We start from the raw sequence: 56397 nt of genomic DNA, 5'->3' as shown, positions 1-56397 counted from the left end.
GGAATTCAGATGCCGCCCTCGGAGGCCGGGCGCAGTTTCCCCGCGCCGGGGCCGAATCGGGACATCTGGTCGTCGGCGTTGTACAGCCCGCAGCTGCGCAGGGAAAGGCACCCACAGCCGACGCAACCGGTCAGCCTGTCGCGCAGGCGCTGCAAAGCGTCGATCCGCGCGTCGAGTTCGTCCTGCCATCCTCGCGAGAGGCGGGCCCAGTCGGCTTTGGTGGGGGCATGGTCCCTGGGTAGGGTCTCCAGTGCCGCGCTGATGTCGTCCAGGCTGAGGCCGACCCGCTGCGCGGCACGGATGAAGGCGATCCGGCGCAGTACCGAACGCGGATACCGTCGTTGGTTGCCCGCCGAACGCTCCGAGCTGATCAGCCCTTTGTCCTCGTAGAAACGCAAAGCCGTATGGGGCACGCCGCTGCGGTCGGCGACCTGCCCGATGCTCAGGTGTTCAGCCAGTCTCGTCACGTCGCCAGGCTAGCCTTGACTTCGACCTAAGTCGAGGTTGCAACCTCGGTTCATGACCACTGACACCAAGACCGGCTACGAGGATCTGCCGAGGCTGATCTCGTTGATGACCGGGGACGAGAAGCACCAGGCGGCCGCGGAGTCCACTGTGGACGTCTTGTGGGTGCTCTACGACCGTGTGCTCGACATCACCCCGGAGACCCTCCGTGACCCGGGCCGGGACCGCTTCCTGCTGTCGAAGGGGCACGGCCCGATGGCCTATTACGCCGTGCTGACGAAGAAGGGTTTCATCCGGGAGGACGAACTCGCCGACTGGACTTCGGCCGAGTCCCGGCTCGGCCACCATCCCGATCGGGCGCGGCTTCCCGGAGCCGAGATCTCCAGCGGTTCGCTCGGACACGGGCTCCCGCTGGCCATCGGTACCGTGTTCGGCCTGCGCGCCAAGGGATTCCGCGACGCCAAGGTCGTCACGCTCGTCGGCGACGCGGAACTCGACGAGGGCTCGAACGCCGAGGCCATCGCGATCGCGGGCCGCATCGGCATGCCGCAGCTGACCGCCGTCGTCATCGACAACTCCTCGGCCACGCACGGCTGGCCCGGCGGGCTCGCGCGCCGGTTCGAGGTCGAGGGCTGGACCACCCGCACCGTCGACGGCCGCGATCACGAAGCGCTCTACGAAGCCTTCACCACACCCCATCCGGACCGGCCGCTCGCCGTGGTCGCGACCGTCGAGCGAAAGGCCTGAACCCGTGGACATGCGCGAAACGTTCCTCCACGCCACCGCCGAGGTCCTCGACACCGATCCGAACGTCGCCGTCGTGCTCGCCGACATCTCCGCGGCGCAACTCGCCTTCGCCGCCCGGAAACATCCCGACCGGGTGCTCAACGTCGGCATCCGCGAACAGCTGATGATGAGCACCGCGGGCGGGCTGGCGCTGGCCGGGATGCGCCCGATCGTCCACACCTTCTCGTCCTTCCTCGTCGAGCGGGCGTTCGAACAGGTCAAACTGGACCTCGGGCATCAGGACGTCGGCGCCGTGCTGGTGTCCTCGGGCGCGTCCTACGACATGCCGACCGCCGGGCGGACGCATCAGGCGCCCGGCGACGTCGCCCTCATCGACACGCTGCCTGGCTGGACCGTGCACGTGCCGGGGCATCCCGAGGAAGCCCGGCGGCTGCTGCTCGAGTCCATCCCCGGCAACGGGCGGGTGTACCTGCGGCTTTCCGCGCAGGAGAACGAGAAACCGCATCTGGGCGCGGGCATGCGAACACTGAGGGAAGGCGGCCGGGGTGTGGTGGTGGCCGTCGGGCCGATGCTCGACAGGGCACTGGAAGCGACCGCCGATCTCGACCTGACCGTGCTCTACACCTCGACCGTCCGGCCGTTCGACGCCGCCGGGCTGCGCTCGGCCGTCGAGGCCACGGGGAGCACCGACATCGTGCTGATCGAGCCGTACCTCGCGGGGACATCGGCGCACGCGGTGTCGGACGCTTTGCCCGAAACGCCGCATCGGCTGCTCTCACTCGGCGTCCGGCGCGACGCGGAGGTGCGGATCTACGGCGAAATGGCCGATCACGACCTCGCGCACGGCCTCGATGCCGGCTCGATCACCTTGTCCGTCAAGGAATTCCTCCGCTAGCGTCAGCAGGATGACGAAGATCCGCGCGCTCGCGCTCGGGGTGATCCGCCGCGGCGAAGACCTTCTCGTGTTCGAAGGCCGCGACCACGCCAAAGGCGAGACCTACCACCGCCCGCTCGGCGGCGGGATCGAGTTCGGGGAGACCGCCGCCGAGGCGCTGCACCGCGAATTCCAGGAGGAACTCGCGGCGGAGCTGACCTCGGTCGAGCAGATCGCCGTGCTGGAGAACGTGCACGTCTACGAAGGCAGGCCAGGGCACGAGATCGTGTTCCTGTTCACCGCCGACCTGACGGACAAGGCGTTCTACGAGCGCGACGAAGTCGGCGTGGTGCTCGACGACGGCGCGCGCGTGCACTGGCTGCCGATGGCCGACGTGGCGAGCGGCAAGGCGATCCTGTACCCGGCCGGACTCGCGGAACTCCTCTGAACAGGCGCGGAGGTCAGCGGAAGGCGGCGAGCCCGGTGACCGACTGGCCGAGCGAGAGCGCGTGCATCTCTTCGGTGCCCTCGTAGGTCAGCACGGTTTCGAGGTTCGACATATGCCGCATCACCGGGTACTCCAGCGAGATCCCGTTGGCGCCAAGCATGGCGCGGGCGGTCCTCGCGACCTCCAAGGCGGAGCGGACGTTGGCGAGCTTGCCGAAGCTGACGTGGTTGTGGTGCAGCGTGCCGGCGTCCTTGAGCCGCCCGATCCGCAGCGCGACCAGTCCGGCGCGGTTGACCTCGACGACGAGGTCGGCGAGCTTGCGCTGGGTGAGCTGGAACCCGGCCAGCGGCTTGCCGAACTGTTCCCGGCTCAGCGTGTACTCCAGCGCGGATTCGTAGCAGGAACGAGCGGCGCCGACGACACCGAACAGGATCCCGTAGCGGGCTTCGTTCAGACAGGACAGCGGCCCGCGCAGCCCTCGGACCTCGGGGAACGCCGCCGACTCCGGCAGGCGGACGCCGTCGAGCACGAGCTCCGCGGTCAGCGAGGCCCGCAACGACAGCTTGTGCTTGACCTCGTTCGCGGTGAAGCCCGGCGTGTCCGTGGGGACGACGAAACCGCGCACGCCTTCGTCGGTCTGCGCCCAGACGGCCGCGACGTCGGCCACGGTCCCGTTGGTGATCCACATCTTCGTACCGCTCAGCACCCAGTCCGAGCCGTCGCGCACGGCGCGCGTCCGCATGCTGCCGGGGTCGCTGCCCGCGTCCGGCTCGGTCAGGCCGAAGCAGCCGAGCGCCTCGCCCGCGGCCATCCGCGGCAGCCATTCCCGCCTGTGCTCCTCGGTGCCCCATTTGTGGATCGCGTACATCGCCAGCGAACCCTGCACCGAGACGAAGCTGCGCAGCCCGGAGTCGACGGCCTCCAGTTCGCGGCAGGCGATGCCGTAGGCGACGGCGCTGGTCCCGGCGCAGCCGTAACCCTCCAGATGCATGCCGAGCAGCCCGAGCTGCCCGAATCCCTTGGCGAGGTCGGCGGCGGGCAGGGCGCCCGTCTCGTACCACTCGGCGACGTTCGGCAAGAGCTGGTCCTGCGCGTAGGCGCGCACGGCGTCACGCATGGCCCGGTCCTCGGCGGAGAGCTCGGCGTCGAGATCGAGGAAGTCGCGCGGATCCGGGCTGCTGCTCATGCGGTCACTCCTGGTCGGCTCGGTGGGGCGTCTTCTCAAAAAGAAAACCACACACCTGACCGGAGTCGAGTGTCAGCGATCCCGCCATCCGGTGGTCTTCGTCACCTGAACCGATGCGGTGACCGTCCGGGTGGGGGCGGAGCGCCGCTTCTGCGCCGGGATCAGCAGCTCCGCGAAGGTAGGAAAAGGCACACTTTCGATGTCTTCGCGCCAAGCGCGAAGCAGGCAGGTCAGGTCGTCGGCGTCCTGCATCGTTCCTCCATCCGTGCAGGGCGGTCCAGCGCCGACCCTTCACTCGGAGTCGCTATTACCCAGAAGAGTGAAGGTCGAAACGGGGAATCCGCGGAAAAACCGGTCCGCTAACCTGGACGGGTGGCTAATCCTCGCGTGGTGATCCTGGACTACGGGTCCGGCAACCTCCGGTCCGCCGAACGCGCTGTCCAGCGCGCCGGCGCCGACGTCGAGGTCACCGCCGACCCCCATGCCGCGCTCGAGGCCGACGGCCTGGTCGTTCCCGGTGTCGGCGCCTTCTCCGCCTGCATGGAGGGGCTTCGCTCGGTGTCGGGGGAGAAGATCATCGGCAAGCGCCTCGCCGGCGGCCGTCCGGTGCTGGGCATCTGCGTCGGCATGCAGATCCTGTTCGAACGCGGGGTCGAACACGGCGTCGAGGCCGAGGGTGCCGGTGAGTGGCCGGGCACGGTCGACAAACTGGAGGCCGACGTCCTGCCGCATATGGGCTGGAACACCGTCCGCGCCCCGGAGGACTCGCAACTGTTCGCCGGTCTCGACGCGGACACGCGCTTCTACTTCGTGCACTCCTACGCCGCGCGGACCTGGGAACTGGACTCCGGCCTCGCCGGGCAGCAACCCAAGGTGACCTGGGCGAACCACGGTCAGGACTTCGTCGCCGCGGTCGAGAACGGGCCGCTGTGGGCCACGCAGTTCCACCCGGAGAAGTCCGGGGACGCCGGGGCGCACCTGCTGCGCAACTGGCTGAACGCCCTCGCTTAGAGTGGGCGCGTGACTTTCACGCTCCTTCCCGCCGTTGATGTGGCCGATGGCCAGGCCGTGCGACTCGTCCAGGGCGAGGCCGGCACCGAAACCTCCTATGGCAGCCCGCTGGAGGCGGCGCTCGCCTGGCAGCGTGACGGTGCGGAGTGGATCCATCTGGTGGATCTCGACGCCGCCTTCGGCAAGGGCTCCAACCGTGAACTGCTCGCCGACGTCGTGGCGAAGCTGGACGTCCAGGTGGAGCTGTCCGGGGGCATCCGCGACGACGCCTCGCTGGAGGCCGCGCTGGCCACCGGCGCCCGCCGGGTCAACCTCGGCACCGCGGCGCTCGAGGACCCGGAGTGGACCGCGAAGGTCGTCTCCTCGTACGGCGACCGCGTCGCCATCGGGCTGGACGTGCGGATCACCGAGGCCGGGCACCGGCTGTCCGCCCGCGGCTGGACGCAGGACGGCGGCGACCTCTGGGAGGTCCTCGACCGGCTCGACCGCGACGGCGCGCAGCGCTACGTCGTCACCGACGTGAGCAAGGACGGCACCCTCCAGGGCCCGAACATCGACCTGCTCCGCGAAGTCGCCGCCCGCACCGACGCGCCGGTCATCGCCTCCGGCGGCGTGTCCAGTGTGGACGATCTCCGCGCGCTGGCCGCGCTGGCCCGCGACGGTGTCGAGGGCTCCATCGTCGGCAAGGCGCTCTACGCCGGCGCGTTCACGCTGCCCGAGGCGCTCGCCGCCGTCGCGGAGTTCTGAGCTTTACCTCCCGGGTAATCGACGCCACGCGCTCGTTCGGTCAGGATTCCTTCCAAGACACCAAACCTGGAGGAATCATGACCGCCTACGGACTCGCCCACCTGCGCCCCGCCGCCGTCCTGGCCGAAGAGGTCTTCGAGTACATGGAACGGATCCAGGCGACGCTCGATCCTTTCGGCGGCCGGTTCCTCGTGCACGGAGCCGAGGTGCAGGTCGTCGAGGGGGAGTGGCCCGGGGCGTTGGTGATGATCGAGTTCCCGAGCCTCGACGCCGCTCGGGAGTGGTACGACTCGCCCGCGTACCGGGAGATCCTGCACCTGCGCGCGGACCACATCCCCGGCGACCTGATCCTGGTGGAGGGGTGCGGACCGGACCACGACTCGGCGGCGATGGCGGCGGGACTGCGGGCGTTGCAGGCGCAGGCCTCGTGAGCCACAACGATGCCGCGTGAAGGCCCCCTTCCCTCGGCTCAGCCGAGGAAACTCGACCTTCACACCTTCCCCAAGTACGTGAAGGGCCCCTTTGAGGCGTTGAAGGTCTCAAAGGGGCCCTTCACGACACAAGAGCTCGACGCCAGGCCCATCGAAAGACCGAAGGAGCCGTCCTTAACCACTCACGAAACCGAGGTCATTCCGCCAGCTTGATCGCGATTCCCACGGTCCGGTCCTTCGGCCCCCGCAGCCTGCTGAAGAACATCGTCACCCGCCCGGTGATCCCGTACTTGCGTGCGATCACCTTGCGTACGCGTTCGGTTCCGCCGAGGTCCAGCAGCCGCGCCTCGCCCGGGACGATGTCGCCGTGGGTGTTGTTGCCGCGGAAGTCGCAGGCCTGGATCTCGACGCGGCCACTGTTGCGGATGCGCTTGACCTTGCCCGCTTTCCGCTCGGACCAGAGCACCAGTTCGCCGCTGTCGCCCGCCGCCCAGACCGGGGTCGGCACCGGGGTGCCGTTCTTGCGGAAGGTGGTCAGGACGACGTACTTCTCGGCGGCGATCCGCTCGAACTCCGATCCCATGAGGGAAGTCTAGGGCGTCCGGCGTCGCAACGTCGCCGCGCCGAGGACCAGCGCGGCCAGGGCGCACGCCCCGACGATGATCAGGTTCCGGATCAGCGTCGCGTCCACGGTGCCCGAGGTGGTGACCCGCGTCAGCGCTTCGACGGCGTACGAAAGCGGCATGACGTCCGAGAGCCAGTTCAGCAGCCAGCCCATCTGGCCGCGCGGCACGAACAGTCCGCACAGCAGGATCTGCGGCAGGACGAACAGCGGCATGAACTGCACCGCCTGGAATTCCGTCCGCGCGAACGCGCTCACGAACAGGCCGAGCGCCATCCCGAGGAGCGCGTCGAGGACGGCGATGAGCAGCAGCATCCCGATCGACCCCGCGATGTCGAGGCCCAGCCAGGCGAGCGAGATCCCGGCCGCGAGGCCGACTTGGACGATCGCGATCGAACCGAACGCGATCGCGTAGCCGAAAAGCAGGTCCAGCCTGCCGATCGGCAGAGTCATCAGCCGTTCCAGGGTGGCCGTGGTGCGCTCGCGCAGGGTGGTGATCGAGGTGATCAGGAACATGATCAGGAACGGGAAGACGCCGAGCAGCGCCGGGGCGACGCGACTGAACACCGCTTCGGAGTTGAAGACGAACCGAAGCAGCACCATCAGCAGCGACGGGACGACGATCAACATCGCGACGGTGCGCGGATCGTGCCGTAGCTGCAGGAGGATGCGGCGGGCCGTGGCGAGCGTCAGCGTGGGGCTCACGAGGTCATCTCCGTCTCCCGGACGAGCCGCAGGAACGCCTGCTCCAGATCGGTCGTCCTGGTGCGTTCGCGCAGGCCGGCCGGGGTGTCGTCGGCGAGGATCCGGCCTTCGCGCATGAGCAGCAGACGGTCGCATCGCGCCGCCTCGTCCATGACGTGGCTGGACACGAGCAGTGTCGCCCCGCCGTCGGCGAGACGGCGGAAGAGCGCCCAGAGTTCGTCGCGGAGCACGGGATCGAGGCCGACGGTGGGTTCGTCGAGGACGAGCAGTTCGGGTTTCCCGAGCAGTGCGACGGCGAGGTTGGCGCGGTTGTGCTGGCCGCCCGACAGTGAGCCGACCAGCTTGCCCGCGTGGTCGGCCAGTCCGACTTCGGCGATCACCCTGTCCACATCGGACATCGGCGCGCGAAGGACGGATGCGAAGTAGCGCAACGCTTCCGCGATGGTGAGGTCGGCGTAGATGGCCGGGTTCTGGGTGGCGTAGCCGATGAGCCGCCGTAGCGGCGGGCTGCCCGCGGGATGGCCGAGCACGGTGACCTCGCCGCCGTCGACGATCTGCACGCCGACGATCGAACGCATCAGCGTCGTCTTGCCGCAGCCGCTCGGCCCCAGTAAGCCGGTGATGCGGCCACGCGGCGTCTGGAACGCGATGTCCTTGACGACCTCGCGGCCGCCGCGGACGACCCTCAGTCCCGTCACGGAGATCGCTGAATTAGCCATGTGTTTAATTCTGCGCCCGTTGAGAAGCGCGAGTCAAGGGGCGCGTGTTTCAGGACTGCCTGACGGCGATGCCCGGGTAGTCGACGACGAGCAGGTGTTCGTCGTAGCGCAGTACGCAGGAGAAATCGAAAACCGGTGCCGTATAGGCGAATTCGCGGTCGGCGATCCGCTCGTAGCGCTGTTCGAGCCGTTCCACGGCGAGGTCGTCCGCCCGGACGTACACGGCGGGTGCCTCGGCGGCGGCGTGCGGCGCGAGGCCGAGCCGGTGCACCGGCAGCGTGTTCGTCATCGACGAGGACTCGAGGTCCACGTCGAAACAGCCGTCGAGACGTGGGTCCGGGACGCCGTCCACCCGCCATCGCCCGTCGCCGCCGGATTCGAGCACCGTGCGCCGGCTGCCGGTCGCCGACCGGCCCGAGATCTCGGCTCGCCGGGTGTGCCAAGCGGCGTCGACGGCGATCGAGTACTCGACGAACCAGGACTTCCCGTCCTCGACCGCCGTCGTCGCCCCGCCGATTCTCCAGCCGCCTTCGTGTCCCTGGAAGAACGAGACCTCGAAGCCGGTCCTCGAATCCCGGTGCAGCCAGCTCGCCGCCGCGGGAAGGCTCACGGCACCAGGACGAGCTTGCCCCGGACGTGCCCCGCTTCGCTCTCGTCCTGGGCCGCGGCCGCTTCGGCGAGCGGGTAGACCCTGGCGATCGGCAGGTCGAGCTTGCCTTCGGCGGCCAGCGCTGCCCCTTCGTCCAGCGCGCCGGGGACCTGCTCGGCAGGGGAACCGGAGGTGAAGCGGACGCCGTGGTCGGCCGCGTCCGGCGCGGCGATGGTGACGACGCGCTTCGGGCCGCCGGTCAGTTCGACGAGGGTGGCGAGCGAGCCGCGTCCGGAGGCGTCGAGGGACGCGTCGATGCCCTGTGGCGCGACGTCGCGTACGCGTTCTGCGAGCCCTTCGCCGTACTGCACCGGGACGGCGCCCAGCGAACGCAGGTAGTCGTGGTTCGCTTCGCTCGCGGTGCCGACGACAGTGAGCCCGCGCGCGACCGCGAGCTGGACGGCGATGGTGCCGACACCGCCCGCCGCGCCGTCGATGAGCAGCGTCTCGCCCTCCTGGAGATCCAGCAGGTTGAGGGCGCGATAAGCGGTGCCGACGACCACGGGCAACGCCGCGGCGAGTTCCCAGGACAGCGCCTCCGGCTTGCGGGTCAGGCCCGCCGGATCCGCGAGGACGTACTCCGCATACCCGCCGATACCCCTGCCGAGGACCTCGTCACCAGCCGCGAAATCGGAAACCCCCTCGCCGACCGCGTCGATCACGCCCGAGATGTCCCCGCCGGGGACGGCGGGGAACTTCGCGGGATACAGCTCGGCCATCAGCCCTGACCGGATCTTCCAGTCCATCGGGTTCACGCCCGCGGCCCGGACGGCGACCCTGACCTGGCCGGGGCCGGGTTCGGGAAGCTCACGTTCGAGGACGCGCAGGACCCCGGAGTCGCCGTATTCGGTGAACGCGATGGAGCGGTAGGTGTCCGTCATGCCGTCGACAACCGCCGCCCGCCCGTCACTATTCCGGCGGCTTCCCGAACCAGCTGTAGTCGCCGGGGATGATCTGCAGGCCCTCGGCGATGTCGGCCAGCGTGGCCCGGTCCCGTTTGCCCGACACGGTGAGCCAGCGCCCGCCTTCGACCTGGAGGGCAACCGTTTCGTCCAGTTGCTCGAGCCGCCCGTTCCGCGCGGGGAGGGCGAAACCGTCGAGGCCCCGGATCTTGAGCGGCACTGGCGCGGCGTCGCCCACGTCCGGTCGTTCGCCGCCGAGCCTCGCCGTGACGATCGCCGGAGCGGTGGGCTGCCCGGCACGGGTGGCTTCGAGTTCGGTGATGCCACCGTCGACCATCATGGGCAGGTTCACCCCGGACAGCTCCAGATCGGCGGGCAACCTGCCGAACCGCAGTTCGCCCGACACCCGGGCACGGCCGTCCCTGACCATCTCGTCCGCGATCCGCTGACCCACGCCGCGCGCGTCCCGCACATCGTGCAGGGTCAGGTTCAGCACGTACGCGTTGTCGGGTGACCAGGTCAGCATCGTCGCGTCGCCGTCGACCTCCGAGACCATGCCGACCCGGCCGTGCACGATGATCTGGTTCGGGGCGGGGGCGATCGTCCACGGCCCGCGCCGCTCGTCCAGCGGAGTGGTGGTCAGCTTGATCTGGCCTGCCTCGCCGCCGTTCCACATCCTGGTCTGAGGCGCGGGATAGGGCTTCGCGGAGCGGCTCATCTCCGTGAAACCGCCGGGCAGCCAACCCGGTCTGTACGGCAGCACCGACCAGTCCGCGTCGCGCGGCGAGGCGGGTGTGACCGCGGTGTAGGCCCGCAGGCTCAACGGCACGCCGAGCGCGATGATCGCGACCGCGGCCGCGACCAGTGCCAAGGCCATCTTCGGCCTGCTTCGCGGCCGTTGGGCCAGCACCTCGCGGATCTCGGCCCCGTCGGGCGCCCGCGCCGCCAGCTGTTCGAGGCTCTCCCGGACCAGATCTTCGGTGCGTTCTTCACTCAGTCGGGTCATTTGCGGGCTCCCGTGGGCTGAACGGACGAGGACGGACCGGTTTCCCGCAGTGTCGCGAGCGCGCGCGAAATCTGGCTGCGCACGGTCGACGTCGTGCAGCGGAGTACCGCGCCGATCTCCTCGTCGGAATAGTTCTCGTAGTAGCGGAGCACGATCGCGGCGCGTTGTTTGCGCGGGAGCTTCGCGAGCCTGTCCAGCATCGCGTCGCGTTCGTCGTACACGACGGCGTGATCGGAGACCGGCGGGCTGACGAGGTCGAGGACCTCGGGTGACGACGGCACCACCCGGCGGACCGCCAGCCGCCTCCGCCACGAGAGGTACTCGTTGGTCACCATCCGGCGGACGTACGTCGGCGGCGAGTCGATCTTCGGCCAGCGTTGCTGGGCGCGCAGCAGTACCTCCTGCACGATGTCCTGCGCCAGGTACGGATCGTCGGTCAGGACGGTCGCGTAGCGCAGGAGCCCGTCCAGGCGATCCGCGACGAACTCGTCGAAGGTCGCAGGCACGTGTCCCCCTCAGCCGGTGGTCTCCCTCTAGTGACGCGCGAGACCACCTGGCTGATGCATCGGGGGCCGAACTTTCTCGGCGCCGGGGGTCAGGTAGTACTGCGCGACCGGCGCCAGCATCGCGACGACCTCATCCTCCGACGCGGCGACCAGCGGCGGGAGCCCGATGACGTAACGCAGCAGCGCGAAGCCGATCATCTGCGAGGCAATCCCGGCGACCCGGACTTTCGGCACGCCGCGCGCCTCGGCGACCCGCGCGAGCACCGCCCGCTCCAGGAACTGCCGCATCATGGTCGCGACCTGTTCGTTGGTGGTCGCGGACCGGATCATCGCCAGGAACGGCGCGCGGCCCTCCGGCGCCTGCCAGAGGCCGAGGAACGCGCGGACGAGACGCTCACCGATCTCGTCTTCGGGGCCGTCGAGGATCCGGGGGACCAGTTCGCCGGGGTCGACCGGCAGGTTCATCGACGCGGCGAAGAGCCGTTGCTTGGTACCGAAGAAGTGGTGCAGCAGCGCCGCGTTGACCCCGGCGTCGGCCGCGATGCCGCGGACGGTCGCCCCGTCGTAGCCCAGTTCGGCGAACCTGCGCCGTGCCGCGTCGAGGATCTCCTCCCGCGTCTCGGTCTGTCCCGGCCGCCGCCCCGCTTGTGCCATCCCGCGAGCTTAGAACGGCTCTTGACTACGCTTGTCCCCATGTCAGTCGCAGTCAGGGTCATCCCGTGTCTCGACGTCGACGCGGGCCGTGTGGTGAAGGGCGTCAACTTCGCCGACCTGCGCGACGCCGGCGACCCCGTCGAACTCGCCCGTCTGTACGACGCCGAGGGCGCGGACGAGCTCACGTTCCTCGACGTCACGGCGTCCTCCGGGGACCGTGAGACCACCTTCGACGTCGTCCGCCGGACCGCGGAGCAGGTGTTCATCCCGCTCACCGTCGGTGGCGGCGTGCGCACGAACGACGACGTCAACCGGCTGCTGCGCACCGGCGCGGACAAGGTGAGCATCAACACCGCCGCCATCGCGCGGCCGGAGTTCCTGCGCGAGGCGTCCCGCCGGTTCGGCGCGCAGTGCGTCGTGCTGTCGGTGGACGCGCGCCGGGTGCCCGAGGGCACCGAGCCGACACCGTCCGGGTTCGAGGTGACCACGCACGGCGGGCGCCGCGGCACCGGGATCGACGCCGTCGAGTGGGCCGCGCGCGGGGAAGAACTGGGCGTCGGCGAGATCCTGCTCAACTCGATGGACGCCGACGGCACCAAGAACGGTTTCGATCTCGAACTCCTGCGCCAGGTGCGCCGCGCGGTCCGCGTCCCGGTGATCGCCAGCGGCGGCGCCGGCGCGCTCGAGCACTTCCTGCCCGCCGTCGAGGCCGGTGCGGACGCGGTGCTCGCGGCCAGCGTGTTCCACTTCGGACAGTTGAAGATCGGCGAGGTCAAGGGCGCGCTGCGCGCCGGGGGAGTCGTGGTCCGGTGATGCCGACCAAGTGGAAGGCCGCCACCGAGGTCAAGGTCGTCTGCGCGCTGCTGATCGGGCTCGCTCTCGCCTACCTCGCGATGGCCGGGATCCTCATGTTCGCGCCGTACTCGTCCGCGCGGACGTTCCTGCTGCCGGGGACGTCGCTGGTCCTCGGCGGGCTCGTCGTGGCGGGGCTCGTGCTGAGGATGTCTTCGGCGCGGTTCGCCGGTTTCGGCGTCAGCTTCCTGTTCGCGTTGCTGCACGCGCTTTCCATGCTGGCGGCGGAGCTCTCCTGGGTGAAGATAGTGTCCGGGATCCTCTTCGCCGGTTACGTCTACTCGGCGGTCCTGCTCAACTCGATGCCGGTGAAACGGCACCTTCTCGGAGCCACGAATGACGCTTGACCCCGCCCTCTCCGACCGCTTGAAGCGCAACGCCGACGGGCTGATCGCCGCCGTCGTCGTCGAACACTCCACATCGGACGTGCTGATGATGGCGTGGATGAACGACGAGGCGCTGGAACGCACTCTCACGACGCGGCGCGGAACCTACTACTCGCGCAGCCGCAACGAACTGTGGGCCAAGGGCGAGACCTCCGGCCACGTCCAGCACGTGCGCGAGGTGCGGATCGACTGCGACGGCGATACCGTCCTCCTGCGCGTCGACCAGACCGGCCCGGCCTGTCACACCGGCACGCACACCTGCTTCGACACCGACGAACGGCTGCTGCTGGCCGACGAGAGCGAGTAGCCCGTGAATGTCGTCGCCACCGTGCTGGTCGGCATCGTCGCCCTGATCCACCTGTACATCGTCGTGCTCGAGATGTTCCTGTGGACCACGCCGCGCGCCCGTGCGTCCTTCGGCACCACCGAGGAGTTCGCGAAGGAAAGCTCCGCGCTCGCGGCGAATCAGGGGCTGTACAACGGTTTCCTCGCCGCCGCGCTGATCTGGGGCCTGATCGCGACCGGCAGCACCGCCTGGCAGTTCAAGATCTTCGGCCTCGCCTGCGTGATCGTCGCCGGGCTCTACGGGACGGCGACGGCGAGCAAGAAGATCTTCTTCGTGCAGGTGGTCCCTGGCACGCTGGCGCTGATCGCGGTGCTGGCCGCGGGCTGACGGCTCAGGGGCGCCTGCTCACTTGCACGCTCGGCCGAGGTCCGCGGTTGCCTCGATGCGACAGTGAACTCGTTATCCGGGAAAGCCGCTGTTCCCGGCTATTCTCACCGGATGAAACCGGGGGCAGGGAAGAGAAGATCGGTCAAGGGCGACCGCCCGAGAAGACGCCCGCGCGTCGCCGGGCGGCCTCGGTCCACTTCGGACGATGATGTCGCCGAAGACTTCGCCGCGCCGACGATCCACGACGACGTGGCCGTCCCCCTGATCGGGAAACTGTCGCACTTCAAGGTGCGCGCGCTGGCGTTCACCGTGCTGTGGCTGGCTTTCTTCGTCGCCTGCCAGATGGGTACCGACCAGCAACGGCAGGAGTCCGTGAAACTGGCGAATACCGGCATCCACGTGAAGGGCACGGTACAAAAGGTCGAGGGGTACACCGAACCGGACAGCGTCAAGATCACGCTCACCTATCCCGCCGGTTCGGAGCCGCGCACGATCGCGATGCCTGTCTCGGCGAAGCACGGGTACAAGATCGGGGACAAGGTCTCATTGGCCTACGCGTCGGGGGATCCCAAGAAGGTCGTCGTGTTCGAAGGGCGGGTGGTCTTCAACAATCCGTTCGAGTTGCTGACGCCGCTGTCCTTCTCTGCCTTTTTGGGCATTCCGATTTGCCTGTACGCCGCCTGGCTCTGGCGAAGCCGGTACCGCTCGGCCTTGAAGACCGGCTTGCGCGAGGCCACGGCGACCGTGCGGCCCGGCTGGCTGTTCCCCAAGATCGACGTCTATCTCGAGCACGACTACAAGCTGCTCCAGACACGACGGTCCCTGCGGATCGCGCCCCGATTCACGGGGCTCGAGAAGGTGCCCGTCTTCATCGGCGGCGAGGAAACGGACATGATCGTGATCTTCCCGCGCGGACGATTCTTCAAGGACCGGCTCCACACCGTCCCCGCCAAGGAGATCGAGCCGGACACGGACTGATCGGTCCGCGAGTTCCGCCTCCGATCACGCGTGACTGGATGGCCGACACGCGTGATCCGGCGGCCGGCACGCGCTCGGACTGAGTCAGTCGATCTTCCCGGTCAGGTAGCGCTGCATCGTCGGCGCGATCGCGGTCACCAGCGGCTCGATCTCGCTCGAAGCCATCGGCTCGAACTTCGCGACGTACCGGACCATGCCCATGCCGACCAGCTGGGACGCGCACAGGGTCGTCCGCAGTTCGATGTCGCCCGAGCCGATGTCGCCGATCACCTTGGTGAAGAAGTTCTGGAAGAACCCGCGCAGCACCTGTGCCGCCTGCTCGTGTCCGGCGACGCTGCGGACGAGGGCCTGGAACACGTCGCCGCCCGCGCCGTCCCATCGGGTGAGGAAGGTCCGCACGATCCGCTGCCCGAACTCCTCGTCGGGGCCGTCGGTCAGTTCGGCGAGCAGTTCGCGCGGGTCGAAGGGGAGCTCCAGGATGGCTTGCCCGAAGAGGCCTTCCTTGCTGCCGAACCAGTGGTTGACCATCGCCGCGTCCACCCCGGCCCGGGTCGCGATCGCGCGTACGGTCGCGCCGTCGAAGCCGCTCTCCCCGAACACCACACGCGCCGCCTCGATCAGCGCGGTGCGGGTGTCCTGTCCGCCGGGCCGCCGTCCCCGGCGTCGAGCGGTAGTGTCTTCTCCAGCCATGGCGTCATCATGAACGGACCCGCCGCAAAATTCAACAATACTTGAATTTTGCCCCCGGTCCCGGACCCGCCGACCGTTGCAGCACAATGAGCGGCATGGTCAGCGCCGCAAACGCCAGCCCGTCGGGGCTCGGCTCGGTCAGCCCTTCGCGCGACGAGTTCCGCGCACTCGCCGAGGGCCGTCGCGTCATCCCCGTTGTCCGCCGCGTGCTCGCCGACGGTGAGACCCCCATCGGGGTCTACCGCAAGCTCGCCGCCGACCGGCCGGGGACGTTCCTCTTCGAATCGGCGGAGAACGGCGCTTCCTGGAGCCGATGGTCGTTCATCGGCGTCGACAGCCCCGCCGCGCTGACCGTGCGTGACGGCAAGGCGGTCTGGACGGGCACCCCGCCGGTCGGCCTGCCGACCGAAGGCGACCCGCTCACCGTGCTGCGCGAGACCGTCGCCGCGCTCCACACCGAGCAGCTGCCCGGGATGCCGCCGCTCACCGGCGGCATGGTCGGCTACATCGGCTATGACGCCGTCCGCTGGCTCGAACGGCTCCCCGAACTCGCCGAGCGCGACCTCGACATCCCCGAGCTCACCATGCTCCTGGCGACCGACCTGGCCGCCTTCGACCATCACGAGGGCACCGTCACGCTGATCGCCAACGCGGTCAACTGGGACGACTCGCCCGAGCGTGTCGACGCGGCGTACGACGACGCCGTCGCGCGTTTGAACGCGATGACCAAGCAGTTGCACGTCGCGGCCCCGGCCACAGCCGCCGTCTTCGACCGGCCCGCGCCCGAATTCACGCGCCGCCGCTCCAAGCCGGACTTCCACGCGGCCGTCGAGAAGGCCGTCGAGGCGATCAAGGCGGGCGAAGCGTTCCAAATCGTGCCGTCGCAACGATTCGAGATCGAGACCCAGGCCGACGCGCTCGACGTCTACCGCGTCCTGCGCACGTCCAATCCGAGCCCGTACATGTACCTGCTGCGCCTCGACGGGTTCGACATCGTCGGGTCCAGCCCGGAGTCGCTGGTCACCGTCCGGGACGGCCGGGCGACCACGCATCCGATCGCGGGCACCCGCTGGCGCGGCGCCGACCCGGAGGAGGACGCGCAGCTGGCCAAGGACCTGCTGGCGGACGAGAAGGAACGCGCCGAGCATCTGATGCTCGTCGACCTCGGCCGCAACGACCTCGGCAAGGTCTGCAAGCCCGGCACCGTGCGCGTCGTCGACTTCTTCGACGTCGAGCGCTACAGCCACGTCATGCACATCGTCTCCACGGTCACCGGCGAACTCCTCGACGACAAGACGGCCTTCGACGCGGTCACCGCCTGTTTCCCGGCAGGGACGCTCTCGGGCGCGCCGAAGGTCCGCGCGATGCAGCTGATCGAGGAGCTGGAGCCGACCCGCAGGGCGCTCTACGGCGGCGTCGTCGGGTATCTCGACTTCGCCGGGGATGCCGACACCGCGATCGCGATCCGTACCGCGCTGATGAAGGACGGCACCGCGTACGTCCAGGCGGGCGGGGGAGTCGTCGCCGATTCGGTGGCCGACTACGAGGACAACGAGTCGCTCAACAAGGCTCGCACCGTGCTCTCGGCCGTCGCGGCGGCGCAGACGATGATCGCCGCGGACGAACTCGACCCGGCGGGTGACAGCACTCGTGTCTGAGGCCCCGGAAGGCACCGTTCTGCCGTCGAAGAAGGCCAAGCGTCCACTGTGGATCGCCGTGGTGGGCCTGCTGCTGGGCGCGGTCGCGCTGTGGGGTTCTTCGCAGCTCGTGTGGTTCGCGGAGTTCCGCGACGGCGGCGTGCGCGGCACGGTGCTGTACACGGAAACCGGTTCACAACGTGCGGTCGCGCTGATTCCGCTCGCATTGCTGGCGCTCGCCGGCACGGCGGGGCTGATCGCCACCGGCGGCTGGCCACGCCGGGTGCTCGGAGTGGTACTCGCCGTGGCCGGTGTCGCCGCGGTGTGGATCGGCGTGGTGGGCGGTTCCTTCAGCGGATTCGCCGACGGCCTCCCGGTCGCCCAGCTGCTGGGAGCCCGCGGTCTCGCGATCCTGGGGGGAATTCTCGTGACGGCGGGCGGGTTGGCAGCCATCAAGGGCGCGGGCCGGATGCCTCGCCTCGGCGCGAAGTACTCGGCGCCGGGGGCGAAGAAGAAGGCCGCCAAGGATCCGGAGACCGAGCTGTGGGAGGCGCTGTCCGAAGGCGAAGATCCCACCGCGACCCGGTGATGGCCGCGGAAAACGCGAGTTTTCGAGATCTACGCCGCGAAAGATGACACGGTTGGCATTCGGAGCAACGGACATACCCGGAACCAGGCCGTATCCGTGCGGGGGTTAGCATCGTTTCGGCGGGAAGGGGAAGGTTTTTGTGAGCGACCTTGCGAAGGAATCCGTGAGTACGACGGCCGGTGAGGGACTCCGGTGAGCGTGCTCGAAGACATCGTCGCCGGCGTCCGTGCCGATCTCGCCGAGCGCGAGGCGGTTCTGCCGTTCGACGAACTGAAGAAGCGCGCGACCCAGGTCGCGCCCCCACGTGACGTGCTCGCGGCCCTGCGCGAGTCCGGTATCGGCGTCATCGCCGAGGTGAAGCGGCGCAGCCCGTCCAAGGGCGATCTGGCCGAGATCCCGGATCCGGCCGCGCTGGCGAAGGACTACGCCGACGGCGGCGCCCGGGTGATCAGCGTGCTGACCGAGCAGCGGCGGTTCGGCGGTTCGCTCGCCGACCTCGACGCGGTCCGCGCGGCGGTGGACATCCCGGTGCTGCGCAAGGACTTCATCGTCAGCCCGTACCAGGTCCACGAGGCGCGGCTGCACGGCGCGGACATGGTCCTGCTGATCGTGGCGGCGCTGGAGCAGAACGCCTTGATCGCGTTGCTGGACCGGGTGGAATCCCTCGGGATGACCGCGCTGGTCGAGATCCACAACGCCGAAGAGGCCGACAAGGCCCTCGAAGCCGGCGCGAAGGTGATCGGCGTCAACGCCCGCAACCTGCACACCCTCGAGGTCGATCGTGACGTCTTCTCGCGGCTGGCCCCCGGCCTGCCGATGGACGTCTTCAAGATCGCCGAGTCGGGTGTCCGCGGTCCCGGTGACCTGATGTCCTACGCGGGTCACGGCGCCGACGCCGTCCTCGTGGGCGAAGGGCTCGTCGCTTCGGGCGACCCGAAGGGCGCGCTGGTCAAGCTCGTCACCGCCGGATCGCACCCTGCCTGCCCGAGGCCTTCTCGATGACCACTGAGTACCACGAAGAACCCCACGGCAAGCACGATCCGGACGACCGGGGCTACTACGGCCCGTACGGCGGCCGGTTCATGCCAGAGGCTCTCATCGGCGTCGTCGACGAGGTCGCTGCCGAGTACGACAAGGCGCGGAACGACCCGGACTTCGTCAACGAGTTCCGGCGTCTGCTGCGTGATTACGCCGGTCGTCCGTCGCTGCTCACCGAGGCCAAGCGCTTCGGTGAGCACGCCGGCGGCGCCCGGATCTTCCTCAAGCGCGAGGATCTGAACCACACCGGTTCGCACAAGATCAACAACGTGCTCGGCCAGGCGCTGCTCACCAAGCGGATGGGCAAGAAGCGGGTCATCGCCGAGACCGGGGCCGGTCAGCACGGCGTGGCCACCGCCACCGCCTGCGCGCTGCTGGACCTGGAATGCATCGTCTACATGGGCGAGGTCGACACCGAGCGGCAGGCGCTGAACGTCGCCCGCATGAAGCTGCTCGGCGCCGAGGTCATCCCGGTGAAGACCGGTTCGCGCACGCTCAAGGACGCGATCAACGAGGCGCTGCGCGACTGGGTCGCCAACGCCGACACCACGCATTACCTGTTCGGCACTGCGGCGGGCCCGTACCCGTTCCCGATGATGGTGCGGAACTTCCACAAGATCATCGGCGAGGAGGCCCGCGTCCAGATCCTGGAGCAGGCCGGACGCCTGCCGGACGCCGTCGCGGCCTGCGTCGGCGGCGGATCCAACGCGATCGGCATCTTCCACGGCTTCATCGACGACCCGGCAGTCCGGCTCGTCGGCCTCGAGCCCGGCGGTGAGGGCATCGAGGGCAACCGCCACGGCGCCACCCTGACCAAGGGCACACCGGGCAGCCTGCACGGCGCGATGACGTACCTGCTGCAGGACGAAGACGGCCAGACCGTCGAGTCGCACTCGATCTCCGCGGGCCTCGACTACCCGGGCGTCGGCCCGGAGCACTCGTGGCTCAAGGACAGCGGCCGCGCCGAGTACCGGCCGGTGACCGACGCCGAGGCGATGGACGCCTTCAAGCTGCTTTCGCGCACCGAGGGCATCATCCCGGCGATCGAGTCGGCGCACGCGCTGGCGGGTGCGCTGGTGCTCGGCCGCGAACTCGGCCCCGAGGGCTTGATCATCGTGAACCTGTCCGGTCGTGGCGACAAGGACATGGACACGGCCGCGAAGTACTTCGGCCTGGTGGAGAACGCATGAGCGGGTTGTCCGAACTCTTCGCGGCGACGCGCGCGGAGGGGCGTGGAGCGCTGATCGGGTACCTCCCGGCGGGCTTCCCGACGGTCGACGGGTCGAAGGACCTGCTGGCCGCGGTGGTCGACGGCGGTGCCGACCTGGTCGAGGTGGGCGTGCCCTACTCGGACCCGGTCATGGACGGCCCGACCATCCAGGCCGCGTCGGTGAGCGCCCTTTCCGGCGGCTTCAAGCTCAAGCACCTGTTCGAGGTCGTCGAGTCGGTGTCGTCGCGCGGCGGCAAGGCCGTCGTGATGACGTACTGGAACCCGGTGCACCGCTACGGCGTCGACCGCTTCGCGCGGGACCTCGCCGCCGCGGGCGGGCTCGGCATGATCACCCCGGACCTGATCCCGGACGAGGCCGACGAGTGGATGGCCGCCTCCGAGCAGCATGGGCTGGACCGCATCTTCCTGGTCGCGCCGTCCTCCTCGGAGGAGCGGATCGCGAAGACCGTCGAGGCCGCTTCGGGCTTCGTGTACGCCACCGCGGTGATGGGCGTGACAGGCGCCCGTGACCAGGTCGGCGTGCACGCCGAGGACCTGGTCGCGCGGACTCGCGCGCATACGGACCTGCCGATCGGTGTCGGGCTCGGCGTCCGTTCCGGCGAGCAGGCGGCGCAGGTCGCCGGTTTCGCCGACGGTGTCATCGTCGGCTCGGCGCTGGTGACCGCCGCCGCGAGCGGACTGGACGCGGTTCGCGAGCTTTCGGCCGAACTGGCCGCGGGTGTACGGAAGACCGTCACCCCCGCTTAAGTCCTCACGGTCGTCGTGAGCGGCGATTCGGGTTCTCTTGAGGGGTGAGGCAAAGGTGCCGGGTCGCGGGGATTCGCTCGCGGCCGTGGGGCACCCAGGTGTCGCGAATGCCACTTTCGGGACCGCAGGCGTCGCGAAGGCCCCCTTCGCTGCCGCGCCCGACGTTGCGAAAGCCACTTTCGCAACGTTCAACGTTGCGAAAGTGGCTTTCGCAACCCGCCACCTTTGCCTTACCCCTCAATAACCCGAATCGCCACTCACGACCGCCTGGACCGGCCGCTCACCGGAGTTCCCCGGTTCAGTGCCGCCAGCGCTGCGCTGAGGTGATCTCCTCCGGGGTCGCGAGCGCGAACCGCTCGATCTCCGCCCGCCGCACGTCCACGAGCGTCGTCGCGAGCGGCGCGCCGAACGCGGCCGCCAGCTTCTTGTCCGCCTCGAAGGCCATGACGGCTTCCTCCAACCGCTGAGGCAGCCGCTCGATCCCGCGCGCGGCGCGTTCGGCCTCGGTCAGCGTTCCCGGATCGACGTCCACCGGCTCCGGCAGTGCCGCCTCCTCGTCGACGCCCGCCAGCCCGGCGAACAGCAGGGCGGCCGCCAGCAGATACGGATTCGCGGTCAGATCGAAGCATTTGATCTCGAGGTTCGCCGCCGAGTCCCGGTTCCCGGCGACCCCGCGCACGAGCCGCAGCGGTGTCTCCCGGTTTTCCAGTCCCCACGCGGTGTACACGCCCGCCCAGTGATGCGGCTCCAGCCTCAGATAGCTGACGACCGACGGTGCCCCGATCGCGAGCAGCGCGGGCAGCCGCCGCAGGATGCCCGCGCTGAACGACTCCGCGACCGGCGTCAGCCCGAAAACCCTTTCCCCGCCGGAGAAAAGGTTCCGTGCGCCGTCCAAGACGCTCAGATGCACGTGGCCGCCGTTGCCGACGCCGGCGGGCGCGAACTTCGGGGTGAAGGACGCCTTCAGCCCGTGCCGGTGGCTGAGCGCGCGGATCGTTTCCTTCGTCAGGACGGCGATGTCGGCCGCGCGTACCGGATCGGCCGCGGCGACGGACAGTTCGAACTGGCCGTCGGCGTATTCGGGGTGGATCTGTTCCACCCCGGCGCCCTGCTGGTCCAAAGTGGACACCAGGGCGCGGAGATAGTCCGCGTGCTCGGAAAGCCTCGCGTAGCCGTACGCCGGGCCCGCGGTGGCCGACGTCGGATCGTCCGTGGCGTCGGCGCCGGTGATCACCCATTCGATCTCGAAACTCATCCGTGCCCGATACCCGCGTGCGGCGAGCCGGTCCACCGCCGTCGTCAGCAGGGCACGAGGATCCTGCGGATGTGGCTCGCCCTCCTGGTCGAGTTTCGTCACCGGCGCCCAGGCCCAGCCGGGTTGCCCGGCGAGCACGGTCAGCGCGTCGAGGTCCGGATGCAGCCGCAGGTCACCGACCGGGCCGAGGGAATGCTCACCGCCGGTGATGACGTCGTCCGAGCCGAAGAAGTCGAAGGACTTCGAAGCGCCGACACCCCACGCGGCCGCCGACGGCAGCTTCCGCAACGGGACCGCCTTGACCCGCGCGATCCCGGCGTTGTCCACGAAGGTCAGCGCCACGAGTTCGACACCTCGCGACCGGAGCTCCGCGGTGAGGGCGGTCGCGCGGGCGGTCAGTGCTTCCCGGTTCACCATGGTTCCTCATCCTGGTCCCATTCCGGGCCCCTTGCCACGCCCGGATCCGGTCATAGGGTGGGGCCGCACTCGCCGACCACGAGAAGGGACGCGCTCATGCCGGGAACCCCGATCCTGCCGTTCGTCGCCCGGACGACGCTGGTGGACCACCACTGCCACGGCGTCGTCACCGGCGATCTCGGCCGGATCGAGTTCGAACAACTGCTCACCGAGGCCGACACCGTCTCGTCGCTGGGCACGACGTTGTTCGACTCGCTGATCGGGCTCGCGGTCCGGGCCCGCTGCGCGCCCGTGCTCGACCTGCCGCCGCACGTCCCGGCCGAGGTCTATCTGGCCCGCCGCGCCGAACTGGGCGCCACCGAGGTCAACGCGCGGTTCCTGCGCGCCACCGGCACGACCGAATTCCTGCTCGACGGCGGCTTCCTGCCGGACACGCTGACCACGACCGAGCAGTTCGCGGCCCTGTCCGGCGCCCGCGCGCGGGACATCGTCCGGCTCGAACAGGTCGCCGAAGCGGTGATCGGATCCACCACCGCGGCCGGATTCGCCTCGGCCTTCGCCGGGGAACTGGCGAAACGCGCCACGACGGCCGTCGGGTTCAAGTCCATCGCCGCCTACCGGGTCGGCCTCGACCTGTCGGGGGAGCGGCCGACGGACACCGAAGTCGCCGAAGCGGCCGGCCGCTGGCTCGCGCGGATCGAGGCGGGCGAACCGGTCCGGCTCGCGGACGAGGTGCTGCACCGGTTCCTGATCTGGACCGGCGTCGACCTGGCCCTGCCGATCCAGTTCCACGTGGGCTTCGGCGACTCCGATGTCGACCTGCACCGCTGCGATCCGCTGCTGCTCACCGGGCTGCTGCGGGCCACCCGGTCACGCGGGGTGCCGATCATGCTGCTGCACAACTATCCCTTCCACCGGAACGCCGCGTATCTGGCGCAGGTGTTCGAGCACGTGTTCATCGACGTGGGACTCGCGACGCACAACGCCGGTCATCGTGCGCCCGCGATCATCGCGGAGACAATGGAGATCGTGCCGTTCGGGAAGCTGCTGTTCTCCACGGACGCGTTCGGGCTGGCCGAGCTGTACCACCTCGGCACCGCGCTGTTCCGGCAGGGACTGTCGGATTTCCTGTACGCGGGGCTCGCCGCGGACGTACTGTCCGAAGTGGACGCGCATCGGATAGCGGCGCTGGTGGGGCACCGCAACGCCGAACGGGTTTACGGGCTGGAGGGGACATGACGGAACTGGACGAACTGCAGGACCGCTGGGAGGCCGCCGTCGAGGCGGAGCTGCCCTCCGCGATCGAGCTGCGGCACCGGGTGCACGCCGATCCCCGCGCGTCGGGGGACGAAGAAGACACCGCACGGATGCTCGTCGAGGCGCTCGGTGCCGATGAAGGAGTCCGGGTCGCCAAGACCGGACGCGCGGTGCTGTTCCCGGGCACCGGGCCGGGACCGGCCGTGGCGCTGCGTACCGAACTGGACGCGCTGCCGGTCACCGAGCGCACCGGGGTCCCGTGGGCTTCGGAGACGCCGTTGATGCACGCGTGCGGGCACGACGTGCACATGGCCGCGCTCGTCGCCACTTGCCGCGCGGCGGCCGTCGTCGGGGTACCTCGGCCGCTGCTGGCGCTCCTGCAGCCGCGTGAGGAGACGTCGCCGTCCGGCGCGCTGGACATCGTCGAATCCGGCGTGCTCACCGAGTACGGCGTCGAGGCCGTCATCGGCGCGCACGTCCAGCCCCGGCTCGCGGCGGGAGTGGTGTCGGTGGTGCCGGGGCCGGTCAACGCCTCCACCGACGAGTTCGAGGTCGTCGTCCGCGGCCAGGGCGGGCACGCCGGATACCCGCACCTCCTGCGGGATCCGATCCTCGCGCTCAGCCAGATCGTGGTGAGCCTGCAGCAGCTCGCGAGCCGCCGGGTCGACCCGGTGTTCGGCGCGGTCTGCTCGGTCGGCCGGATCGCGGCGGGGGCGACCGCGAACGTCGTGCCGAACGAGGCCCGCCTGTCCGGTTCGCTGCGGCTGATGCGCACCGACGACCGCGATCTCGCGCTGGAGGGGCTCGCCGAGGTCGTCCACGGCACCGCGAAGGCACACGGTTGCCGGGCGGAGCTCGAAATCAGCCCGTGCGAACCCGTACTGCACAACGACGCCGGGCTCACCCAGCACGCGCACCGTCGGCTCGTCCGGGCCGGGGCGGGCGTCGACACCGATTTCCGGTCGTTCGGCGCCGACGACTTCGCGCACTACTGCGGGACGACGCGCGGGTTGATGATGTTCGTCGGCCTCGGCGACACCGCGGGCGCGCCGAGCCTGCACGACGAACTGTTCCTGCCGCCGGACACCGCGGTCGGCCACGTCGCGTCCGCGCTGATCGCGGGCTATTTGGCCGCCGTCGAGGGCTGACGCCCCCAAGAAGTCGATGAAGCGCTACGGTGGCCGACGTGAATACCGCCTCGGCAGCGTTCCTCGCGACCATCCCCAGTCCCGACCAGGGCGTCTGGCATATCGGGCCGGTCCCGATCCGTGCCTACGCGCTCTGCATCATCGCCGGCATCATCGTGGCGATCTGGCTGGGCGAGCGGCGCTGGGTGAACCGCGGCGGCACGAAGGGCACCGTCATCGACGTCGCCGTCTTCGCCGTGCCGTTCGGCCTGGTCGGCGGGCGGTTGTACCACGTCATCACCGACAACCAGCTGTACTTCGGCGAGGGCAAGAACCCGATCAACGCGCTGAAGATCTGGGACGGCGGCCTCGGCATCTGGGGCGCCATCGCGCTCGGCGCCGTCGGCGCGCTGATCGCCTGCCGCCGACGGGGCATCCCGCTGCCCGCGATGGCCGACGCGCTCGCGCCCGGGATCGTGATCGCACAGGCCATCGGGCGGCTCGGCAACTACTTCAACCAGGAACTCTACGGCGCGCACACCGACCTGCCGTGGGGACTGGAGATCTACCAGCGCTACAACCCGACCAACCCGGACGACTTCCTGAACGGCATCGCGATCGGGCACGTCCCGCTGCCGGACAGCCCGGTGCACCCGACGTTCCTCTACGAACTGATCTGGAACCTCGGCGTCGCGCTGCTGATCATCTGGGCGGACAAGAAGTTCCGCCTCGGCCACGGCCGTGTGTTCGCGCTCTACGTCGCCGGGTACACCGCCGGCCGGTTCTGGATCGAGATGATGCGGACCGACACCGCGAACCACATCCTCGGCCTGCGGGTGAACGTGTGGACCTCGATCCTGCTGTTCGTCGCGGCGGTCGCGTACTTCGTCCTGGCCGCCAAGCGAGGGCCGAGGGAGGCGCCGGAAACGCTGTGGAGCAAGGACGTGCCACGGGAAGAGGCTTCTCCGGAGCCTTCCGAAGAACATGCCGACGTGGCCGCGGCTCCGGACACCGTCCGGGACTCGGCCGCCGACAAGGCGACCGAGGATCCGAAGCCCGAGGCGGAGAAGTAGCGCTCCGCTCTCGCCGTCGAAGTACGTGAAGGCCCCCTTCATTGCGTCTAGCGCTGTGAAGGGGGCCTTCACGTACTTCCCGGCCCTGTCGCAAGCGCTATGAAGGAGCCTTTCCTTGCAAATTTTGCAAGGAAAGGCTCCTTCATGGCATCCACGGACTCAAGTCCGTGAAGGCCTCCTTGAGGGACCCAGAGTCTCTCAAGGAGGCCTTCACGGACCTCACGATCACCTCAAGCGCCTCAACAGCCCCAGCTTTCACAGGGGCCGCGCGTGAAGGCCCCCTTCCCTCGGCTCGGCCGAGGAAGCTCGACCTTCACGCCTCGCCCGACCAGCCCCCCCCAGCCCCCAAGGCCGTGAAGGCCTCCTTCACGGACCTCACGGCCCAGCACGTCAGGGGGAGACCAGGCCCCGTCCCGTCACCAAGGGCAGGTCCAGCGCCGTCAGCAGCCCCGGCGGAGCCGCCACCACCGCCGGGATCGCGTTCACCAGCCGCATCGCGGTCGCCTTCAGCCCGGCCGTGTTGTGGTCGCCGTCGGTGCCGACCAGGCGCAGGTCCAGCACGTAGTTCGGCTCTCCGGTCACCTGGACGCGGTAGCAGCCCTGCCCGGTCGGCTGCGGCCAGTCCGGCCCGAGGTCGCCGCGCAGGCGCGTGACGTGCTCCAGCACGCACACCGCCCGCCCGCCGCGCATGCCGCGCACTTCGAACCGCAGCGCCGCCGCAGTCCCCTCTTTGATCGTCCCCGAAGCGATCTCGAACGTCTCCGGGGCCGGAAGTCGGTCGTAGACCTCCTCGACGGAGTCGAGTTCGACGTCGAGTCCCGCCGCGAGCTGCCGCACGACACTGCCCCAGGCCAGCGACAGCACGCCGGGCTGCAACAACAGCGGCAGGTCGTCCATCTCGCGGCCGAAGCCCATGATGTCGAACAGAACCTTGCCGTTGTCGTACGTGGAGTAGTCGAGGATCTCCAGGCAGCGCACCTCGTCGATCCGTTCGCACACGCCGGTGAGCACGAGCGGTAGCCAGTCGTTGGCGAAACCTGGGTCGACACCGTTGACCCACAGCGAAGCGCCGCCTTCGCGGGCTGCCTCCCGGATCGGCTCGATCATCTCCGGGGGGACGACGCCTTCGGGGTACTGGAGGAACACCGGGCTGCTGGACACCACGTTGATCCCCGCGCGCAGGAACCGTTTCAGGTCCTCGACGGCCTCTACGAGCCGGTCGTCGGCCATCGCCGTGTAGACGACACAGTCCGGCTTCAGCGCGATGAGCGCGTCCGCGTCGGTCGTCGCGGAGACGCCGAGCGGGCGGCCGAGTCCGGCCAGCTCCCCGGCGTCCACGCCGGCCTTGTCCTCGCTCGAGACCCAGACCCCGGCGAGTTCGAGGTCGGGGCGGGCGTCGATCCCGGCCAGCGCGTGGCGGCCGACGTTCCCGGTACTCCACTGGACCACGCGCACGGCGTCGCCTCCTACAGATCGGGCAAGCCCAGTTCCAGGTTCGGGGCCTGCAATCCACCATCGACTTCGATGATCTTGCCGGTGACGTACCGGCCCGCCCGCGACGCCAGGAACACGACGGTGGCCGCGATGTCCTCGGCCTCGCCGATCCGGCGCAGGGGAGTGGCGGCCTCCATCCGGCCACGGAGTTCGTCGTTGCCCACCACCACTTCGAGCGCGGAGGTGGCCACCGAGCCGACCGAGATCCCGTTCACCCGCACCTTCGGCGCGAGGTCGGCCGCCGCGAGGCGGGTGTAGTGCGCCAGCGCGGCCTTCGCCGTCCCGTACGCGGCGAAGCCCCGGCCGGTCACGCGGCCCATGACCGACGAGATGTTGACGACCGATCCGCCCGACTCCAGTAAGGACGGTGCCGCCGCGACGGTCAGCGCGTGCGCGGTGGAGACGTTGAAGCGAAAGGCTTCTTCGAGGAACTCGGCGGTGGTTTCCAGCAGTGGCCGGGGATAAGTGCCACCGACGTTGTTGACCACCAGGTCGAGCCGCCCGAACTCCGCCGTCGCGATCCTCGCCAGTTCGCCCGCGGCGGCCGGGTCGCTCAGGTCGGCGGGCACCACGTGGGCGCGTCGGCCGGTGGCGGCGACCAGGGCCGCGACGTCGTCGAGCTGGGTTTCGGTGCGGGACGAGATCACTACGTCGGCGCCGGCTTCGGCGAGCGCCACGGCCGTCGCCGCGCCGATCCCGCGGCCGGCGCCGGTGACCACGGCGACCTGGTCGGTGAGCCGGAAACGGTCCAGGATCATGCGCGGAACTGTAACACGTTCTAGTGTGTCGAGCCCTGCTTCGCCGGGAAGAGGGCCCGACGCGAGCTAGCCGTTCACGATGAACACGTGCCGTCGCGGAGTGCTGGCACTGCCGTCCGCGTTGGTCGAGGTCACCTCGATGTTGTGGTAGCCGGCCTTGTCCGGAGTGAGCGAAATCGTCGCCGTCCCGTTCTGCGCGAGTACCGGGACGGACTCGCCGTAGTCCACTGTGTACACGAAGCCCGTGACGCCCGGCCGCGTCGACGTGAAGGTGAAGTCGCCGGGCACGCCGACGCCGCCGCCCGGCCGGTCCGCCGGATACGTGGAGCTGGAGACGGTCGGTGTGCCGTTCCCGAGTTCCACCATTCCGTCCCAGCGCTCGGACGTCCAGCCTTCACGGGTCCGGCCCGAAACGGTCAGAGAGGCCCAAGGCCGGGCCGGGGTGACCGTGACCGTCGCCGCGCCGTCCGGTCCGGCGGGAACGACGACATCACCGGCCGCGCCGAAGTTGTAGACGTACTCGACGACGCCGGGCATCGCGCCGGGGGTGAAGTCGAGCCGCACCGGTTCGCCCGCGTTGACGTCGACGACATCGAATCGGACACCCGGCTTCGAAGACCGGGCCGAGAAGCCGTAGTGCGTGCCCGGGCCGAAGTTGCTCGCCCGGTCGACCGGCCACACCCTGAAGGCGTCGAACGGCTCCGCCGGCGTGTACTGGACGGTGGCCACGCCGCCGGGGCGGTCCGCCGGGACGTAACCGTTGCCGGTGGCGAAGCCGATGACGTCCTGATCGCCCTTGGCGTCGATCGTGAACTTGCCGGGGACCCCCACGAAGCCGTGGGGCGCGCCGTCGTTCGGGTAGTCCGTGGACGTCACGACCGGTCCGGTGGAGGGGGCCACCCGGTCCGCGATGAAGGAACAGGGCGCACTGGCGGGGCCGGTCAGCCCACTGTCGACACTGTCGACACCCTGCATCGTCCATTGGTACACGCGGCCGTCGGTGACGAAATCGGCAGGGAGCCGGAACAAGGCGTGGTGCGGTGCCGTGGTGGCGGAGTCCGGACCCAGTTCCCGCCGGTTCGCGGGATCGTCGGCGGGCCAGATCGTCACCTTGGCGGCGACCGGGGACCGGTCCGGATCGTCCACTACGCCGGTGATCTGGACGGGGTTGTCCGGCGTGTAAACCGGGTCCGTGCCGCAGGGTCGGTGGCCGACCATCAGGTTCGCCGGGGCCGACGGAGGCCGGTTGTAGTCGAGGTGGAGCTGTAGACGGTTCGCGACGCGCCTGCCGTAGGACGGGTCGAACCGGCGATCGTCCGGCATCCGCAGGGTGAAGGTCACCGACTCCGCGCCCGCGGCGAGCGCGGCCGAGACGGCCTGCGTCGCGTCCCATTCGACGCGGTCACTCAGGCAGCCTGCCGGTGCGCCGGGCCCTGGGAGCTTGACGCGTTCCTTCGGCTGACGCAACCAGGTCGGTGCCGTCGCCGGGTCGGTGACCCACATTTCGGTCGCGCGCGGCTTGGCGCAGTCGTTGGCGGCGGTCTCGGTCGCGTAGGCCTCCGCGTGTCCGACAACGGCGCCCCGGTACGGGCGTAGGTCGAAGGTGAAGTACGCCTTCGAAGCGTGGAACCCGCGGTCCTGCCACGCGCCCACCGGAACGTCCTTCCCGGTGGTGGTGAAGGTCTTCGTCGGCGACGACACGTCTGTGTGGACACCCTGAGACGACTCGGAGGTCTCGGTGGTGGCCGATGCGGGCATGGCCGTGAGCAGTGCGGAGAACGCCACTGTGGCGGCTCCGAGCAGGACGGGTCTTCGAGCGATTTTGATCAACGATCCCCCTGGTGAAGTGATGATTCCACCGGCTTGTCGATCAAGGGGGCGGGCAAGTTACCGCGACGGGCGGAATTGGGCCGGACGGCTCAGCCGGGCTCCAGCGTGCGGAAGCCGTCCGGAGTGACTAGGGTCGCGTCACCGCGTCTCGTGACATCCCGGAACAAGACATATACTTAGCGGAACGAACTACTGTGACCTCATCAGGAACTGTGTCGTTCCGGGCGTCCATATCGTTACCCATCGAGGGGCTTTCGCGCCCACCGAACTGATGCCGACGTGTTTCACAGGTGTTAAAGTCGCGCTAACGAACGGGCCATCGTCGTCCCGTGCGCATTCCCCCGGCCGGCCCCGTCCGGCCGCTGAGCACAGACGACGAAGGAGGTCCCTTCATGATCTTCTCCGCCATTCCAGGCAAACAGGGCCTTTACGATCCCGAATCCGAACAGGACTCCTGCGGTGTGGCCATGGTGGCCGACGTCCGCGGGCGGCGCTCGCACGGCATCGTCACCGACGGCCTGTCCGCGCTGACGAACCTCGACCACCGTGGTGCCGCCGGCGCGGAGCCGACCAGCGGCGACGGCGCGGGCATCCTGGTGCAGCTCCCCGACGAGCTGCTGCGCGCGGAAGTGGACTTCATCCTGCCCGAGGCGGACGCCGACGGTCACCAGACCTACGCGACCGGGATCGGTTTCCTGCCCTCGGACGGCGAGGAGCGGAACAAGGCCGTCGCCCTGATCGAGCGGATCGCCACCGAAGAGGGCCTCGACGTCCTCGGCTGGCGCGAGGTCCCGGTGGACGCCGATCGTGCCGACATCGGCCCGACGGCGCGTTCGGTGATGCCGCATTTCACGATGCTGTTCGTCGCCGCCCACGAGACCGGCGGCCGACACCCCGGCGGCCTCGAACTGGACCGCCTCGCCTTCTGTCTCCGCAAACGCGTCGAGAACGAGAGCGTGACCGCGGGCTGCGGCACCTACTTCCCGTCGCTGTCCTCGCGGACCATCGTCTACAAGGGAATGCTGACCCCCGAGCAGCTCCCGCTCTTCTTCGCCGACCTGACCGACACCCGGCTCACCAGCGCGATCGCGCTCGTGCACTCCCGGTTCTCCACCAACACCTTCCCGTCGTGGCCGCTGGCGCATCCGTTCCGGTTCGTCGCGCACAACGGCGAGATCAACACCATCCGGGGCAACCGCAACCGCATGCGCGCCCGTGAGGCGCTACTCGAATCGGACCTCATCCCCGGCGATCTGACCAGGCTGTACCCGATCTGCTCGGCCGACGCGTCGGACTCCGCCTCGTTCGACGAGGTGCTGGAGCTGCTGCACCTCGGCGGGCGGTCGCTGCCGCACGCGGTGCTGATGATGATCCCCGAGGCGTGGGAGAACCACACCGGGATGGACGCACAGCGTCGTGCGTTCTACCGGTTCCACGCGAGCCTCATGGAGCCGTGGGACGGACCGGCCTGCGTCACCTTCACCGACGGCACGCTCGTCGGCGCGGTGCTCGACCGCAACGGCCTGCGTCCCGCCCGCTGGTGGCGCACCGCCGACGACCGTGTCGTCCTGGCCAGCGAGGCCGGGGTGCTCGACGTGGCCCCCGAGGACGTCGTGGCCAAGGGGCGTCTCAAGCCCGGCCGCATGTTCCTGGTGGACACCGAGGCGGGCCGGATCGTCGACGACGAAGAGGTCAAGTCGGAGCTGGCGAAGCAACTCCCGTACGAGGGCTGGCTGCACGCCGGCCTGCTGCAGATCGCCGACCTGCCCGACCGTGACCACATCGTGCAGAGCCACGATTCCGTGCTGCGGCGCCAGCTTTCCTTCGGCTACACCGAAGAAGAGCTGAAGATCCTGCTCGCGCCGATGGTGGTCAAGGCGGCCGAGCCGATCGGTTCGATGGGATCCGACACCCCGCCCGCCGTGCTGTCGCAGCGTTCGCGGCTGCTCTACGACTACTTCAAGCAGAACTTCGCGCAGGTCACCAACCCGCCGCTGGACGCGATCCGCGAAGAGCTCGTCACCTCGATGAGCCGGATCATGGGCCCCGAGCGGAACCTGCTCGCCCCCGGTCCGGCCTCCTGCCGTCACGTGCAGCTGCCGTATCCGGTGATCGACAACGACGAACTCGCCAAGCTGATCCACATCAACGACGACGGCGACCTCCCCGGCTTCGCGTGCAGTGTCCTTTCCGGACTGTACGAAGTGGACGGTGGGGCCGACGCGCTGGCGTCCGCGATCGAACGGGTCCGGCGTGAGGCCTCCGAAGCGATCGCGGCGGGCGCGCGCACGCTCGTGCTGTCCGACCGTGACTCCGACCATCGCATGGCGCCGATCCCGTCGCTGCTGCTGGTCTCCGCGGTCCACCATCATCTGGTGCGCACCAAGGAAAGGCTCCGCGTCGCGTTGGTCGTCGAGACCGGCGATGCCCGCGAGGTCCACCACATCGCGTTGCTGCTCGGATACGGCGCCGCCGCGGTGAACCCGTACCTGGCCTTCGAGACCATCGAGGACATGATCTCGACCGGCGGCATCACCGGGATCGAGCCCGTCACCGCGCTCCGCAACTACGTCAAGGCGCTCGTGAAGGGCGTCCTGAAGATCATGTCCAAGATGGGCATCTCGACCGTCGGCGCGTACACCGCGGCGCAGGTCTTCGAATCCTTCGGCCTCGCCCAGGATCTTCTCGACGAGTACTTCACCGGGACGTCGTCGAAGCTCGGCGGTGTCGGCCTGAGCGTGCTTGCCGAAGAGGTCGCCGTCCGTCATCGCCGCGCGTACCCGGACAACCCGACCGACCGGGTCCACCGCGGACTCGAGACCGGCGGCGAGTACGCGTACCGCCGCGAGGGCGAGCTGCACCTGTTCACCCCCGAGACCGTCTTCCTGTTGCAGCACGCGACGAAGACCGGCCGGGAAGAGGTGTACAAGCAGTATTCCGACGAGGTGCACCGTCTCTACCGCGAGGGCGGCGCGCTGCGCGGGCTGTTCTCTTTCCGCGCGGGTACCCGCGAACCCGTCCCGCTGGACGAGGTCGAGCCCGTCGAGGCGATCTTCAAACGTTTCAACACCGGCGCGATGTCCTACGGCTCGATTTCGGCCGAGGCACACGAAACGCTCGCCATCGCGATGAACCGCATCGGCGGCCGCTCCAACACCGGTGAGGGCGGGGAAGACCCCGAGCGGCTCTACGATCCGGCGCGGCGCAGCGCGATCAAGCAGGTCGCGAGCGGCCGGTTCGGTGTCACGAGCGAGTACCTTGTCAACGCCGACGACATCCAGATCAAGATGGCGCAGGGCGCGAAGCCGGGTGAGGGCGGGCAGTTGCCGCCGAACAAGGTCTACCCGTGGATCGCGCGCACGCGGCACTCGACGCCCGGCGTCGGGCTGATCTCGCCGCCGCCGCACCACGACATCTACTCGATCGAGGATCTCGCCCAGCTGATCCACGATCTCAAGAACGCCAACGAGAACGCCCGCATCCACGTGAAGCTGGTTTCCTCGCTCGGCGTCGGCACGGTCGCGGCGGGTGTGTCGAAGGCGCACGCCGACGTCGTGCTGATCTCCGGCCACGACGGCGGTACCGGCGCCTCCCCGATGAACTCGCTCAAACACGCGGGGACACCGTGGGAGATCGGGCTCGCCGAGACGCAGCAGACGTTGCTGCTCAACGGTTTGCGCGACCGGATCACCGTGCAGGTCGACGGCGCGATGAAGACCGGCAAGGACGTCGTCATCGCCGCGCTGCTCGGCGCGGAGGAGTACGGCTTCGCGACGGCGCCGCTGATCGTCGAAGGCTGCGTCATGATGCGCGTCTGCCACCTCGACACCTGCCCGGTCGGCGTCGCGACCCAGAGCCCGGAGTTGCGCAAGCGGTACACCGGCCAGGCCGACCACGTCGTCAACTACTTCCGCTTCGTCGCCGAAGAAGTCCGGGAAACGTTGGCGGCACTGGGTTTCCGCACCCTCGACGAGGCGATCGGGCACGCCGAGATGCTGAACACCGACGACGCGATCGAGCACTGGAAGGCCTCCGGCCTCGACCTCTCGCCGATCTTCGAGATGCCGACCGAGACTCCTTACGGCGGGGCGAAGCGGCGCACGCGGACGCAGGATCACGGCCTGGAGCACGCGCTCGACCGGACGCTGATCCAGCTCGCCGAGGCGGCGCTGGAGGACGCGCATCCGGTGCGGCTCGAACTGCCGGTGCGGAACGTGAACCGGACCGTCGGCACGCTGCTCGGCTCCGAGATCACCCGCCGCTACGGCGGTGAGGGCCTGCCGGAGGACACGATCCACGTGATGCTGACCGGTTCCGCCGGACAGTCGCTCGGGGCGTTCGTGCCGCGCGGCATCACGCTCGACATGGTCGGCGACGCGAACGACTACGTCGGCAAGGGCCTTTCCGGCGGGCGGATCATCGTGCGCCCGCATCCGGACGCGAAGTTCGCCGCCGAAGGCCAGACCATCGCCGGGAACACTCTCGCTTACGGCGCCACCGGCGGCGAGATGTTCCTGCGCGGCCAGGTCGGCGAACGGTTCTGCGTGCGCAACTCCGGTGCCGTGGTCGTCGCCGAGGGCGTCGGCGACCACGCCTTCGAGTACATGACCGGCGGGCAGGCCGTGGTGCTCGGCCCGACCGGGCGCAACCTCGCGGCGGGGATGTCCGGCGGCGAGGCCTACGTGCTCGACCTCGACCGGGGCAAGGTCAACGAGGAAATGGTCGACCTGCTGGCCCCGTCCTCGGAAGATCTCGCCTGGCTCAAGAAGACCGTGCAGAAGCACTACGACCTCACACGTTCGGCCGTGGCCGCGTCGCTGCTCGGCGACTGGCCCCGTCGCTCGGCGGCGTTCACCAAGGTGATGCCCCGCGACTACCAGCGTGTCCTTGACGCGGCGAAGGCGGCGCGTGCCGCGGGCCGCGACGTCGACGAAGCGATCATGGAGGCCGCTCGTGGCTGATCCGACGGGTTTCCTGAAATACGAACGTGAAGAGCCGAAGAAGAAGTCCAAAGAGGACCGTCTCGCCACCTGGGGCGAGGTGTACGCCGACGTGGAGCCCGCCGAGCGCAACGAACAGGTGCGCGAACAGGCGACGCGGTGCATGGACTGCGGCATCCCGTTCTGTCATTCCAGTGGTTCCGGCTGCCCGCTGGGCAACCTGATCCCGGAGTGGAACGACCTGGTGCGCCGCGGCGACTGGGCCGCGGCGAGCGACCGGCTCCACGCGACCAACAACTTCCCCGAGTTCACCGGGAAGCTGTGTCCCGCGCCGTGCGAGGCGGGCTGTGTCCTGTCGGTCTCGCCGCTGTCCGGCGGCCCGGTGGCGATCAAACGCGTCGAGCAGACGATCGCCGACCAGTCCTGGGAAGCGGGCTACGTGCAGCCGCAGATCTCGGAGGTCTCGTCGGGTCAGCGGGTCGCGGTCGTCGGCTCCGGCCCGGCTGGGCTCGCCGCCGCGCAGCAGCTGACCCGTGCCGGCCACGAGGTGACCGTCTACGAACGGGACGACCGGCTCGGCGGCCTGCTGCGGTACGGCATCCCCGAGTTCAAGATGGAGAAGAAGGTCCTTGACCGGCGGCTCGCGCAACTCCGCAAGGAGGGCACGAAGTTCGTCACCGGCTGCGAGGTCGGCGTCGATCTGACCGTCGAGGAACTCCGCGCGGGCTACGACGCGGTGGTGCTCGCCGTGGGCGCGCTGCGCGGCCGCGACGACACGACCACGCCCGGTCGCGAGCTGTCCGGGATCCACCTGGCGATGGAACATCTGGTCCCGGCCAACAAGTACGTCGAGGGCGACGGCCCGTCGGCGGTGGACGCGGCAGGCAAGCACGTGGTCATCATCGGCGGCGGTGACACCGGGGCCGACTCGTACGGCACCGCGACCCGTCAGGGCGCGCTTTCGGTGACCCAGCTGGACCAGTACCCGACGCCACCGTCCACAAGGGACGACGAGCGGTCGCCATGGCCGACCTGGCCGTACATCCTGCGCACGTACCCCGCGCACGAAGAGGCGGGCGAGCGCAAGTTCGCCGTCGCGGTCACCCGGTTCATCGGAGACGACGACGGCAACGTGCGCGCGGTCGAGATCCGGCAGGTCCGCGTGGTCAAGGACCCCGAGACCGGCAAGCGCATGGTGACCCCGGTCAACGACGAGGTCGAGGAACTGCCCGCCGACCTCGTGCTGCTCGCGATCGGATTCGAGGGTGTCGAGCACATGCCGCTGCTCGACGGGCTCGGGCTGTCGCTGACCAAACGCGGCACGCTCTCGTGCGGCGTGGACTGGCAGACCTCCTCGCCCGGCGTGTTCGTCTGCGGCGACGCGCACCGCGGTGCCTCGCTGGTGGTGTGGGCCATCGCCGAGGGGCGCTCGGTGGCGAGCGCGGTGGACGCCTACCTCACCGGCGCGTCGGACCTGCCCGCTCCGGTGCACCCGACGGCGCTGCCGCTCGCGGTGGTCTGAGCCCGGACAGCGTCGGGGCTCGTGAGTGGTAAGGACGGTTCTCTTGAGGGGTAAGTCGAACGTGTTGTGGCGCGGGGTCGGTGTCGCTCCCGCGTAGGCGTTCTCCTGGTAGTGAGGCCTCGTTGCCTACTTTGACGGTAGTGAAGGAGTCTTTCGCTACCGTCGGATGTGATCCCTGGTGACAGTGGGACGGCTGTGACCTCGGCGGCCTGGGAACGTAACTCGGGAGTGCGGAGTCTGAACACGCGAGTTACGTCTCTGAACACGCGAGATCCGGGTCTGAGCACGCGAGTGCGGTGTCGCGTCACCCAGCCACCGTCTCGCCCCGAGACACGCCACGTTTGCCTTACCCCTCAATAACCGTCCTTACCACTCACGAGCCCCAAGACCAACGTAAGGCACGCCCCCACCCAAGGTGGAGGTCCGGGATCAGGCCACGGTCCGACGCGGTAGGGCGGCCGGTCACGCCAAGCTTTCCGCATGAGAAAGACGTTGGCACTGCTGGCTTTCCTGCCACTGACCATGGCCGTCCCGGTGACCGCCGAAGCGGCTCCGGCACCGAAGTGGACGTCACCGTGCCCGGACTACGGCATGACGCCCTCACCGACCGCGGGCCTCGAATGCGCGAAGCTGAAGGTGCCGCTGGACTACGCAGACCCCGGCGGGCGCACCATCGAACTCACCGTCTCCCGTAAGGCGAGCACCTCGCCGAAACGCCGTGGCGTGCTGCTGATGAACCCCGGCGGCCCGGGGAGCCCCGGCCTGGCGATGCCCGCGCAACTCGCGCAGCGACAGGGCCAGTCCGGCTTGCTCGACAGTTACGACGTCATCGGTTTCGATCCGCGCGGCACCACCTACAGCACGCCGGTGACGTGCGACCTCACCGAAGAACAGCGGTTCATCCTCACCGGCCCGTACGCGGACGGCCCGCGTGACGTCGCCGAGAAGGCGGCGAAGTCCCGTGTGGTGGCGAAGCAATGCGCCGAGTCGAAGACGGCGGATCTCCTGCCGCGGATGACCACCGCCAACACCGCGCGCGATATGGACCGGATCCGCGAGGCGCTGGGTGAGCGGAAGATCTCCTATTACGGCGTCTCGTACGGGAGTTATCTCGGTGCTGCCTACGCCTCGATGTTCCCGGCGCGCACCGACCGGATCGTGCTGGACAGCCTTACCGGCCCGAACGGCCTGGACGTCCGGGCGCACCAACGCTTCGCGGACGGTTTCGACGACCGTTTCGGCGACTTCACGGCTTGGGCGGCGGCGCGGGACGACGTCTACCACCTCGGGCGGACACAGGCCGAGGTGACGGCGAAGTTCTTCGAGCTGGTGGAAAAGCGCCCGGGAATCCGAAGCGACACTTGGGGAGCCCTGTACGACGACGCGAACTTCCCCGGTCTCGCCGAGCAATGGTCCGCACCGGCGGCGAAGGCCCAGGGCGGTCCGCTCGACGGTGACAACCACGCCGCGCTCCAGCTCCAGGTGCTGTGCAACGACTCCGACTGGCCGGAAAGCGTGCGGTACTACCAAAAGGCGGTCGAACGGGCCCGCGTGACGCATCCGATGTTCGGTCCGGCCGCGGCGAACATCACGCCCTGCGCGTTCTGGCCGGTGGAGCGCCGCGAGCCTTCGGTGAGGATCCACGACCGCGGACCGTCGAACATCCTGCTGGTGCAGAACCTCCGCGACCCGGCGACGCCGCTGGTCGGCGCCCGCGAAATGCGGTCGGCGCTGGGCGCGCGGGCGAAGTTCGTCACCGTCGACGCCGGCGGGCACGGCGTCTTCACCAAGGAGAACGCCTGCGGGAACGACACCGTCGTCCGCTATCTGCGGGACGGCGTCCTCCCGGCCGCCGATTCGCACTGCCGCTAGGCCGATTGGCCGATATGTCGCCACGGATGCGGCCGAACGGGCGCTTGTACGCCTGGTAGCAGGACAAATACTTTCGAAATGTCGTGCAAGTCATACGGCAATTCACCGGTGGTGAAAGGTGGTACGCCATGCAGAGGACGGCTTCCCGGACGGGGATCCTGGCGGCGCTCATGGGGCTCGCGGTGACGGCGCTGACCGCGGTCGCGAGTCCCGCTCACGCCGGACCGGTCCATCATCAGGCAGCGGCCGACGCGCAGGCGGTGGCGGCCTACTGGACGCCCGAGCGGATGCGGTCGGCGGTGCCGATCGAGCAGCTGGTCCAGGCCCCGCCCCTTTCGCTCAAGGACGTCGCGAAGGGGGAGAGCACGATCATCCAGAGCATCCCCAACGGTGGCGGCGCGTGGACGGGGGCGGGCAAGGTCGTGCAGACCGCCGGCCGGGTGTTCTTCACCATGGGCGGGCGGAACGCGTCGTGCTCCGGTGACGCGGTCACCAGCGCGAACGGCAGTGTCGTGATCACCGCCGGGCACTGTGTGAAGTACCAGGGCGCCTGGCACACCAACTGGACCTTCGCGCCCGGCTACAACAACGGCAACACGCCCTACGGCACCTGGGCGGCGAAGAGCACGCTGACCACTCCGCAGTGGGAAGCGAGCGAGGACATGAACTACGACATCGGCGCGGCCGTGGTCAACCCGCTCAACGGGCAGAAGCTGACCGACGTCGTCGGCGCGCAGGGGATCGCGTTCAACCAGGCGCGCAACCAGTCGATGTACACCTTCGGATACCCGGCGGCGGCGCCGTACGACGGCTCGAAGCTGATCTACTGCAGCGGGAGCACGTTCACCGACTTCCTGCTCACCAAGGACCACGGGATGAACTGCAACATGACCGGTGGTTCGAGCGGCGGCCCGTGGTTCCTCAACTTCAGCGAGGCGACCGGCGCGGGCGTCCAGGCCTCGGTGAACAGCTTCGGCTACAACTTCCTGCCCGGCTACATGTTCGGCCCGTACTTCGGCACGGACGCGCAGAACCTCTACAACAAGGCGCAGGCCGCCTGATCAACCCGCCGCCCGTCCACCTTTTGGGACTTTCGTCCCGGTGGGCGGGCGGCTTTCGGCGCGGCATATCCTGGTCCGGTGAACTGGACAGTGGACGTTCCCGTCGACACGCTCCCCGAACTGCCTCCTCTGCCTCCCGAGCTGCGTGATCGGCTCGACGACGCGCTTTCCCGGCCCGCCGCGCAGCAGCCCGAATGGCCGGACGCCGAGCTGACGAAGCGCGTCCGCGGCGTGCTGGAGAGTGTGCCGCCGATCACCGTCCCCGCCGAGATCGACCGGCTCTCCGACCGGCTCGCCATGGTCGCCCGCGGCGAGGCGTTCCTGCTGCAGGGCGGTGACTGCGCGGAGACGTTCGAGTCGAACACCGAGCCGCACATCCGCGCCAACCTGCGCACCCTGCTGCAGATGGCCGTCGTCCTCACCTACGGCGCGAGCCTGCCGGTGGTGAAGGTCGGCCGGATCGCGGGCCAGTACGCGAAGCCGCGTTCGGCGTCCACCGACGCGCTCGGCCTGCCGGTGTACCGCGGCGACATCATCAACTCGCTCGTCGCCAAGCCCGAACTCCGCGTGCCCGACCCGGGCCGGATGATCCGCGCCTACGCCAACGCGGGCGCCGCGATGAACCTCGTCCGCGCGCTCACCGGCGCCGGCATGGCGGACCTGCACCAGGTGCACGACTGGAACAAGGACTTCGTGAAGTCCTCGCCCGCCAGCGAGCGCTACGAGGCGCTGGCCGCGGAGATCGACCGCGGCCTGCGGTTCATGTCGGCCTGCGGCGTCACCGACGCGTCGCTCCAGTCCACCGAGATCTTCGCCAGCCACGAGGCGCTCCTGCTGGACTACGAGCGCTCCATGCTGCGGATGGACCGCGCGGACGCGGCGAACCCCAAGCTGTACAACCTGTCCTCGCACTTCCTGTGGGTGGGCGAGCGGACCAGGCAGCTCGACGGCGCGCACATCGCCTTCGCCGAACTGCTGGCCAACCCGATCGGCCTCAAGATCGGCCCGACGACCACGCCCGAACAGGCCGTCGAGTACGTCCGCCGCCTCGACCCGCGCAACGAGCCCGGCAGGCTGACGCTGATCGCCCGGATGGGCAACGGCAAGGTCCGCGAGGTGCTGCCCGCGATCGTCGAGAAGGTCGAGGCGTCCGGGCACAAGGTCATCTGGCAGTGCGACCCGATGCACGGCAACACGCACGAGGCTTCGACGGGCTACAAGACCCGGCACTTCGACCGGATCGTGGACGAGGTGCAGGGCTTCTTCGAGGTGCACCGCAAGCTCGGCACCTACCCGGGCGGCATCCACGTCGAGCTCACCGGTGAGGACGTCACCGAATGCCTCGGCGGCGCGCAGGAGATCTCGGATCTGGACCTCTCGGGCCGGTACGAGACCGCGTGCGACCCGCGCCTGAACACGCAGCAGTCGCTGGAGCTGGCGTTCCTGGTCGCGGAGATGCTTCGCGGCTGACGCCTCTCTCGACTGACATGAAAGGCCCCTTCATTGCAAAATTTGCAATGAAGGGGCCTTTCATTGCACGCGCTAGGCAGTGTTCAGCAGCCTCGCGGCCGACTTGAGCACCCCGTCCCGCAGCGAACCCACGTCCGAAACCGCCGCCCCGTTCGCCTGAAGTCCGATGTGGACGGAGTCGCGGTAGGTCGCCACCGCGATCCCGATCGCCTGCCGCGGCGCCAGCGGCACGAACGGGTACACGCCGTCGAGTTTCGTGCCGTCGAGGGTGAGCCGGTTGGGCGGCACCGGCACCGTGGTGATCACGAGGTCGAACAGCAGCGGCGCGGCCAGTCCGGCGGCCTTGCTGCCGAGCCGGTGCAGCATCGGCGGCATCCGGTCGGCGAGCAGCGGGAACGCACCGGGGCCCCGGGCCGGGCCCGCGGCCTTGTTCCGGCTCATCTCGCGCTGGACGGCCAGCAGCCGCTCCAGCGGGTCGTCGAGGCCGACCGGCAGGTCGCAGAGGTAGCCGGACAGCTTGTTCCCGCCGAGTTGCTCGGCGGACCGTCCGCGCACGCTGACCGGGATGAGCGCCCGCAGCGTCCGGTCGTCGGCGCGCTGGCCGCGGTTGATCATCCATTCGCGCAGCGCGCCGCTGAGGATCGCCAGCACGACGTCGTTGGCCGTCCCGCCGTGGGCCCGGCGGATCCGCCGGATCTCGGTGGTGTCCAGCCGGACGAGGCCGAGCCGTCGTTCGGTCGACGGCGGCGCGCTGATCGGCGACAGCGGCGAGCGGGTCGCGCGGACGACCGAAGAGGCGATCCCGGCCTGGGCCAGTGTCGAGCCGACGGCTTCCTTGACGGCGTCCACAGGGGAGCGAGGCGTGGGCGGTCCGGAGCCGCTGTGCGGACGCCTCGTCACGCGTGGGACCTCGTCGAGCAGGCCCGCGGCGACGGCGTACGCGCCCGCCCCGTCGGTGAGCGCGTGGTGCAGTTTCAGCAGCAACGCGAACTCGCCGTCCGGCAGGCCGGTGACGAGATGCAGGTCCCACAAGGGTTTTCCGGTGTCGAGCGGCCGTCCCATCCAGCGCGACGCGTAGGCGGAGAGCGGGTCCGGTTCGTACAGGGAGCTCAGGTGGTGATGTGAAATATGTTCACTGGCAACGAAATCCGGGTCCTCGGCCCAGGTGGCGGCGCCGGGCGGGAACAGCGCGGCGCGAGGGCGCTGACGCAGCTTCGGAAGCCGTGCCGCCCGCTCGGCGAGCAGCGTGGTCAGCTTACGCGCGTGCACCTGCCCGTGCGGGCGGAAGGTGGCCACCGCGCCCATGTGCATAGGTGTCGTTTCGCTTTCCAGGCAAAGGAAAGCGACATCGAGTGCGCTCAGCTGAGGGCCTGACATCAGTGACCTTTCTCGGTTCTCCGGCGATGGGTACAACTGCATCAGCCTGACATGACGGGCGGGTGGTCGTCATGTTTCCTCGGCGCTAATTACCGCTGGTTTCACTCGAACGATGGGATGGCGTTCGGACATGGACCACGGCTCTGCGACAGATGGTGGACAGTGCGTCCCGGGGTAACTCGTTAGCGGATCATCGGAGGAAACCGGCAGACTGCACCACCATGACCGACGAACCGAAGCGTCCCGAACCGCCGCTCACCGGCGACGAGCGCACCCAGCTGAACGGCTTCCTCGACTTCCTCCGCGCCACGGTCGTGTGGAAGTGCTCGGGCCTCACCGACGAGCAGGCCCGGCGGCCGCTCGTCCCCAGTGAACTCACCACCGTCGCCGGTCTGCTCGGGCACCTGACCCTCGTCGAGCAGTACTGGTTCACCGTCGTGCTCAAGGGACAGGAAGATGTCTGGAAGGAGGCGCTGGAGGTCGATCCGGACGCCGAATTCCGGGTCGCCATGCAGACCCCGATCGACCAGTTGATCGCCGCCTACGAGGCCGAGTGCGAACGCAGCCGCAAGGTCGTCGCCGGGATGGGGCTGGACGACGTGGTCCCCTTCCGCGACGATCGCCAGGTCAACGTCCGGTTCGTGGTCGCGCACATGATCGAGGAGACCGGCAGGCACGCCGGCCACCTCGACCTGTTGCGCGAGCTGACCGACGGTCTCACCGGGGAGTGACGCCGCGAGGGGGCAGCGGGAAGAATCCGCTGGTCCGCTCGACGTACGTGGCGTATCCCGGCCGGGAACGCCGCAAACCCTTCTCCAGCAAAGGTTTTCCGGTGCCCTTGGCCAGGGTGTACGTCATCGCGATCGGCGACAGGATCGTCGCCGCCCCCACCCAGCTCGAGCACGCCAGCAGGTACAGGCCCCACCACACGCACGCGTCACCGAAGTAGTTGGGATGCCGCGTGTAGCGCCACAGCCCGCTGTCGAGCACCTTGCCCTTGTTGTCCGGGTCGGCCTTGAAGCGGCGCAGCTGCTCGTCGCCGATCGTCTCGAACGCGAAGCCGATCAGCCACACCGCGACACCGAGCCACGCCGCCGGCCCGAACGAGTCGCCGTACATCGCGAACTGGACCGGCAGCGAGACGAACCAGAGCACCACGGCCTGGAGCAGGTACACGCGGACGAAGAGCTTGAGCGCCGGATTCTCCCCGGCGTTCTCCGCCATCCGCACGTAACGCGGGTCTTCGGGCAGTTTGTGGTTGCGCAGGTGGAGGTGGACGCCGAGGCGTACACCCCAGATCGTGGTCAGCAGCGCGGCGACCACGCGCAGCGCCACCGGCCCGTCCCCGAGCGGGGCCGCCACCAGCGCGACGAGCGCGAAGCCCGGCCCCCAGAACGTGTCGACGGTGTCGTACCGCTTGCGCCACCGCGCGACGGCGAAGGTGACGACGAAGGCCATCAGAGTCGCGCCCGCCGTCACCGCGAGGGTGCCGCCGAGGGGCATCAGGACCACTCCCGGGTGGCAGGCATCGCGCTCAAGCCCTCGTCGGACGGGCGGACCGCGAGGATCTGGTCGACACCCATCCGGTTCTCCTCGAACGCGAGCGCCCCGCCGACCAGGTACAGCCGCCAGACCCGCGCACCGGACTCACCGATCAGCGCGACGACGTCGTCCCAGTTGCCTTCCAGGGTCTTCTCCCATGCTCGGACCGTACGCACGTAGTGCTCGCGCAGGGCGTGGACGTCGCGGATCTCGAACCCTGCGGCCTCCAGACGCCCGAGCGTGCGGCTCAACGGCCGCATCGTCATGTCGGGGGCGATATAGCGCTCGATGAACGCGCCGCCGCCGGGCGCCACGGCGCCGCGGGACATCTGCTGCAGGACCAGCCGTCCGGTGGGCTTGAGCATCCGGAACAGCGTCCGCGTGTACTCGGGGTAGTTCTCCTCGCCGACGTGTTCACCCATCTCGATGGACGCGACCGCGTCGAACGGTTCGCTTGCCAGCTCGCGATAGTCCTGACGGCGGACCTCGACGCGATCCTCCAGATCGTGCTGGACGAGGCGGCCGCGGACGTGCTGCAGCTGTTCCGCCGACAGGGTGATCCCGACGGCATGGACCCCGTGGTGTTTCGCCGCGTGGACCAGGAGCGAGCCCCAGCCGCAGCCGACGTCGAGCAGCCGCATCCCCGGGCGCAGGCCGAGCTTGCGGCAGATCAGTTCGAGTTTGTCCCATTGGGCCTGCTCGACGCCGTAGCCGTCCTCGTCGGAGGTCCAGTATCCGGACGAGTAGGCCATCGATTCGTCGAGCAGCAGCTGGTAGAAGGCGTTGCCCAGGTCGTAGTGGTGCGCGATCGCGGACTTGTCGCGGAGCAGCGTGTGCAGTTTCCCGGACAGCCGGGCCTCCTCGGCGGGCGGTTCGGGCGGAGGCCCGACGACGCCGAGGCGTACCGCGATCCGCAGCGCCTCGGCCCATTCGCGCGGGCCCAGCCTGGCGCCGCGCAGGGCACCCGATCGGGTCAGCGCCCAGATCCGGCGGAATCCGTCGGCGAGGTCGCCTTCGACATCGAGATCACCGGAGACGTAGGCCCTCGCCAGCCCCAATTCGCCGGGGGCGTAGAGGAGACGGCGGAGCGCACGCCGGTTTCGGAGTACCACGGTCGGGGCATCCGGCGGACCGGCGCGTACGCCATCCCAGGTACGGAGACCGACCGGCAGGGAGCAACCGAGGAGCCGCTCGACGAACGGGGCTAGGCGGGACGCGGGACTGTTCGGCATAGTCGTCATTCGCTCCCGGACCGGAAAGGGATGGGTCGGATGTGGCACCGGTTCACGCGATCCAATCCTCGCCCGATCCGGCTCCGAATGCCTCACGTGCACACCAAGGGTCAACGCATCGGAGTCATCGGCAGCGGCGTCGCCGGTCTCACGGCGGCCTATCTGCTCCAACGCCGCTACGAAGTGCTGCTGTTCGAAGCCGACGACAGGCTGGGCGGGCACGCGCACACCCACGACGTCCCGAGCGCGCACGGCGGCACCGTCGGCGTCGACTCCGGGTTCATCGTGCACAACGAGCGCACGTATCCGAACCTGCTCCGCCTGTTCGCCGAACTGGGCGTCGCCACCCGCGACGCGGAGATGTCGATGAGCATCCGCTGCGACGGCTGCGGCCTCCAATACGCCGGGGCGAAGGGTATGAAGGGCCTGTTCGCCCAGCCGCGCAACGTCACCCGGGGGCGCTATCTGCGGATGCTCGCCGACGTCAAGCGCTTCCATCGGCACGCGAAGCGCGTCCTCGAAGCGCCCGAGGCCGGAGACGTCACGCTCGGCGCGTTCCTCGCGATCGGCGGGTACTCGAAGTACTTCGTCGACCACTTCATGCTCCCGGTCGTCTCGACCGTCTGGTCGGCCGACCGGACCGACACGCTCCGCTACCCGGCGCGCTATCTGTTCGAGTTCCTGCGCAACCACGGGATGCTGTCGGTCGGCGGGTCCCCGCGCTGGCGCACCGTCGACGGCGGCTCCCGCGAATACGTCGAGCGGGCCGCCAAGCAGCTGACCGCCGTGCACCTGTCGACGCCGGTCCGCTCGGTCAAACGCACCGCGCGGGGGATCGAGGTCCGCGACGACGCCGACACGCGGCACAAGCTCGACAAAGTCGTCCTGGCCACGCACGCGGACCAGGCGCTGAAGCTGCTCGCGTCGCCGACCGAGGCCGAACGTGCCGTCCTCGGCTCGTTCCGGTACTCCAGCAACGAAGCGTGGTTGCACACCGACACCGGCGTGCTCCCGACGGCGGAATCGGCGCGGGCGGGCTGGAACTACGCCACTCCGTTCTGCGGCGCCGGCCACGGCGCGGTCCAGGTGTCCTACGACATGAACCGCCTGATGCGGCTCGACGAGCCGACCGGCTACGTCGTCACGCTCAACCCACGCACCGCCCCCGACACCGGTTCGGTGCTGGCCAAGATGACCTACGAACACCCCGTCTACACGCCGGAATCCGTGGCCGCCCAGCGTCGTCTTCCCGAACTCGGCGACGACATGGTCACCTTCGCCGGGGCGTATCACGGCTGGGGGTTCCACGAGGACGGCTGCGCTTCCGGTGTCCGCGCGGCCGAGAACTTCGGGGTGCGCTGGTGACCGTCATGGCCGTGCTCTACGACTCCACGGTGGCGCATGTCCGGCGCCTCGATCCGCCGCTCTCGTTCGCCCATCGCGTCTATCTGTGGTTCGTCGACCTCGACGTGCCGCCGAAGCTGCCGTGGTGGCTGCGCCCCTTCGCCCGCTTCGACTCACGAGACCACTTCGCGCCCGAGGACGCCTCCAGCATCCGGTCCAAATTGGACCGTTGGCTCGCGGCTCGCGACGTCGACCTCGACGGCGGCCGGGTGCTGATGCTCGCCGGCGCGCGGATGTTCGGCCACAACTTCAACCCCATCACCTTGTACTGGTGCCACCGGCCCGACGGGGAACTCGAATGCGTGGTCGCCGAGGTCCACAACACCTACGGCGGTCGGCACGCGTACCTCCTGCGCCCCGACGAGTCCGGGAACGCCTTCGCGGACAAGGAGTTCTACGTCTCGCCGTTCCAGTCGATGGACGGCGAGTACCGGATGGAGGTGCCAAGGCCGGAGTCACTGCTCTCGGTCAAGATCGCCCTCCGCCAGGACGGGAAGACACCGCTGACGGCGTCGCTGCGCGGGGTGCGGCGACCGGCCACCGCCAAGTGGCTGGCGCATATGCTGCTCACCCGTCCGCTCATGCCGCACCGGGTCTCCGCGCTGATCCGGCGGCACGGGGTCACACTGTGGTTGAAGAAGGCGCCGATCACCCGGCGGACGCCGCAGACGGCCGGAGGCACCCTTGATGGATGAATCGGCACGCCCGCGCCGGATGGCGCCCGTCCCCGGGGACGGCGAACCGGCCGGTCCGACGGCCGAGGATCTGCTCGTCCGGGTCGCGAAGGGCGACGAGCGGGCCTTCGACGCCTTGTACGACAAACTCGCCGGCCCGGTCCTCGGACTGGTGCGGCGGATCCTGCGTGACTCCGCGCAGTCGGAAGAGGTCACCCAGGAGGTCATGGTGGAGCTGTGGCGCACGGCCACGCGCTATTCCCCGGAGCGGGGGAGCGCGCTGAACTGGGCCATGACGCTCGCGCACCGCCGTGCCGTCGACCGCGTCCGCTCGGCACGCGCGAGTTCGGATCGCGAGGTCAAGGCGACCTTCGAGGCCGCCCGCGCCCGGCCCTTCGACGAGGTGGCCGAGGCCGTCGCGGCCCGCTGGGAACGGTCGCAGGTGCGCCGCTGTCTCACGACCTTGACCGAGCTGCAACGGGAATCCGTGCTGCTCGCCTACTACCAGGGCTATACCTATCGCGAGGTCTCAGAAGTGCTCCAGACTCCGCACGGGACCATCAAGACCCGGCTCCGGGACGGCCTGATCAGGCTCCGGGACTGTTTGGGGGTGACGGCATGACGATGCCCGAAATGCACACGCTCACCGGCGCATACGCCGTCGACGCGCTGTCCGAAGTGGAGCGTGCCCAGTTCCAGCGGCACCTCGCGGAGTGCGCTTCGTGCGCTCAAGAGGTCCTCGAATTGCAGATGACCGCGACCCGCCTCGGTGCCGCGCTGGCCGAAGACCCGCCGCCCGAACTCAAGCGCCGGGTGCTCGCGGAGGCGATGGCGACCAGGCAGCAGCCGCCGAAGACGCGCTTCGAGACCGGGGAGCGCGTCAAGGGCCGCCGCCGCGCCCCTCGCTGGGCGATCGCGGCCGCCGCGGCGGCGATCGTCGGGCTGGCGGGCACCGCCGTGTTCGGCGGCATCGCCTACGACAACCACACCCGGCTGACCGCCGCGCGTGAACAGGCGGCGCAGTACGCGGCGCGGTACGCGCCCGTCGCCGAGGTGCTTTCGGCGGCCGATCTCCGGACCGGGCACGCCGAAGCGACCGGCGGGGGCGGCGGGACCGTGATGATGTCGCGCTCGAAGGACAAACTCGTCTTCATGGCGGCACAGCTGCCGAAGAACGAACCGGGCCGGACGTATCAGGCGTGGCTGATGTTCCCGGGCACCGCGCCCAAGCCCGCCGGGCTCATTCCCGGTGGTCAGGACGGTGCGCTGCTGGTCGCCGACGAACTCGGCGGGGCCGAGAAGTTCGCGCTCAGCGTCGAACAGGACGGCGGATCACCGACCGGAACGCCGTCGAAGGACGTCGTCTTGGTCATGTCCATGCCCACTTGATCTCCGCTCTTACCAGGCCGCCGTTCGCCGCCGCGACCGGGCCTCGCTCTTGCGCCCGCGAACATGTTGTGGCAAAACACCTTTGCGACACACGGCGTGGCTACTGGATTCGAGCCAGCCTGGTGCATACCGTCCTGCTTCAACGTCGGCAGTTGACATAACTCTCAATCTGAACTTCAGCTCGAGGGTTCGGCCCAGGCTCAGCGACCGGCGGGCAGCACGAGCACACACGATCAGGAAGGCGGCTCCGATGACGCCCCCGCACAACTACCTTGCGGTGATCAAGGTCGTCGGTATCGGCGGCGGCGGAGTGAACGCCGTGAACCGCATGATCGAGGTCGGCCTCAAGGGCGTCGAGTTCATCGCGGTGAACACCGACGCGCAGGCACTGCTCATGTCCGACGCCGACGTCAAGCTCGACATCGGCCGGGAACTGACCCGCGGCCTCGGTGCCGGCGCCGCCCCCGAAGTGGGGCAGAAGGCCGCCGAGGACCACCGCGAAGAGATCGAAGAGGTCATCAAGGGCGCCGACATGGTGTTCGTGACCGCGGGTGAAGGCGGTGGCACCGGCACCGGTGGCGCGCCCGTCGTCGCCCAGATCGCCCGCAAACTCGGCGCGCTGACCATCGGCGTCGTCACCCGCCCGTTCACCTTCGAGGGCAAGCGCCGCAGCAAGCAGGCCGAAGACGGCATCCAGCAGCTGCGCAACGAATGCGACACCCTCATCGTCATCCCGAACGACCGGCTGCTCCAGCTGGGCGACATCGGCGTCTCGCTGATGGACGCCTTCCGCTCGGCGGACGAGGTGCTGCTTTCGGGTGTCCAGGGCATCACCGACCTGATCACCACGCCGGGTCTGATCAACCTGGACTTCGCCGACGTCAAGAGCGTCATGTCCGGTGCGGGTTCCGCGCTGATGGGCATCGGCTCGGCGCGCGGTGAAGGCCGGGCGATCCAGGCCGCGGAGAAGGCGATCAACTCGCCGCTGCTGGAAGCGTCGATGGACGGGGCCCACGGCGCACTGCTGTCGATCGCGGGCGGGTCGGACCTCGGCCTGTTCGAGATCAACGAAGCCGCGTCGCTGGTGCAGGAATCCGCGCACCCCGACGCCAACATCATCTTCGGGACGATCATCGACGACTCGCTCGGCGACGAGGTCCGGGTCACCGTGATCGCGGCCGGTTTCGACGCCGGCACCCCGACCCACAAGAAGCTCGACCCGTCGACCTTCGGCTCCCGCTCCAACTCGTCGACCGCGTCCGCGCAGGCCGGCCAGGTCAACGGCGGCGGGGCGACTCCGGTGCAAAGCCCGCCTTCGGGTGCCACGCCGGTGCCGTCGACCGGTTCGAACGGCTACCCGGTCGCGCCGCCGCGCACGCACACGCCGATGCCGTCCTCCCGCAACGAAGGCAACGGATCGCTGAGCGGCGGACTTCCGCAGCCCGGCGGCGGCTCGCGCGGCTACTCGCCGATCGGGTCGAACTCGACCCACGGCAGCCTGCCCGGCCGCGCCACCCCGGTGCACGACGACCCTTCGGACGACGAGGTCGACGTGCCGCCGTTCATGCGGCGCTAGTTCGCCAGTACGTTCCGTGAAGGCCTCCTTGACTACAGTCGAGGGGGCCTTCACTCAGGTCTAGGAGGAAACGCGTGCGCGTACGGCGGATTGTCACGACAAGGGCGGGCGGGGCCTCCCGGCCGCCTTTCGACACCTTCAACCTCGGTGATCACGTCGGTGACGACGCGGGTGACGTCTACGCCAACCGCAAACGTCTCGCCACCGAACTCGGCCTCGCCGAGGACAGGCTGGCGTGGATGGAACAGGTCCACGGCCGCACCGCCACCGTCGTCGACGGTTCCGAAACCTCCGCCGCCGAAGCGACCGACGCACTCGTGACGGCCGAGCCCGGTCTCGCGCTCGTGGTGCTCGTCGCCGACTGCGTTCCCCTGATGCTCGCCGACGTCGAAGCCGGTGTCGTCGCCGCCGTCCACGCGGGCCGTGTCGGCGCCAGGGTCGGCGTCGTCCCCGCCGCGATCGAGGCGATGCGTTCGCTCGGCGCCGAACCGGCCAGGATCGAAGGGCTGCTCGGCCCCGCTATTTGCGGCGACTGCTACGAAGTCCCCGCCGCCATGGCCGCCGACGTCGAAAAACACGTGCCGGGCAGTGCCTGCAAAACCCGCAAGGGCACGCCGGGGCTCGACCTGCGCGCCGGTCTCTGGCGGCAACTGGCCGACCTCGGCGTCGGCAAGATCGGCGTGGATCCGCGCTGCACCAACGAAGACAAGACACTCTTCAGCTTCCGCCGCGACGGCACCACCGGCCGGATCGCGGGGATCACCTGGCTGGACGCGTCGTGAGTGACACCCGCCGGGAGGAATTGGCCGCGTCCCTTGCCGAAGTGGAAGAGCGGATCGGTGCCGCGTGCAAGGCTGCCGGCCGGACGCGCGACGAGGTCAAGCTGCTCGCGGTCACCAAGACCTTCCCGGCGCTCGACGCCGCGCTGCTCGCCGACCTCGGCGCGCTCGACCTCGCCGAGAACCGCGATCAGGAGGCGGGCGCGAAGGCCGAAGAGGTCGCCGGTCTCCGTCCCGACGCCCGGATCCGCTGGCATATGGTCGGAAGCCTGCAACGGAACAAGGCCAAATCGGTCGTGCGCTGGGCGGACGAGATCCAGTCCGTCGACTCCGGACGCCTCGCCGACGCGCTCGCGAAGGCGACCAGGTCGGCCCTCGATTCCGGGCAACGCGAGCACCCGTTGGACGTCCTCATTCAAGTAAGTCTCGATGACGATCCGAACCGCGGGGGCATTCGGTTGAGCGAGTTACGCCAATTGGCGGAGCGGATAGCCCATGTGGGTGATCTTCGCCTCCGAGGGCTTATGGCCGTGGCTCCGCTGGGTATTGATCCCGCTGAGGCGTTCGAGGAACTCGCTCGCGCGTCGGAGAGTCTTCGGGAAGAGCACCCAAAAGCCCGTGAGATCTCCGCCGGAATGAGCAATGATCTCGAGCAGGCTATCGCGCACGGCTCGACCTGTGTGCGTGTCGGAACCGCGTTGCTCGGTGGACGCGGTTTAGCCTCGCCCTAGGGAATACCGTCTCGTCGTTACGGGGAGTGGCGGCGAGGGCGGGGGAGTACGGTGCGGGACGCGGCTAAGGCTAGGGAGAGGCATGAGCGCGCTGCAGAAGCTGAAGGCCTACTTCGGGATGGTGCCCGCGGACGAAGACGGCTATGACGTCGAGGATGACTACCGGCGAGGCTACGCCTCAAAGGAATACGCCGACGATGAGTACGACTACGACGATGAGCCGCCGGCCCGGTCACGGGGTGGACGTTACCGGGACGTCGATGACACTTATGACGAGCCCGCGCCGCGGCCTCGGTCACGCTCCGTGCCCAGCCCGGAGCCTGCGGTCCACGGGGCACTGGCGATCGACCGCCAGCCGGAGCCGGTCGCGCGGCTGCGGCCGGTCACCGAGCCGGTCCGGGCCGCGGTGCGTGACCCGTTGAGCCGGATCACGACGCTGCACCCGACGAGCTACGCCGAAGCGCGGGCGATCGGGGAGCACTACCGGGAGGGCATCCCGGTGATCATGAACCTCACGGAGATGGAGAACGCGGACGCGAAGCGTCTCGTCGACTTCGCCGCGGGGCTCGCTTTCGCGTTGCGCGGATCGATGGACAAGGTCACCAACAAGGTGTTCCTTCTCTCACCGCCCGATGTGGACGTCACCGCGGAGGACCGTCGGCGGATTGCCGAAGGCGGATTATTCCTGCGCGGCTGATCACCCGGTGACCGCTGAACGCAGCCGGATGTGATTTTGTCGACTCATCGGCATCTGGAGCCCGTCAACTGCGTGTTTTGACGCGAGGCATGGCAGAGTGGTTACGTGAATGCTGTGTTGCTGGTCGTCTGGTACGTGCTGTTCGCTTTCTGGCTCCTGCTGACGGCACGGATCGTCGTCGAGCTCGTGCGTGCTTTCGCTCGCGAGTGGCGTCCTGCCGGAGGGGTTGCGGTAACGCTCGAGACCATCTACACAGTGACCGACCCACCGGTTCGTCTGTTCAGACGAATCATCCCGACCGTACGAATCGGCGGCGTCGGACTGGACTTATCGATTATGGTGCTGCTGTTGGTTGTGTTCTTCGCGATGCAGCTGGCAACGCCAGGGTGATTTTCGGGGAAGCCCCGGTGGACCTGCAGGCCATGGAGTGCGTGAGGTGATCTGATGTCGTTGACCCCCGCTGACGTGCATAACGTCGCGTTCAGCAAGCCGCCCATTGGCAAAAGGGGCTACAACGAGGACGAGGTGGACGCGTTCCTCGACCTGGTGGAGACCGAGCTTGCCCGGTTGATCGAGGACAACAACGAGCTGCGGCAGCAGGTCGAGCAGCTCGACAACGAGCTCGAGACCACCCGTGGTGAGCTCGAGAACGCCAAGGCCGGCGCCGTCGGCCCGCCGCCACAGGTACGCGACGAGCCGTCGCGCCGCCTGGCGCCGGTGCCGCCGCCGCAGTCGGCGATGGAGCAGACCCAGGCCCATTCGATGGTGCCGGACAACGGGGAGCCCAACGTCCAGGCCGCGAAGGTGCTCGGGCTGGCACAGGAAATGGCCGACCGGCTCACCGCCGAGGCCAAGACCGAGTCGGACGGCATGCTCGCCGAAGCCCGGACCAAGTCCGAGCAGCTGCTGTCGGACGCGCGATCCAAGTCGGACTCGATGGTGAACGAGGCACGCACGCGTGCCGAGACCATGCTGAACGACGCGCGAACCCGTGCCGAGACCTTGGAGCGCCAGGCGCGCGACAAGGCGACGACCATGGAGCGCGAAGCTCAGCGCAAGTACACCGAGACCATGAACAACATGAACGCGGAGAAGGGCTCGCTGGGCAAGAAGATCGAAGAGCTGCGCACGATCGAGCGGGAGTACCGCACGAGGCTGCGCGGGTTCCTCGAGTCCCAGCTGCGTGAGCTCGACGACCGCGGTTCGGCCGCTCCCGCCTCGGCGTCCTCGTCGAACTCGGGGCAGTCGTCGTCCTCCGGTGGCGGACAGGGTTACTCGTTCGGTCCTCGGGCCGAAGCGGGCTGATCTCTGCCCGGTTTGTTTCTACACAGTGGAACGGCCTCGGCACTCTCCGGAGGGTCGGGGCCGTTTCGCTTGGCTCCCGTGTTGTAATTCACCGTGCTCTACATCGTCCTGGTACTGGTACTGGCGGCTCTGGGGCTGCTCGTCGCGGCGCTCATCACCGCGAACTCCCTGTGGGCTTGGATCTCCATCGGTCTCTCCGTCGTCGCGGGGTTGCTGCTCCTCTTCGACCTGTTGCGCCGCCGGAAGAAGCGTGCGGCCGATGCCCCCGCCGAAGAAGCGGCGGAAGACTCGGCCGAAGACGCCTCTGACGACGAGTCCGCCGAGGGTGAGGAAAAGAAACCCGAGGACGTCGAGCAGACCGCCTTGATGCCGGCCGCCGGTGAGCTGGGAGACGCTGAAGAGGCTGAGGAGCCGCAGCGCACCGGTGACCCCGGCGAGGAGGACAGCGACCCCGAGGACGTGGCGGTCGTCTCCGAACTCGAGACCGAGGTCGTCGTCGTCGACGAGTACCCGCGCTATCACGTGACGTCGTGCACGTGGCTCGAAACACGGGACACGATCCCGCTCGGTATCGGCGAGGCGCGGCAGCTCGGGTTCACCCCGTGCGCGCTGTGCACACCCGACGCCGAGATCGCCGGGCAGCACCGCGAAAAGGCTTAGAGCTTCTGAGCCGCTTCGCCGACCGCCACGACGTCGGCGGCGATCATGTCGAGCACCAGCCGCTGTTCCTCGTCCGCGTCCCGTGGCACCCGGATCTCCGCCGCCTCTTCCGTCCCGAGCGTGCGGGCGGCTTCGTCGACAGCGTCCGCCGCTCCGGCTGATCCCGGCCGCAGCAAGAGCGATGACGCGGTGACGGACAGGCCGCGCAAGGCTTCGGCGGCGTTCTCCAGCGCGTCCCGCTGGCCGGGTGCGGGTTCCTTCGTGCCCGGCTCCGCAGAGCGAAGGCCGTGGTGTGCGACGGCGACGGCACGGAACTCGCGGCCGAGCGTCCGCGGGTCGACGTCCTCGCCGCGCAGTTTCCGCCCCACCGAGCCGAGCAGCGCGCGAGTGGCGCCGACCGCGCTCTCGAACCGTTCCACCGGGCCGGGTTTCGGCACGCCGGGGATCGCGGCGAAACCGAACAGCAGGGCGATGGCACCGGCGAGGACCATCAGAAGCAAGTACTCGACGAGGACGTAACGCGGGTCGAGATGTCTGGTGGTCGCGTTCATGCCGACCGACATCAGGACCATGCAGCCGTTGAACACCGCCGGCCGGGTCCGCATGAACGAGAACCCGCCGAGCAGTGCGACGAGCCCGATCGGCAGCAGAAACCCTTGCGGCAGAAGCCAAAGAACGAGCGTGAGCACGACAGCGCCGCCGAGAGAGCCGCCGATCCGCTGCCAGGCCTTGCCGAGACTGTCCCGCCATTCCGGTTGCATGATGGCGAAAGTGCCGAGCAGGAACGACACGGTGAGCGGGTCGCCGGGCCGGAAACTCGCGACCACCAGTGCCAGCCCGACGCCGAGCCCGCAGCGGAGCGCGTGCCGGAACTGCGCCGACTGCCAGGAAAACGCGCCGCTCAGCTCGATCCGGCGTAACTCCTTCCGGAGTCCTTTCGGAACGTCCATACGCGACTCGTCGCGTTCGACCGCCGCGGCCCGGATGGTTTCGAGAGCGTCCCAGAGCCTTTCGACGAGCCTCGCCGTGGCGCCGGGAAGTCCGACGGGTTCCTTGCGCCGCACCGGTTCGACCTCGTCCGGTGCCGTCGTGTTCCGGACGGCCTCGGCGAGTCTGGCGGCTTCTTCCTTGGCGGCGCTGAGCGTTTCGCCGATTTCTTCGCTGTTCAGTCGGTTCCGCCGGGTCTCCAGTAACCCGGCGACCGCGCGATACCGGAACATGCCGCCGAGAACCCTGCTGGTCCAGCGATGGGGCCGATCCGCGAGCCAGAGCCTCGCCGCCCGTTCCTGCGTTTCGGGCGAACCCGTCGCGAGCGCGTCGGCCAGCGCGTCACGGGTCGGTTTGGCCGGATCCTTCGCGCCCATCAAGACCCGCAACAGCACCACGACCCCCACCGCGAGCGCGGGCGCACCCAAGATTTGCCCCGCCGACGCCGTCCCCGTCAACTGGAAGCCGTACCCGAACAGCGACGCCATCCCGAGCCCGAGGCCGACCGTCACGAACCGCGCCCCGAGTACCGGCAACAGCCCGGCGACGACCACGATCACCACCAGCAGCCCGATCGCCGCCCACTGCGACACCGCCCCCAGCAACCGCGGCACGCCGACCGCGAGGATCAGCGAGGGCGCGAACCACGCCAACAGCCGCAGATCCGCCCAAAGCGGCCCGCCGACCGCCGCCATGAGACAGAAGAGCGCGGTGAGGGCCGCCAGAACGGCCGCGTTGCCCAGTCCCAGCAGGAACCCCAGCCCACTGACCCCGCCGAGGACCACCAGCAGGACGACGAGGAGTCCGGGCCCTTTCATGGGGCCTCGAAGATCGACATATCCGTCAACCTAGAGGCGACGGCGGGGATGGCAACTCGGGCCCTGGGTGTGGGGGTGGGTGGTCGTGAGTGCAATTCGTGTTCTGAGGCTATCTAGTGTTTATGGCGCCTTCGTGTCCTTAAGTGCTTCGCCGCTTTAACGCTCCTTCGCGGCTGCTATTTCAGCTATTTTCGTCGTTGGGCCGTTCGAGCTAGCGCAGATGTTCGATTCGGAGTAATGTCAGTGCCGTGGCCAGCGACGATGCAGCTCAGAGGGCGTCCACCGAGTGGTGGCGCGTCGATACCGCGACGCTGCACGCCCGCAAACAAGAACTCGAAATCATCAAGCGACAGGCGGATGCGGAACAGAACGCGATCCTGGCGGAAATCAATTCCCGCGGCGTGCGCGGATGCAGCGGTCATTCGACGTTGGCGGCGCTGATCTTCGAGGACTTCCACGTGACGGACAAGGAAGCCAGTGCCCGCGCCGACCGCGTCCTCGCCCTGCACCCCGGCGTCGAGGTCGGCGGCGGCACCGTGCCACCCCTGGCACCCTTGACCGCTCGAGCCGCCGCCGAGGGCGCGATCGGCGGCTCGCAGATCGACGCCATCATCCGCACCCTCGCCCGCATCCCCTCCACCGTCCCCGACGAAGACA

Annotated in this window: 57 protein-coding genes; 37 read left to right on the top strand and 20 right to left on the bottom strand. The window is 69.1% G+C overall.

Annotation, left to right across the window (positions count from 1 at the left end; genetic code table 11):
- Positions 1–5: 5 nt before the first annotated feature.
- Positions 6–467: a redox-sensitive transcriptional activator SoxR gene (gene soxR, locus DL991_RS40585; RefSeq protein WP_125789651.1), complete on the bottom strand. Its 462-nt coding sequence runs from the start codon at positions 465–467 to the stop codon at positions 6–8.
- Positions 468–519: 52 nt separating this feature from the next.
- Here soxR and DL991_RS40580 point away from each other — a divergent pair, with 52 nt between their 5' ends.
- Genes DL991_RS40580 through DL991_RS40570 form a run of 3 tightly spaced genes read left to right on the top strand, consistent with a single transcriptional unit; the run spans position 520 to position 2534 of the window.
- Entirely contained in the window at positions 520–1212 is a 693-nt protein-coding gene (locus DL991_RS40580; protein WP_125789650.1) for a transketolase, read from the top strand.
- A gap of 4 nt (positions 1213–1216) precedes the next feature.
- Complete coding sequence (locus tag DL991_RS40575; RefSeq protein WP_125789649.1) at positions 1217–2107, top strand: transketolase family protein; 891 nt, start codon at positions 1217–1219, stop codon at positions 2105–2107.
- 10 nt (positions 2108–2117) lie between these two features.
- Complete coding sequence (locus tag DL991_RS40570) at positions 2118–2534, top strand: NUDIX hydrolase (protein WP_125789648.1); 417 nt, start codon at positions 2118–2120, stop codon at positions 2532–2534.
- Between the two features lie 13 nt (positions 2535–2547).
- Here DL991_RS40570 and DL991_RS40565 read toward each other — a convergent pair whose 3' ends face one another.
- Positions 2548–3720, bottom strand: coding sequence for an acyl-CoA dehydrogenase family protein (locus DL991_RS40565; protein ID WP_125789647.1), 1173 nt, complete (start codon positions 3718–3720; stop codon positions 2548–2550).
- Between the two features lie 72 nt (positions 3721–3792).
- Entirely contained in the window at positions 3793–3972 is a 180-nt protein-coding gene (locus DL991_RS40560; RefSeq protein ID WP_125789646.1) for a hypothetical protein, read from the bottom strand.
- Positions 3973–4107: 135 nt separating this feature from the next.
- On the opposite strand from DL991_RS40560, the gene hisH reads away from it, so the two are divergent.
- The 3 genes from hisH to DL991_RS40545 all read left to right on the top strand — a co-directional run bounded on the left by hisH (position 4108) and on the right by DL991_RS40545 (position 5909).
- Positions 4108–4731 (top strand): imidazole glycerol phosphate synthase subunit HisH, encoded by a 624-nt coding sequence (gene hisH / locus DL991_RS40555; RefSeq protein ID WP_125789679.1) that lies wholly within the window; start codon positions 4108–4110, stop codon positions 4729–4731.
- Positions 4732–4740: 9 nt separating this feature from the next.
- Positions 4741–5478 (top strand): bifunctional 1-(5-phosphoribosyl)-5-((5-phosphoribosylamino)methylideneamino)imidazole-4-carboxamide isomerase/phosphoribosylanthranilate isomerase PriA, encoded by a 738-nt coding sequence (priA, locus tag DL991_RS40550; protein ID WP_007029948.1) that lies wholly within the window; start codon positions 4741–4743, stop codon positions 5476–5478.
- A 77-nt stretch (positions 5479–5555) separates the two neighbouring features.
- Positions 5556–5909, top strand: coding sequence for a DUF1330 domain-containing protein (locus DL991_RS40545; protein WP_125789645.1), 354 nt, complete (start codon positions 5556–5558; stop codon positions 5907–5909).
- Between the two features lie 196 nt (positions 5910–6105).
- Here the strand turns inward: DL991_RS40545 and DL991_RS40540 are convergent, their stop codons facing one another.
- The 8 genes from DL991_RS40540 to DL991_RS40505 are packed head-to-tail and all read right to left on the bottom strand — an operon-like array spanning position 6106 to position 11672.
- Positions 6106–6492: a PPOX class F420-dependent oxidoreductase gene (locus DL991_RS40540; RefSeq protein ID WP_125789644.1), complete on the bottom strand. Its 387-nt coding sequence runs from the start codon at positions 6490–6492 to the stop codon at positions 6106–6108.
- Between the two features lie 9 nt (positions 6493–6501).
- Positions 6502–7236: an ABC transporter permease gene (locus DL991_RS40535; RefSeq protein WP_125789643.1), complete on the bottom strand. Its 735-nt coding sequence runs from the start codon at positions 7234–7236 to the stop codon at positions 6502–6504.
- Complete coding sequence (locus tag DL991_RS40530; protein WP_125789642.1) at positions 7233–7955, bottom strand: ABC transporter ATP-binding protein; 723 nt, start codon at positions 7953–7955, stop codon at positions 7233–7235. Before DL991_RS40530 ends, DL991_RS40535 begins: the two co-directional genes overlap by 4 nt.
- Before the next feature lie 49 nt (positions 7956–8004).
- Positions 8005–8565, bottom strand: a complete 561-nt coding sequence (locus tag DL991_RS40525; RefSeq protein WP_125789641.1) for a putative glycolipid-binding domain-containing protein — start codon at positions 8563–8565, stop codon at positions 8005–8007.
- Positions 8562–9485 (bottom strand): NADP-dependent oxidoreductase, encoded by a 924-nt coding sequence (locus tag DL991_RS40520; RefSeq protein WP_125789640.1) that lies wholly within the window; start codon positions 9483–9485, stop codon positions 8562–8564. Before DL991_RS40520 ends, DL991_RS40525 begins: the two co-directional genes overlap by 4 nt.
- A 28-nt stretch (positions 9486–9513) precedes the next feature.
- Positions 9514–10512 carry a hypothetical protein gene (locus tag DL991_RS40515; RefSeq protein WP_125789639.1) on the bottom strand — a complete coding sequence of 333 codons (999 nt, stop codon included), beginning with the start codon at positions 10510–10512 and terminating at the stop codon, positions 9514–9516.
- The gene (locus tag DL991_RS40510; protein WP_125789638.1) at positions 10509–11018 is read right to left on the bottom strand and encodes an RNA polymerase sigma factor; all 510 of its coding nucleotides are present in this window, start codon (positions 11016–11018) and stop codon (positions 10509–10511) included. Before DL991_RS40510 ends, DL991_RS40515 begins: the two co-directional genes overlap by 4 nt.
- Positions 11019–11045: 27 nt before the next feature.
- Positions 11046–11672, bottom strand: coding sequence for a TetR family transcriptional regulator (locus DL991_RS40505; protein ID WP_125789637.1), 627 nt, complete (start codon positions 11670–11672; stop codon positions 11046–11048).
- 39 nt (positions 11673–11711) lie between these two features.
- Between DL991_RS40505 and hisF the strand changes: the two genes are divergently transcribed.
- The 5 genes from hisF to DL991_RS40480 all read left to right on the top strand — a co-directional run bounded on the left by hisF (position 11712) and on the right by DL991_RS40480 (position 14561).
- A complete protein-coding gene (hisF, locus tag DL991_RS40500) occupies positions 11712–12485 on the top strand; it encodes an imidazole glycerol phosphate synthase subunit HisF (RefSeq protein ID WP_125789636.1) in 774 nt (257 codons plus the stop codon).
- Positions 12482–12871: a hypothetical protein gene (locus DL991_RS40495; RefSeq protein WP_125789635.1), complete on the top strand. Its 390-nt coding sequence runs from the start codon at positions 12482–12484 to the stop codon at positions 12869–12871. The genes hisF and DL991_RS40495 overlap by 4 nt, the downstream gene beginning before the upstream one ends.
- Positions 12861–13217, top strand: coding sequence for a phosphoribosyl-AMP cyclohydrolase (gene hisI, locus DL991_RS40490; RefSeq protein WP_125789634.1), 357 nt, complete (start codon positions 12861–12863; stop codon positions 13215–13217). The genes DL991_RS40495 and hisI overlap by 11 nt, the downstream gene beginning before the upstream one ends.
- 3 nt (positions 13218–13220) lie before the next feature.
- Positions 13221–13583: a DUF1304 domain-containing protein gene (locus tag DL991_RS40485; protein ID WP_125789633.1), complete on the top strand. Its 363-nt coding sequence runs from the start codon at positions 13221–13223 to the stop codon at positions 13581–13583.
- A gap of 111 nt (positions 13584–13694) precedes the next feature.
- Positions 13695–14561, top strand: coding sequence for a hypothetical protein (locus DL991_RS40480; protein WP_125789632.1), 867 nt, complete (start codon positions 13695–13697; stop codon positions 14559–14561).
- A gap of 84 nt (positions 14562–14645) precedes the next feature.
- Here DL991_RS40480 and DL991_RS40475 read toward each other — a convergent pair whose 3' ends face one another.
- Complete coding sequence (locus tag DL991_RS40475) at positions 14646–15251, bottom strand: TetR family transcriptional regulator (protein ID WP_125789631.1); 606 nt, start codon at positions 15249–15251, stop codon at positions 14646–14648.
- A gap of 95 nt (positions 15252–15346) precedes the next feature.
- Here DL991_RS40475 and DL991_RS40470 point away from each other — a divergent pair, with 95 nt between their 5' ends.
- The 5 genes from DL991_RS40470 (at position 15347) to trpA (ending at position 20493) form a co-directional block, all read left to right on the top strand.
- Positions 15347–16909, top strand: coding sequence for an anthranilate synthase component I (locus tag DL991_RS40470; RefSeq protein WP_125789630.1), 1563 nt, complete (start codon positions 15347–15349; stop codon positions 16907–16909).
- Positions 16902–17477: a Trp biosynthesis-associated membrane protein gene (locus DL991_RS40465; protein WP_125789629.1), complete on the top strand. Its 576-nt coding sequence runs from the start codon at positions 16902–16904 to the stop codon at positions 17475–17477. Before DL991_RS40470 ends, DL991_RS40465 begins: the two co-directional genes overlap by 8 nt.
- Before the next feature lie 192 nt (positions 17478–17669).
- A complete protein-coding gene (trpC, locus tag DL991_RS40460; RefSeq protein WP_020630310.1) occupies positions 17670–18479 on the top strand; it encodes an indole-3-glycerol phosphate synthase TrpC in 810 nt (269 codons plus the stop codon).
- On the top strand, positions 18476–19705 hold the full coding sequence (trpB, locus tag DL991_RS40455; protein WP_125789628.1) for a tryptophan synthase subunit beta: 1230 nt from the start codon (positions 18476–18478) through the stop codon (positions 19703–19705). The genes trpC and trpB overlap by 4 nt, the downstream gene beginning before the upstream one ends.
- The gene (trpA, locus tag DL991_RS40450) at positions 19702–20493 is read left to right on the top strand and encodes a tryptophan synthase subunit alpha (protein ID WP_125789627.1); all 792 of its coding nucleotides are present in this window, start codon (positions 19702–19704) and stop codon (positions 20491–20493) included. Before trpB ends, trpA begins: the two co-directional genes overlap by 4 nt.
- Before the next feature lie 298 nt (positions 20494–20791).
- On the opposite strand, the gene DL991_RS40440 is transcribed toward trpA, so the two are convergent.
- Positions 20792–22165 (bottom strand): glutamine synthetase family protein, encoded by a 1374-nt coding sequence (locus DL991_RS40440; protein ID WP_125789626.1) that lies wholly within the window; start codon positions 22163–22165, stop codon positions 20792–20794.
- Positions 22166–22261: 96 nt separating this feature from the next.
- Between DL991_RS40440 and DL991_RS40435 the strand changes: the two genes are divergently transcribed.
- Genes DL991_RS40435 through lgt form a run of 3 tightly spaced genes read left to right on the top strand, consistent with a single transcriptional unit; the run spans position 22262 to position 25622 of the window.
- On the top strand, positions 22262–23404 hold the full coding sequence (locus tag DL991_RS40435) for an amidohydrolase family protein (RefSeq protein ID WP_125789625.1): 1143 nt from the start codon (positions 22262–22264) through the stop codon (positions 23402–23404).
- Positions 23401–24570 carry a M20 family metallopeptidase gene (locus DL991_RS40430; RefSeq protein ID WP_199746570.1) on the top strand — a complete coding sequence of 390 codons (1170 nt, stop codon included), beginning with the start codon at positions 23401–23403 and terminating at the stop codon, positions 24568–24570. The genes DL991_RS40435 and DL991_RS40430 overlap by 4 nt, the downstream gene beginning before the upstream one ends.
- Positions 24571–24599: 29 nt before the next feature.
- The gene (gene lgt / locus DL991_RS40425; RefSeq protein ID WP_199754285.1) at positions 24600–25622 is read left to right on the top strand and encodes a prolipoprotein diacylglyceryl transferase; all 1023 of its coding nucleotides are present in this window, start codon (positions 24600–24602) and stop codon (positions 25620–25622) included.
- 390 nt (positions 25623–26012) lie between these two features.
- Here the strand turns inward: lgt and DL991_RS40420 are convergent, their stop codons facing one another.
- The 3 genes from DL991_RS40420 to DL991_RS40410 form a co-directional block, all read right to left on the bottom strand.
- Positions 26013–27077: a diacylglycerol kinase gene (locus DL991_RS40420; protein WP_125789623.1), complete on the bottom strand. Its 1065-nt coding sequence runs from the start codon at positions 27075–27077 to the stop codon at positions 26013–26015.
- Positions 27078–27088: 11 nt separating this feature from the next.
- A complete protein-coding gene (locus tag DL991_RS40415) occupies positions 27089–27874 on the bottom strand; it encodes an SDR family oxidoreductase (protein ID WP_125789622.1) in 786 nt (261 codons plus the stop codon).
- Between the two features lie 66 nt (positions 27875–27940).
- Complete coding sequence (locus DL991_RS40410; RefSeq protein WP_125789621.1) at positions 27941–29704, bottom strand: hypothetical protein; 1764 nt, start codon at positions 29702–29704, stop codon at positions 27941–27943.
- 392 nt (positions 29705–30096) lie between these two features.
- Between DL991_RS40410 and gltB the strand changes: the two genes are divergently transcribed.
- The 5 genes from gltB (at position 30097) to DL991_RS40385 (ending at position 40569) form a co-directional block, all read left to right on the top strand.
- Positions 30097–34665, top strand: a complete 4569-nt coding sequence (gene gltB, locus DL991_RS40405) for a glutamate synthase large subunit (protein ID WP_125789620.1) — start codon at positions 30097–30099, stop codon at positions 34663–34665.
- On the top strand, positions 34658–36166 hold the full coding sequence (locus tag DL991_RS40400) for a glutamate synthase subunit beta (RefSeq protein ID WP_125789619.1): 1509 nt from the start codon (positions 34658–34660) through the stop codon (positions 36164–36166). Before gltB ends, DL991_RS40400 begins: the two co-directional genes overlap by 8 nt.
- Positions 36167–36646: 480 nt before the next feature.
- Entirely contained in the window at positions 36647–38038 is a 1392-nt protein-coding gene (locus DL991_RS40395; RefSeq protein WP_199754283.1) for an alpha/beta hydrolase, read from the top strand.
- 128 nt (positions 38039–38166) lie between these two features.
- Positions 38167–39099 carry a serine protease gene (locus DL991_RS40390; RefSeq protein ID WP_125789618.1) on the top strand — a complete coding sequence of 311 codons (933 nt, stop codon included), beginning with the start codon at positions 38167–38169 and terminating at the stop codon, positions 39097–39099.
- Positions 39100–39177: 78 nt separating this feature from the next.
- Positions 39178–40569 carry a class II 3-deoxy-7-phosphoheptulonate synthase gene (locus tag DL991_RS40385; RefSeq protein WP_199746573.1) on the top strand — a complete coding sequence of 464 codons (1392 nt, stop codon included), beginning with the start codon at positions 39178–39180 and terminating at the stop codon, positions 40567–40569.
- A gap of 72 nt (positions 40570–40641) precedes the next feature.
- Here DL991_RS40385 and DL991_RS40380 read toward each other — a convergent pair whose 3' ends face one another.
- Complete coding sequence (locus DL991_RS40380; protein ID WP_199754282.1) at positions 40642–41946, bottom strand: wax ester/triacylglycerol synthase family O-acyltransferase; 1305 nt, start codon at positions 41944–41946, stop codon at positions 40642–40644.
- Positions 41947–42167: 221 nt separating this feature from the next.
- On the opposite strand from DL991_RS40380, the gene DL991_RS40375 reads away from it, so the two are divergent.
- Positions 42168–42677, top strand: a complete 510-nt coding sequence (locus DL991_RS40375) for a DinB family protein (protein ID WP_125789617.1) — start codon at positions 42168–42170, stop codon at positions 42675–42677.
- Here the strand turns inward: DL991_RS40375 and DL991_RS40370 are convergent.
- Positions 42664–43449, bottom strand: a complete 786-nt coding sequence (locus DL991_RS40370) for a DUF1295 domain-containing protein (RefSeq protein WP_125789616.1) — start codon at positions 43447–43449, stop codon at positions 42664–42666. The genes DL991_RS40375 and DL991_RS40370 overlap by 14 nt on opposite strands.
- Positions 43449–44720 (bottom strand): cyclopropane-fatty-acyl-phospholipid synthase family protein, encoded by a 1272-nt coding sequence (locus tag DL991_RS40365; protein ID WP_125789615.1) that lies wholly within the window; start codon positions 44718–44720, stop codon positions 43449–43451. The genes DL991_RS40370 and DL991_RS40365 overlap by 1 nt, the downstream gene beginning before the upstream one ends.
- A gap of 87 nt (positions 44721–44807) precedes the next feature.
- On the opposite strand from DL991_RS40365, the gene DL991_RS40360 reads away from it, so the two are divergent.
- The 11 genes from DL991_RS40360 to DL991_RS40310 all read left to right on the top strand — a co-directional run bounded on the left by DL991_RS40360 (position 44808) and on the right by DL991_RS40310 (position 53935).
- Positions 44808–46085 carry an NAD(P)/FAD-dependent oxidoreductase gene (locus tag DL991_RS40360; protein WP_233599296.1) on the top strand — a complete coding sequence of 426 codons (1278 nt, stop codon included), beginning with the start codon at positions 44808–44810 and terminating at the stop codon, positions 46083–46085.
- Positions 46086–46090: 5 nt separating this feature from the next.
- A complete protein-coding gene (locus tag DL991_RS40355; protein WP_199746599.1) occupies positions 46091–46819 on the top strand; it encodes a DUF1365 domain-containing protein in 729 nt (242 codons plus the stop codon).
- Positions 46812–47420: an ECF RNA polymerase sigma factor SigK gene (gene sigK / locus DL991_RS40350; protein WP_125789613.1), complete on the top strand. Its 609-nt coding sequence runs from the start codon at positions 46812–46814 to the stop codon at positions 47418–47420. The genes DL991_RS40355 and sigK overlap by 8 nt, the downstream gene beginning before the upstream one ends.
- Positions 47417–48187: an anti-sigma factor domain-containing protein gene (locus DL991_RS40345; RefSeq protein ID WP_125789612.1), complete on the top strand. Its 771-nt coding sequence runs from the start codon at positions 47417–47419 to the stop codon at positions 48185–48187. The genes sigK and DL991_RS40345 overlap by 4 nt, the downstream gene beginning before the upstream one ends.
- Positions 48188–48437: 250 nt before the next feature.
- Positions 48438–49763, top strand: a complete 1326-nt coding sequence (ftsZ, locus tag DL991_RS40340) for a cell division protein FtsZ (RefSeq protein ID WP_125789611.1) — start codon at positions 48438–48440, stop codon at positions 49761–49763.
- 74 nt (positions 49764–49837) lie between these two features.
- Entirely contained in the window at positions 49838–50545 is a 708-nt protein-coding gene (gene pgeF / locus DL991_RS40335; RefSeq protein WP_125789610.1) for a peptidoglycan editing factor PgeF, read from the top strand.
- Positions 50542–51273: a YggS family pyridoxal phosphate-dependent enzyme gene (locus tag DL991_RS40330; RefSeq protein ID WP_125789609.1), complete on the top strand. Its 732-nt coding sequence runs from the start codon at positions 50542–50544 to the stop codon at positions 51271–51273. The genes pgeF and DL991_RS40330 overlap by 4 nt, the downstream gene beginning before the upstream one ends.
- An 82-nt stretch (positions 51274–51355) precedes the next feature.
- Entirely contained in the window at positions 51356–51970 is a 615-nt protein-coding gene (locus DL991_RS40325) for a cell division protein SepF (protein WP_125789608.1), read from the top strand.
- Positions 51971–52084: 114 nt separating this feature from the next.
- Positions 52085–52360: a YggT family protein gene (locus tag DL991_RS40320; RefSeq protein ID WP_005155180.1), complete on the top strand. Its 276-nt coding sequence runs from the start codon at positions 52085–52087 to the stop codon at positions 52358–52360.
- Between the two features lie 54 nt (positions 52361–52414).
- A complete protein-coding gene (locus tag DL991_RS40315; protein WP_034319194.1) occupies positions 52415–53275 on the top strand; it encodes a DivIVA domain-containing protein in 861 nt (286 codons plus the stop codon).
- Between the two features lie 93 nt (positions 53276–53368).
- Positions 53369–53935 (top strand): hypothetical protein, encoded by a 567-nt coding sequence (locus DL991_RS40310; RefSeq protein WP_125789607.1) that lies wholly within the window; start codon positions 53369–53371, stop codon positions 53933–53935.
- Here the strand turns inward: DL991_RS40310 and DL991_RS40305 are convergent.
- Entirely contained in the window at positions 53932–55740 is a 1809-nt protein-coding gene (locus tag DL991_RS40305) for an FUSC family protein (protein WP_125789606.1), read from the bottom strand. The two genes, DL991_RS40310 and DL991_RS40305, sit on opposite strands and share 4 nt — an antisense overlap.
- A 248-nt stretch (positions 55741–55988) precedes the next feature.
- On the opposite strand from DL991_RS40305, the gene DL991_RS40300 reads away from it, so the two are divergent.
- Positions 55989–56397 (top strand): DUF222 domain-containing protein (locus DL991_RS40300; protein WP_125789605.1); only part of this gene is annotated, 409 nt, incomplete at its 3' end.

The organism is Amycolatopsis sp. WAC 01375, from assembly GCF_003947325.1.
GTDB lineage: Bacteria > Actinomycetota > Actinomycetes > Mycobacteriales > Pseudonocardiaceae > Amycolatopsis.
The sequence above is the reverse complement of the archived record's forward strand: the minus strand, read 5'-3'. Positions and strand labels throughout refer to the sequence as shown.

Bases quoted from the DNA above. Each gene is read 5' to 3' on its own strand.
- DL991_RS40505 (WP_125789637.1), bottom strand. From the start codon at position 11,672: ATGGCACAAGCGGGGCGGCGGCCGGGACAGACCGAGACGCGGGAGGAG.
- DL991_RS40315 (WP_034319194.1), top strand. From the start codon at position 52,415: ATGTCGTTGACCCCCGCTGACGTGCATAACGTCGCGTTCAGCAAGCCG.
- DL991_RS40360 (WP_233599296.1), top strand. From the start codon at position 44,808: ATGCCTCACGTGCACACCAAGGGTCAACGCATCGGAGTCATCGGCAGC.
- DL991_RS40345 (WP_125789612.1), top strand. From the start codon at position 47,417: ATGACGATGCCCGAAATGCACACGCTCACCGGCGCATACGCCGTCGAC.
- DL991_RS40580 (WP_125789650.1), top strand. From the start codon at position 520: ATGACCACTGACACCAAGACCGGCTACGAGGATCTGCCGAGGCTGATC.
- DL991_RS40355 (WP_199746599.1), top strand. From the start codon at position 46,091: ATGGCCGTGCTCTACGACTCCACGGTGGCGCATGTCCGGCGCCTCGAT.
- DL991_RS40365 (WP_125789615.1), bottom strand. From the start codon at position 44,720: ATGCCGAACAGTCCCGCGTCCCGCCTAGCCCCGTTCGTCGAGCGGCTC.
- trpA (WP_125789627.1), top strand. From the start codon at position 19,702: ATGAGCGGGTTGTCCGAACTCTTCGCGGCGACGCGCGCGGAGGGGCGT.
- DL991_RS40515 (WP_125789639.1), bottom strand. From the start codon at position 10,512: ATGACCCGACTGAGTGAAGAACGCACCGAAGATCTGGTCCGGGAGAGC.
- DL991_RS40415 (WP_125789622.1), bottom strand. From the start codon at position 27,874: ATGATCCTGGACCGTTTCCGGCTCACCGACCAGGTCGCCGTGGTCACC.
- DL991_RS40395 (WP_199754283.1), top strand. From the start codon at position 36,647: ATGAGAAAGACGTTGGCACTGCTGGCTTTCCTGCCACTGACCATGGCC.
- DL991_RS40520 (WP_125789640.1), bottom strand. From the start codon at position 9,485: ATGACGGACACCTACCGCTCCATCGCGTTCACCGAATACGGCGACTCC.
- DL991_RS40430 (WP_199746570.1), top strand. From the start codon at position 23,401: ATGACGGAACTGGACGAACTGCAGGACCGCTGGGAGGCCGCCGTCGAG.
- trpB (WP_125789628.1), top strand. From the start codon at position 18,476: ATGACCACTGAGTACCACGAAGAACCCCACGGCAAGCACGATCCGGAC.
- DL991_RS40470 (WP_125789630.1), top strand. From the start codon at position 15,347: ATGGTCAGCGCCGCAAACGCCAGCCCGTCGGGGCTCGGCTCGGTCAGC.
- hisF (WP_125789636.1), top strand. From the start codon at position 11,712: ATGTCAGTCGCAGTCAGGGTCATCCCGTGTCTCGACGTCGACGCGGGC.
- DL991_RS40565 (WP_125789647.1), bottom strand. From the start codon at position 3,720: ATGAGCAGCAGCCCGGATCCGCGCGACTTCCTCGATCTCGACGCCGAG.
- DL991_RS40475 (WP_125789631.1), bottom strand. From the start codon at position 15,251: ATGGCTGGAGAAGACACTACCGCTCGACGCCGGGGACGGCGGCCCGGC.
- DL991_RS40435 (WP_125789625.1), top strand. From the start codon at position 22,262: ATGCCGGGAACCCCGATCCTGCCGTTCGTCGCCCGGACGACGCTGGTG.
- DL991_RS40375 (WP_125789617.1), top strand. From the start codon at position 42,168: ATGACCGACGAACCGAAGCGTCCCGAACCGCCGCTCACCGGCGACGAG.
- DL991_RS40570 (WP_125789648.1), top strand. From the start codon at position 2,118: ATGACGAAGATCCGCGCGCTCGCGCTCGGGGTGATCCGCCGCGGCGAA.
- DL991_RS40305 (WP_125789606.1), bottom strand. From the start codon at position 55,740: ATGAAAGGGCCCGGACTCCTCGTCGTCCTGCTGGTGGTCCTCGGCGGG.
- DL991_RS40440 (WP_125789626.1), bottom strand. From the start codon at position 22,165: ATGGTGAACCGGGAAGCACTGACCGCCCGCGCGACCGCCCTCACCGCG.
- DL991_RS40530 (WP_125789642.1), bottom strand. From the start codon at position 7,955: ATGGCTAATTCAGCGATCTCCGTGACGGGACTGAGGGTCGTCCGCGGC.
- sigK (WP_125789613.1), top strand. From the start codon at position 46,812: ATGGATGAATCGGCACGCCCGCGCCGGATGGCGCCCGTCCCCGGGGAC.
- hisI (WP_125789634.1), top strand. From the start codon at position 12,861: ATGACGCTTGACCCCGCCCTCTCCGACCGCTTGAAGCGCAACGCCGAC.
- DL991_RS40545 (WP_125789645.1), top strand. From the start codon at position 5,556: ATGACCGCCTACGGACTCGCCCACCTGCGCCCCGCCGCCGTCCTGGCC.
- DL991_RS40560 (WP_125789646.1), bottom strand. From the start codon at position 3,972: ATGCAGGACGCCGACGACCTGACCTGCCTGCTTCGCGCTTGGCGCGAA.
- DL991_RS40540 (WP_125789644.1), bottom strand. From the start codon at position 6,492: ATGGGATCGGAGTTCGAGCGGATCGCCGCCGAGAAGTACGTCGTCCTG.
- DL991_RS40370 (WP_125789616.1), bottom strand. From the start codon at position 43,449: ATGCCCCTCGGCGGCACCCTCGCGGTGACGGCGGGCGCGACTCTGATG.
- gltB (WP_125789620.1), top strand. From the start codon at position 30,097: ATGATCTTCTCCGCCATTCCAGGCAAACAGGGCCTTTACGATCCCGAA.
- DL991_RS40325 (WP_125789608.1), top strand. From the start codon at position 51,356: ATGAGCGCGCTGCAGAAGCTGAAGGCCTACTTCGGGATGGTGCCCGCG.
- DL991_RS40390 (WP_125789618.1), top strand. From the start codon at position 38,167: ATGCAGAGGACGGCTTCCCGGACGGGGATCCTGGCGGCGCTCATGGGG.
- DL991_RS40480 (WP_125789632.1), top strand. From the start codon at position 13,695: ATGAAACCGGGGGCAGGGAAGAGAAGATCGGTCAAGGGCGACCGCCCG.
- ftsZ (WP_125789611.1), top strand. From the start codon at position 48,438: ATGACGCCCCCGCACAACTACCTTGCGGTGATCAAGGTCGTCGGTATC.
- DL991_RS40380 (WP_199754282.1), bottom strand. From the start codon at position 41,946: ATGTCAGGCCCTCAGCTGAGCGCACTCGATGTCGCTTTCCTTTGCCTG.